49 protein-coding genes (1 of these 49 cut by a window edge) are annotated in these 56,889 nt (G+C 66.8%); 18 read left to right on the top strand and 31 right to left on the bottom strand.

Going from position 1 to position 56,889, the window contains the following annotated elements; genetic code table 11:
* Positions 1-35: 35 nt before the first annotated feature.
* A complete protein-coding gene (locus tag BMY30_RS03735; protein WP_089710734.1) occupies positions 36-1,337 on the top strand; it encodes a GGDEF domain-containing protein in 1,302 nt (433 codons plus the stop codon).
* A 129-nt stretch (positions 1,338-1,466) separates the two neighbouring features.
* A complete protein-coding gene (locus BMY30_RS03730; RefSeq protein ID WP_089710732.1) occupies positions 1,467-3,266 on the top strand; it encodes an ABC transporter transmembrane domain-containing protein in 1,800 nt (599 codons plus the stop codon).
* Positions 3,267-3,296: 30 nt separating this feature from the next.
* On the opposite strand, the gene BMY30_RS03725 is transcribed toward BMY30_RS03730, so the two are convergent.
* Entirely contained in the window at positions 3,297-5,690 is a 2,394-nt protein-coding gene (locus tag BMY30_RS03725; protein WP_244516112.1) for a DNA polymerase II, read from the bottom strand.
* Positions 5,691-5,730: 40 nt separating this feature from the next.
* Complete coding sequence (locus BMY30_RS03720) at positions 5,731-6,501, bottom strand: metallophosphoesterase (RefSeq protein ID WP_089710730.1); 771 nt, start codon at positions 6,499-6,501, stop codon at positions 5,731-5,733.
* 499 nt (positions 6,502-7,000) lie between these two features.
* Between BMY30_RS03720 and BMY30_RS03715 the strand changes: the two genes are divergently transcribed.
* Both BMY30_RS03715 and BMY30_RS03710 read left to right on the top strand, forming a co-directional pair.
* Positions 7,001-7,933: an NAD(P)-dependent oxidoreductase gene (locus BMY30_RS03715; protein WP_089710729.1), complete on the top strand. Its 933-nt coding sequence runs from the start codon at positions 7,001-7,003 to the stop codon at positions 7,931-7,933.
* Positions 7,934-7,982: 49 nt separating this feature from the next.
* Positions 7,983-8,729: a DUF72 domain-containing protein gene (locus tag BMY30_RS03710; protein ID WP_089710727.1), complete on the top strand. Its 747-nt coding sequence runs from the start codon at positions 7,983-7,985 to the stop codon at positions 8,727-8,729.
* 60 nt (positions 8,730-8,789) lie between these two features.
* Here BMY30_RS03710 and BMY30_RS03705 read toward each other — a convergent pair whose 3' ends face one another.
* Positions 8,790-9,107: a cupin domain-containing protein gene (locus tag BMY30_RS03705; RefSeq protein WP_089710783.1), complete on the bottom strand. Its 318-nt coding sequence runs from the start codon at positions 9,105-9,107 to the stop codon at positions 8,790-8,792.
* A 157-nt stretch (positions 9,108-9,264) separates the two neighbouring features.
* On the opposite strand from BMY30_RS03705, the gene BMY30_RS03700 reads away from it, so the two are divergent.
* The 6 genes from BMY30_RS03700 (at position 9,265) to BMY30_RS03675 (ending at position 15,349) form a co-directional block, all read left to right on the top strand.
* The gene (locus BMY30_RS03700; RefSeq protein ID WP_089710725.1) at positions 9,265-10,119 is read left to right on the top strand and encodes an AAA family ATPase; all 855 of its coding nucleotides are present in this window, start codon (positions 9,265-9,267) and stop codon (positions 10,117-10,119) included.
* Positions 10,120-10,122: 3 nt separating this feature from the next.
* Positions 10,123-11,313 (top strand): vWA domain-containing protein, encoded by a 1,191-nt coding sequence (locus tag BMY30_RS03695; RefSeq protein ID WP_089710723.1) that lies wholly within the window; start codon positions 10,123-10,125, stop codon positions 11,311-11,313.
* Positions 11,314-11,425: 112 nt separating this feature from the next.
* A complete protein-coding gene (locus tag BMY30_RS03690) occupies positions 11,426-12,061 on the top strand; it encodes a hypothetical protein (protein ID WP_089710721.1) in 636 nt (211 codons plus the stop codon).
* Entirely contained in the window at positions 12,058-12,813 is a 756-nt protein-coding gene (locus BMY30_RS03685) for a DUF3307 domain-containing protein (protein ID WP_089710719.1), read from the top strand. The genes BMY30_RS03690 and BMY30_RS03685 overlap by 4 nt, the downstream gene beginning before the upstream one ends.
* 141 nt (positions 12,814-12,954) lie before the next feature.
* Complete coding sequence (locus BMY30_RS03680; protein ID WP_089710717.1) at positions 12,955-14,676, top strand: proline--tRNA ligase; 1,722 nt, start codon at positions 12,955-12,957, stop codon at positions 14,674-14,676.
* Positions 14,677-14,698: 22 nt separating this feature from the next.
* The gene (locus BMY30_RS03675) at positions 14,699-15,349 is read left to right on the top strand and encodes a lytic transglycosylase domain-containing protein (protein WP_089710715.1); all 651 of its coding nucleotides are present in this window, start codon (positions 14,699-14,701) and stop codon (positions 15,347-15,349) included.
* A gap of 114 nt (positions 15,350-15,463) precedes the next feature.
* On the opposite strand, the gene ccoM is transcribed toward BMY30_RS03675, so the two are convergent.
* From ccoM to rfaH, 3 genes are all read right to left on the bottom strand, one after another.
* Positions 15,464-15,577, bottom strand: coding sequence for a cytochrome c oxidase subunit CcoM (gene ccoM, locus BMY30_RS18440; RefSeq protein ID WP_425283419.1), 114 nt, complete (start codon positions 15,575-15,577; stop codon positions 15,464-15,466).
* 128 nt (positions 15,578-15,705) lie between these two features.
* A complete protein-coding gene (locus tag BMY30_RS03665; RefSeq protein ID WP_089710711.1) occupies positions 15,706-16,212 on the bottom strand; it encodes an FKBP-type peptidyl-prolyl cis-trans isomerase in 507 nt (168 codons plus the stop codon).
* A 44-nt stretch (positions 16,213-16,256) separates the two neighbouring features.
* Positions 16,257-16,799, bottom strand: coding sequence for a transcription/translation regulatory transformer protein RfaH (rfaH, locus tag BMY30_RS03660; protein ID WP_089710709.1), 543 nt, complete (start codon positions 16,797-16,799; stop codon positions 16,257-16,259).
* Between the two features lie 196 nt (positions 16,800-16,995).
* Here rfaH and BMY30_RS03655 point away from each other — a divergent pair, with 196 nt between their 5' ends.
* Positions 16,996-18,357, top strand: coding sequence for an AmpG family muropeptide MFS transporter (locus BMY30_RS03655; protein WP_089710707.1), 1,362 nt, complete (start codon positions 16,996-16,998; stop codon positions 18,355-18,357).
* Positions 18,358-18,379: 22 nt separating this feature from the next.
* On the opposite strand, the gene BMY30_RS03650 is transcribed toward BMY30_RS03655, so the two are convergent.
* Both BMY30_RS03650 and BMY30_RS03645 read right to left on the bottom strand, forming a co-directional pair.
* Positions 18,380-20,197 carry an SEC-C metal-binding domain-containing protein gene (locus BMY30_RS03650; RefSeq protein WP_089710705.1) on the bottom strand — a complete coding sequence of 606 codons (1,818 nt, stop codon included), beginning with the start codon at positions 20,195-20,197 and terminating at the stop codon, positions 18,380-18,382.
* A gap of 63 nt (positions 20,198-20,260) precedes the next feature.
* Entirely contained in the window at positions 20,261-21,505 is a 1,245-nt protein-coding gene (locus BMY30_RS03645; protein ID WP_089710704.1) for an ABC1 kinase family protein, read from the bottom strand.
* Positions 21,506-21,631: 126 nt separating this feature from the next.
* Between BMY30_RS03645 and BMY30_RS03640 the strand changes: the two genes are divergently transcribed.
* The 3 genes from BMY30_RS03640 to BMY30_RS03630 all read left to right on the top strand — a co-directional run bounded on the left by BMY30_RS03640 (position 21,632) and on the right by BMY30_RS03630 (position 25,165).
* Positions 21,632-23,551 carry a DNA topoisomerase III gene (locus tag BMY30_RS03640; protein ID WP_089710702.1) on the top strand — a complete coding sequence of 640 codons (1,920 nt, stop codon included), beginning with the start codon at positions 21,632-21,634 and terminating at the stop codon, positions 23,549-23,551.
* A 43-nt stretch (positions 23,552-23,594) separates the two neighbouring features.
* A complete protein-coding gene (locus tag BMY30_RS03635) occupies positions 23,595-24,530 on the top strand; it encodes a ketopantoate reductase family protein (RefSeq protein ID WP_089710700.1) in 936 nt (311 codons plus the stop codon).
* A gap of 62 nt (positions 24,531-24,592) precedes the next feature.
* Positions 24,593-25,165 (top strand): hypothetical protein, encoded by a 573-nt coding sequence (locus BMY30_RS03630; protein WP_089710698.1) that lies wholly within the window; start codon positions 24,593-24,595, stop codon positions 25,163-25,165.
* Positions 25,166-25,302: 137 nt separating this feature from the next.
* Here BMY30_RS03630 and ppc read toward each other — a convergent pair whose 3' ends face one another.
* From ppc to cysM, 5 genes are read right to left on the bottom strand one after another with little or no spacing between them, the layout of a single operon-like run.
* Complete coding sequence (ppc, locus tag BMY30_RS03625; protein WP_089710696.1) at positions 25,303-27,951, bottom strand: phosphoenolpyruvate carboxylase; 2,649 nt, start codon at positions 27,949-27,951, stop codon at positions 25,303-25,305.
* Positions 27,948-28,862, bottom strand: a complete 915-nt coding sequence (gene mazG / locus BMY30_RS03620) for a nucleoside triphosphate pyrophosphohydrolase (protein WP_089710694.1) — start codon at positions 28,860-28,862, stop codon at positions 27,948-27,950. Before mazG ends, ppc begins: the two co-directional genes overlap by 4 nt.
* Positions 28,859-31,144 carry a GTP diphosphokinase gene (gene relA, locus BMY30_RS03615; protein ID WP_089710693.1) on the bottom strand — a complete coding sequence of 762 codons (2,286 nt, stop codon included), beginning with the start codon at positions 31,142-31,144 and terminating at the stop codon, positions 28,859-28,861. Before relA ends, mazG begins: the two co-directional genes overlap by 4 nt.
* A gap of 13 nt (positions 31,145-31,157) precedes the next feature.
* Positions 31,158-32,579, bottom strand: coding sequence for a TRAM domain-containing protein (locus tag BMY30_RS03610; RefSeq protein WP_089710690.1), 1,422 nt, complete (start codon positions 32,577-32,579; stop codon positions 31,158-31,160).
* A 2-nt stretch (positions 32,580-32,581) separates the two neighbouring features.
* Positions 32,582-33,478, bottom strand: a complete 897-nt coding sequence (gene cysM / locus BMY30_RS03605) for a cysteine synthase CysM (RefSeq protein WP_089710688.1) — start codon at positions 33,476-33,478, stop codon at positions 32,582-32,584.
* A 118-nt stretch (positions 33,479-33,596) separates the two neighbouring features.
* Between cysM and BMY30_RS03600 the strand changes: the two genes are divergently transcribed.
* Positions 33,597-36,323: an ATP-binding protein gene (locus BMY30_RS03600; protein WP_089710687.1), complete on the top strand. Its 2,727-nt coding sequence runs from the start codon at positions 33,597-33,599 to the stop codon at positions 36,321-36,323.
* Here the strand turns inward: BMY30_RS03600 and acpS are convergent.
* The 11 genes from acpS to rpoE all read right to left on the bottom strand — a co-directional run bounded on the left by acpS (position 36,263) and on the right by rpoE (position 46,891).
* Complete coding sequence (acpS, locus tag BMY30_RS03595; RefSeq protein ID WP_089710685.1) at positions 36,263-36,640, bottom strand: holo-ACP synthase; 378 nt, start codon at positions 36,638-36,640, stop codon at positions 36,263-36,265. The genes BMY30_RS03600 and acpS overlap by 61 nt on opposite strands.
* Complete coding sequence (gene pdxJ, locus BMY30_RS03590) at positions 36,637-37,437, bottom strand: pyridoxine 5'-phosphate synthase (protein WP_089710683.1); 801 nt, start codon at positions 37,435-37,437, stop codon at positions 36,637-36,639. The genes acpS and pdxJ overlap by 4 nt, the downstream gene beginning before the upstream one ends.
* Before the next feature lie 201 nt (positions 37,438-37,638).
* Complete coding sequence (gene recO / locus BMY30_RS03585) at positions 37,639-38,340, bottom strand: DNA repair protein RecO (RefSeq protein ID WP_089710681.1); 702 nt, start codon at positions 38,338-38,340, stop codon at positions 37,639-37,641.
* Positions 38,341-39,240 (bottom strand): GTPase Era, encoded by a 900-nt coding sequence (gene era, locus BMY30_RS03580; protein ID WP_089710679.1) that lies wholly within the window; start codon positions 39,238-39,240, stop codon positions 38,341-38,343.
* Entirely contained in the window at positions 39,237-39,941 is a 705-nt protein-coding gene (gene rnc / locus BMY30_RS03575; protein ID WP_089710677.1) for a ribonuclease III, read from the bottom strand. Before rnc ends, era begins: the two co-directional genes overlap by 4 nt.
* Positions 39,942-40,037: 96 nt before the next feature.
* Positions 40,038-40,841, bottom strand: coding sequence for a signal peptidase I (lepB, locus tag BMY30_RS03570; protein ID WP_089710675.1), 804 nt, complete (start codon positions 40,839-40,841; stop codon positions 40,038-40,040).
* A gap of 14 nt (positions 40,842-40,855) precedes the next feature.
* Positions 40,856-42,673, bottom strand: a complete 1,818-nt coding sequence (lepA, locus tag BMY30_RS03565) for a translation elongation factor 4 (RefSeq protein ID WP_089710673.1) — start codon at positions 42,671-42,673, stop codon at positions 40,856-40,858.
* Positions 42,674-42,854: 181 nt separating this feature from the next.
* Complete coding sequence (locus tag BMY30_RS03560) at positions 42,855-44,276, bottom strand: DegQ family serine endoprotease (RefSeq protein ID WP_089710671.1); 1,422 nt, start codon at positions 44,274-44,276, stop codon at positions 42,855-42,857.
* 72 nt (positions 44,277-44,348) lie between these two features.
* Positions 44,349-45,377, bottom strand: a complete 1,029-nt coding sequence (locus BMY30_RS03555) for a MucB/RseB C-terminal domain-containing protein (protein ID WP_244516111.1) — start codon at positions 45,375-45,377, stop codon at positions 44,349-44,351.
* On the bottom strand, positions 45,377-46,084 hold the full coding sequence (locus BMY30_RS03550) for a sigma-E factor negative regulatory protein (RefSeq protein WP_089710669.1): 708 nt from the start codon (positions 46,082-46,084) through the stop codon (positions 45,377-45,379). Before BMY30_RS03550 ends, BMY30_RS03555 begins: the two co-directional genes overlap by 1 nt.
* Before the next feature lie 201 nt (positions 46,085-46,285).
* The gene (rpoE, locus tag BMY30_RS03545) at positions 46,286-46,891 is read right to left on the bottom strand and encodes an RNA polymerase sigma factor RpoE (RefSeq protein WP_089710667.1); all 606 of its coding nucleotides are present in this window, start codon (positions 46,889-46,891) and stop codon (positions 46,286-46,288) included.
* A gap of 306 nt (positions 46,892-47,197) precedes the next feature.
* On the opposite strand from rpoE, the gene BMY30_RS03540 reads away from it, so the two are divergent.
* Positions 47,198-48,277: a 3-deoxy-7-phosphoheptulonate synthase gene (locus BMY30_RS03540; RefSeq protein ID WP_089710665.1), complete on the top strand. Its 1,080-nt coding sequence runs from the start codon at positions 47,198-47,200 to the stop codon at positions 48,275-48,277.
* Between the two features lie 120 nt (positions 48,278-48,397).
* On the opposite strand, the gene dinG is transcribed toward BMY30_RS03540, so the two are convergent.
* Together dinG and rhlB are read right to left on the bottom strand one after the other, a co-directional pair.
* Positions 48,398-50,539, bottom strand: a complete 2,142-nt coding sequence (gene dinG / locus BMY30_RS03535; protein WP_089710662.1) for an ATP-dependent DNA helicase DinG — start codon at positions 50,537-50,539, stop codon at positions 48,398-48,400.
* A gap of 6 nt (positions 50,540-50,545) precedes the next feature.
* A complete protein-coding gene (gene rhlB / locus BMY30_RS03530) occupies positions 50,546-51,820 on the bottom strand; it encodes an ATP-dependent RNA helicase RhlB (RefSeq protein WP_089710660.1) in 1,275 nt (424 codons plus the stop codon).
* Between the two features lie 169 nt (positions 51,821-51,989).
* Here rhlB and BMY30_RS03525 point away from each other — a divergent pair, with 169 nt between their 5' ends.
* A complete protein-coding gene (locus BMY30_RS03525) occupies positions 51,990-52,217 on the top strand; it encodes a hypothetical protein (RefSeq protein WP_089710658.1) in 228 nt (75 codons plus the stop codon).
* Positions 52,218-52,219: 2 nt separating this feature from the next.
* Positions 52,220-53,047 carry an exodeoxyribonuclease III gene (gene xthA / locus BMY30_RS03520; RefSeq protein ID WP_089710656.1) on the top strand — a complete coding sequence of 276 codons (828 nt, stop codon included), beginning with the start codon at positions 52,220-52,222 and terminating at the stop codon, positions 53,045-53,047.
* 21 nt (positions 53,048-53,068) lie between these two features.
* On the opposite strand, the gene BMY30_RS03515 is transcribed toward xthA, so the two are convergent.
* The 5 genes in view from BMY30_RS03515 to BMY30_RS03495 are tightly spaced (at most 18 nt apart) and all read right to left on the bottom strand, a layout consistent with a single transcriptional unit that may run on beyond the window.
* Positions 53,069-54,163, bottom strand: coding sequence for a hypothetical protein (locus tag BMY30_RS03515; protein ID WP_089710655.1), 1,095 nt, complete (start codon positions 54,161-54,163; stop codon positions 53,069-53,071).
* A gap of 18 nt (positions 54,164-54,181) precedes the next feature.
* Positions 54,182-54,976, bottom strand: coding sequence for an energy transducer TonB (locus BMY30_RS03510; protein WP_089710653.1), 795 nt, complete (start codon positions 54,974-54,976; stop codon positions 54,182-54,184).
* Positions 54,973-55,383, bottom strand: a complete 411-nt coding sequence (locus BMY30_RS03505) for an ExbD/TolR family protein (RefSeq protein WP_089710652.1) — start codon at positions 55,381-55,383, stop codon at positions 54,973-54,975. The genes BMY30_RS03510 and BMY30_RS03505 overlap by 4 nt, the downstream gene beginning before the upstream one ends.
* Positions 55,376-55,909, bottom strand: a complete 534-nt coding sequence (locus BMY30_RS03500; RefSeq protein WP_089710779.1) for a MotA/TolQ/ExbB proton channel family protein — start codon at positions 55,907-55,909, stop codon at positions 55,376-55,378. The genes BMY30_RS03505 and BMY30_RS03500 overlap by 8 nt, the downstream gene beginning before the upstream one ends.
* Positions 55,893-56,889 carry the 3' portion of a MotA/TolQ/ExbB proton channel family protein gene (locus BMY30_RS03495; RefSeq protein WP_244516110.1) on the bottom strand. 392 nt of this gene lie beyond the right edge of the window, so the window shows 997 of its 1,389 coding nt (coding positions 393-1,389); the start codon falls outside the window, past its right edge; its stop codon occupies positions 55,893-55,895. Before BMY30_RS03495 ends, BMY30_RS03500 begins: the two co-directional genes overlap by 17 nt.

Here is a 56,889-nt window from a genome sequence, read left to right as displayed (position 1 = left end):
CATGAAGGCGGGCACGATTCGTCAAGGAAGTTCGAATGAGCACCCATGCAGAGGATGGTAACCAACTCGACTGGCATGGCGAATTTCGGGACTCCGCCAAGGAGACCCTGTTCCGCCGAACCATGCTGGCGCAAGACGCCTGCCAGATGCGTCATGCTCTCGTGGTGGCCGCCGGCCTGTTCCTCGCTTTCAGCCTGACGGACTTCAGCCTGCTGGGCTTGAACAATGATTTCATGATGCTGCTGGCCATGCGCGTCATCGTTGCCACTTGCTTCCTGTCGCTGGCCCTGGCGGTATGGCGGCGCCCTTCCCTGGCCCAGGCTCCACTGCCGATCAACCTGATCTGCCTGCTGGCCATCACTGGCCTGCTGCTCACCATCCCCCTGCGGACGGATGGCATCATGACGAATTTCTCCTCGATCGTGGCCGCCAGCATGGCCCTCTACCTCTTCATACCCAACCGCATACCCTGGATGCTAGCCTGCAACGCCTACCTGTTCGGCGGCTTCCTGATCTCGATGGTTCTATGGTCACCACTGCCCGGCGGGGTCCTGGTGAACTACCTGTTGCTGCTGGGCTTCGTCAACCTGCTGTGCTGGCTGACGGTATTCCGGATTCATCGGCTGCAGCGTGCCCAGTTCGCCAACCTGCTGGAAGAACGTTCGAACAATCAGCGACTGAAGGAAGAGATCGAGGAGCGCAACCAGCTGGAACGGCGCCTGCGCCATATCGCCAGGACCGATGAGCTGACAGGAATTACCAACCGCCGGCGGTTCTTCGAGCTGGCCGAGCGGGAGCGTCGCCGGGCTCAGCGTGACGGATCCCCCCTCTCGCTGTGCATGGTGGATATCGATTACTTCAAGTCCATCAACGATATACATGGCCATGCCATTGGTGACCTGGCACTGACGGTGGTCGCCGCCCGCTGCCAGTCGGTACTGCGCGAGAGCGACATCATCGGCCGCTACGGCGGTGAGGAGTTCGTCATCGCCCTGCCCCAGGCCAACCTGATCACCGCCCGGGAAATCTCCGAACGATTGCGTGAGGCAGTGTGCCTGACGCCTGTGGAGGTCAAGGGCGTGTTGCTGGACCTGACGGTCACAGTCGGCATCAGTCGAGTCGGTGATGGCGAGACCAGCATCGACCCGGGCCTGCTGCGCGCCGACCGGGCCCTCTATACCGGCAAGGAAAGAGGGCGCAACTGCTTGGTGGTGGCCCCGGAGGATCACGAGCCGCCCCTGCTGGAGAGCGTGCCGATGACTTTCACGCCGGCTGAGGTTCGCGTCACTGCCCCGGTTGCAGCCCCAGCTAACGGGCGACGTTTCAACCGTTCCTGAAGACGCTCTAGACGGGAAGGCTGCGGATGTCGCATCAAGCGGCATCGCGTCGAGTGCTTTCCCGACACTGCCATGCAGCGGCCGCCCCGGGCTGTTATCGTCGCGTCAACGCCTGCCGACGAGATCCCCATGGCCCAACAACCCGATCCCCGTGTGCTGCTGCGCCTGCTGGTTCTGCTGCACCCCTACCGCTGGCGCCTGGCAGTGGCCGGACTGGCGCTGCTCGCTGCCGCGGCCAGCGTGCTGCTGCTCGGCCAGGGGCTGCGCCTGGTGATCGACCAGGGGTTCCTGGATGAGGATCGCGCACGGCTCAACCAGACCCTCGGCCTGATGCTCAGCGTGGTGGCGGTACTGGCGATCGCCTCGGCACTGCGCTACTACCTGGTCACCTGGATCGGCGAACGGCTGGCGGCCGACCTGCGTCGTCGGGTCTTCGACCACCTGCTCGAGCTCGAGCCCGGCTTCTTCGAGAGCAGCGCCGGGGAGAGTGGCGGCGCCGGGGAGATCACCTCGCGGTTGACGGCGGACACCAGCGTGCTGCAGAGCCTGTTCGGTTCCTCGATATCGCTGGCGCTGCGCAACCTGCTGATGCTGATCGGGGCGGTGGCGCTGATGCTGGTGACCCAGCCGTGGCTCTCGGCCATCGTACTGCTGGGTATCCCCGCTACGGTGCTGCCGATCCTCTGGTTCGGGCGCCGTGTACGGCGACTCTCACGCTTCAGCCAGGACCGGGTGGCGGAGCTCGGCCGCTACGCCGGGGAGGCCTTGGCCGGTATCCGCACCGTCCAGGCCTTCACTCACGAGACCCACGATCGCCAAGCCTATGGTGCTCGGGTCGAGGAAGCCTTCACCACCGCCGTGGCCCGCACTCGGCAGCGCGCCTGGCTGACGGGCATTGCCATGCTGGCGGTCTTCGCCGCGGTGGGGGTGATGCTCTGGCAGGGCGGTCAGGCGGTGCTGGCCGGCAGCATGACCGCCGGCGAGCTCTCGGCCTTCGTCTTCTATGCCGTGCTGGCAGCGGGCGCCGTGGCGACGCTGGCCGAGGTGGCAGGCGATGTACAGCGCGCCGCCGGGGCCGCCGAACGCCTGCTGGAACTGCTGGAGGCACGGCCGGCAATTAAAGCACCTGAGCGCCCCGTGCCCCTGCCCGCCCCCCTGCACGGGGAGATCCGCTTCGACACCGTGAGCTTCACCTACCCGGGCCGCGAAACGCCGGCGCTGGAGGCCCTCGACCTGCGGATCCGTCCGGGCGAACGGGTGGCGCTGGTGGGGCCCTCCGGGGCCGGCAAGAGTACCCTGCTCACGCTGCTGCTGCGCTTCCACGACCCGGACCGGGGCACCCTTCTGCTGGACGGCATCGACCTGCGCGACCTGGACCCACGCGAACTCCGCTCGGCGCTGGGTCTGGTGGCCCAGGAGCCGGTGCTCTTCACCGGAACCGTGGCCGAGAACCTGCGCTTCGGCCGGCCCATGGCCAATTTCGATGAACTGCACCGGGCCGCCCGGGATGCCAATGCCCTGGCGTTCATCGAGGCTCTGCCCCGCGGGTTCGATACCTCACTCGGCCCCGGCGGCGTGCAACTCTCCGGGGGCCAGCGCCAGCGCCTGGCCATCGCCCGGGCACTGCTCAAGGAGCCAAGGGTACTGCTGCTGGACGAGGCCACCAGCGCCCTGGACGCCGAGAGCGAGCAGCTGGTGCAGCAGGCCCTGGACCGGCTGATGAAGGACCGCACCAGCGTGGTGATCGCCCATCGCCTGGCGACGGTGGTCGCCGCCGACCGCTTGCTGGTGCTGGACAAGGGCCGGCTGGTGGCCAGCGGCCGCCACGATGAGCTGCTCGAGTCGAGCCCGCTCTACCGTCACCTGGCCGAGCTTCAGTTCGGTCAGGATGTGACGGCCGCCATGAGCGACTCCGCCTCGCTTTCTTGAGCCCGACTGCTTCCTGACCCGGCCTGCGGGCTAAAACAGCCCGAGCTGGGTATCGATAAGGCTTTCGAAGTCGTCGCCGACGAAGGGCAGGATGGCATCGGCTACCGGCTGCAGCTGACGGGTCAGGTAATGGTCGGTGTCGATGGCCGAGCGCCACGCCTCCAGGGGCTCGGGGCCAGCCACCGTCATCACGTAGCGGATCCAGCCGCCGTTCTGGTACTGCCGCGGCCGGCCCAGGCGGTCATTGGCTTCGTCGGCCAGCCGCGCCGCGCGCACATGGGGCGGCACGTTGCGCTGATAGTCATCCAGGCGACGACGCAGCCGCTTGCGATAGACCAGCCGCTCGTCGAGCTCGCCCTCTCGGGAGCGGTGAATGAACGCCTGCACATAGTCGCGGATGTAGTCCCGCCAGGGCTCGCGGGCGAAGATGCGCCTATAGAGCTCCTGCTGGAAGGCCTTGGCGAGCTCCGTCCAGTCGCTGCGCACCGTTTCGAGCCCCTTGAACACCATGTGTTCATCTCCATCGGCGTCACGCACCAGCCCCGCATAGCGCTTCTTGCTGCCCGCCTCGGCGCCACGGATGGTCGGCATCAGGAAGCGCCGGTAATGGGTCTCGAACTGCAGCTCCAGGACACTCTCGAGCCCGTATTCCTCTGCCAGGTGCTCGCGCCACCAGGCGTTGACCCGGTCCACCAGGCGGCGGCCGATCGCCGCAGCGTCAGCTTCTTCGTGAGGGCGACCCAGCCAGACGAAGGTGGAGTCGGTATCGCCGTAGATCACGGTCACCCCCTCGGCCTCGATGAGCTCCCGGGTACGGCGCATGATCTCGTGGCCGCGCATGGTGATCGACGAGGCGAGCCGGGCATCGAAGAAACGGCATCCCTTCGAGCCGAGCACCCCGTAGAAGCTGTTCATGATGATCTTCAATGCCTGGGAGAGCGGCGCATTCCCGGCACGCTTGGCGGCCTCGCGCCCGGCCCATACGCGCTCCACAATGCCCGGCAAGGCGTGATGGCTGCGTGAGAAGCGCGCACCGAGAAAGCCCGGCACCGAGGCGGCGGCCCTGGGGTCGGCGAGCCCCTCGATGAGTCCTGCCGGGTCGATCAGGAAGCTGCGGATGATCGAGGGATAGAGGCTCTTGAAGTCGAGCACCAGTACCGAGTCGTAGAGGCCGGGGCGGGAGTCCATGACGAAGCCGCCGGGGCTCTCGTCCGGCTGCCCCTCGCCGAGGTTGGGCGCCACGAATCCCAGCCGATGCAGGCGTGGCAGATAGAGATGGGTGAAGGCCGCCACCGAGCCGCCGCTGCGATCGGCGGGCAGGCCGGTGACGGTGGCCCGCTCGAGCAGGAATTCGAGCAGCTCGGTCCTGGCGAAGATCCGCGTCACCAGCTCGCAGTCCTTGAGGTTGTAGCGGGCCAGGGCCGGCTTGTCCTCGGCGAACATGCGCAGGATGTCATCGAGGCGCTGGTAGGGATTGTCGATCGCCTTGCCCTCGCCGAGCAGGGTCCGGGCGACGTTCTCCAGGCTGAACGAGGGGAAGTGCCAGGTGGCCGAGCGCAGCGCCTCGATGCCGTCGATGATCAACCGCCCGGCAGCGGCGGCGAAGAAGTGGTTGGACTTGTACCCATGGGCGCGCCACTCCATCTCGGCACCGCCACGCCCCAGACGCAGCGGCACGCCAAGCGCGCGGGCATGCTCGTGAAGGAGGCGAAGATCGAACTGCACCAGGTTCCAGCCGATGATGGCATCGGGGTCGAACTCGGAGAACCAGGCATTGAGACGCTCGATGAGCTCGGCCCGGGAGTCGCAGTAGTCCAGCGGGAAATCGAGCTCGCTCGGTTCGCCCTCGCCCTTTCCAGCGTGCGGCCCCAGCATATAGACCTGGCGCTGCCCGCAGCCCTCCAGCGCAATCGAGTAGAGCTCACCCTTGGCGCTGGTCTCGATATCCAGCGAGACCGTGCGCAGCCGCGGGCGGTAGTCCGTTGAGGGCTTCAGGCGGGCCTCCATCAGGCCGCCCTGCCCATCCTCCGACCCGGTCACCGCTACCGGCGCGGTGATAAAGCGCTCCATCAGGTAGCGCTCCGGCGGACGGATGTCGGCCTCGTAAAGCTCCAGGCCGGCCTCCTTGAGACGCCGTTCGAGGGCACTCAGCTGACGACTCTGCCGGCAATAGAGGCCCAGTACCGGACGACGGTGGAAGTCGCACAGCTCGAGCTCGCGAAGCGATGCGCCCTGTTCGCCGGCGAGCGCGCCCTCGGCCCGCTCGCGCTGCTCGGCGGGCAGGAAGGCCACCGAGGACTGGGCCGGCAGACGCACCTTGAGCGGACCCTCATCGGTTGCCAGCCAGAAGGTGACATCAATACCCCGGGGTGTATCCACCCAGTGCCGCGTCAGGATAAAGCCGTGGCGCGTCAACACTGACACTACGCGAGGCTCGCCGGTAGACAGGCAGCGCGGACCCGCGTCATGCGTCACTCACCTCGACGATCAGGTCGTCGATAAACAGCGGCGGGTCGAACTCGTCGGGGTAGCCACCCGGGTTGGCGATGACGCGTGTACCACCCGTCTCGAGGTCCACCGGCTCATGGACATGGCCGTGGATCCACAGGTCCATGCGTCCCATCAGTTGGGGCAGATGGGAAGCGAAGGCCGGAGACAGCACATCGCCGCGATAGCAGGACGGGATACAGTCGGCCAGGGGAGCGTGGTGGCTGATCACCACCCTCGGGCCGGTGAATGGTCGAGCCAGCTCTTCGTCCAGCCAGGCCAGTGCCTCTGCATGCAGGCGGCGGCTCTCCTCCGGGGTGAACATCGCCCCTTCCGGCTGCTCGATGATCCGGAAATCCGGCATCAGGGCCAGCGCCCTGGCCTCGGTCAGTGCCGGGTCGAACTCGGGCTGGTCGGCGTAGAGGGCGAAGTCGGTCCACAGCGTCGTGCCGTGAAAGCGCACGCCCCCCAGGGTCAGTGAGCGGTTGTCCAGCAGATGGATGCCGAGTCGCTCGGCTTCGGCGGCCAGTACGCGGCGCAGGGCAGGCATGCTGGTGCCATAGAACTCATGGTTGCCAGGAACATAGACAATCGGGGTGCCGGCAAAGCGCTCCGCTGCCCAACTCAGCCCCTGGATGTCGGCATGAATATCCCCGGCCAGAATCACGACATCGGCCCTGGATTCCGGCAACTCCGGTGGACGATCGGCGTGTTCCAGGTGCAGGTCCGAGAGTACCCTCAGGCGCATCGTCAGTTCCCTTAGCAGCGAGCCATTCGCGCCAGTGTGATACAGGCGTCAGGTGAAGACTACCGCCAGGTCAGCCTCTCGAGGACACGGGCGGCCTTGCCCAGGAGGCCATACTGCCAGGCACGGCCTCGTCGATTTTGGCCACATTTATAAAAAAGGTCCCCCGAAGGGGACCAATTGGAGCACGCCAGCTCACTCGGTGATTCGCCACTCTGGCTCGGCGATCATGATGATTATATAGCGAGAATCGCGCCAGAAATGCCAATTACCCAATAAACATAAAGGGTTACTGAACTAACGTCCTCCGGCGCCTTTCCCGAAGCGATCGACATCATGCGGCACTGCACCATAGGAGCGCTTTCTAGCAGCGGGATGCGTCATGGCGAGGCAGTACCGCGCTGGTTCAGCGCTCTTCCTGGCGCAACGGACATGCCAAGTTGCTGAAAAACCCTTCCATCCCGCATGCTGCCTCTCCAACCCAATCCACCTGGAGACCTCCATGACCCAGCCTCGCCTCGGCTTCATCGGCATCGGCCTGATGGGCAACCCCATGACGCGACGTCTGCTGGAGGCCGGCTTCGATGTGACCGTATGGAATCGCACATCCGCCAAGGCCGCTCCCTTGGGCGAGGCCGGTGCCCGGGTGGTCGGCACGATCGCCGAGCTGATGGAAACCGTGGACGTGGTACTGCTTTGCCTGGCCAATACCACCGTGGTGGAGGACATAGTGTTCGGCGAAGGGGGGATAGCCCAGCATGGCCGTGCCGGCCAGAGACTGGTCGACTTCTCCAGCAGCGATCCTGCCGCAACACGCGACTTCGCCGACTGGCTCGAGAGCGAATGCGGCATGCGCTGGGTGGATGCGCCGGTCTCCGGCGGCGTGGCAGGCGCGGAGGCAGGAAGCCTGGCCATCATGTGCGGTGGCGATCCGGAGGATGTCGAGGCAATCCGGCCGTTGCTGGTGCCGCTATCCGCGAGGGTGACCCATATGGGCCCGGTGGGCAGCGGCCAGGTGACCAAGGTGTGCAACCAGATGGTGGTCGGCTGCCAGGCGGCGGTGATCGCCGAGATGGTCGCCCTGGCCGAGGCCAGCGGCGTGGATGCCAGCCGGCTGACCGAGGCCCTGGCCGGTGGCTTCGCCGACTCGACTCCTTTCCGGATTCTCACACCGCGCATGGCGGCTAGCGACTTCGACGAGCCGCCCTGGCACCTTCGCACCCTGCTCAAGGATCTCGACATGGCGGTGGCCCAGAGCCAGCGCAGCGGCAGCGCCACGCCCATGAGCGGGCTGGCCGCCCAACTGATGCGCGCCCATGCGCGGCGCGGCCACGCCGAACGAGACCCGGCGACCCTGGTAAATACCTACCGTCCCGGCGACGGCGACCAAGGGCCGGTCCCCACTGGCAACACCGCGGGTTCGGGTCCATCCTGAGCCTGCGCTCCTCCCCAGGGGGACGGTTCCACGGGCGACGGGAGGCCGAATGAGCCAATCGGGACGGATGCACATCGGGACCTCGGGCTACCAGTACGATCACTGGCGCGACGTCCTCTACCCGAAGGACCTTCCGCGTGAGCGCTGGCTCGGCCACTACGCCGAGCACTTCGCAACGGTGGAGATCAACAACACCTTCTACCAGCTACCCGAGGCCGACACCTTCCGCGCCTGGCGCGACGCCGTCCCCAAGGGTTTCCGTTTCGCCGTCAAGTTCAGCCGCTACGGCAGCCACATCAAGAAGCTCAAGGACCCCCAGGACACCATCGGCCACTTCCTGGACGCTGTCGGGCCGCTCGGCGACACGCTGGGCCCGATCCTGGTGCAGCTGCCGGGCCGCTGGCGGGCCAATGCCGAGCGTCTGGACGCCTTCCTCAAAGCTGCACCGGCCGAATATCGCTGGGCGTTGGAATTCCGCGACCCCTCCTGGCTCTGCGACGATGTCTACGAGGTACTGGAAGCCCACGGCGCCGCCCTGTGCTGGCACGACATGCTCCCCGACCATCCCCGACGCCTGACCGCCGACTGGGCCTACCTGCGCTATCACGGCGACCACTACCGGGGCCGCTACACGCCCCAGTACCTCAGCGCCCAGGCCCGGCGGGTTCGGGACCTGTCCACGAGCGGCCGTGACGTCTACGCCTACTTCAACAACGACGAGGCCGGCCATGCCGTCGAGAACGCCAGGCAACTCCATCGCTACCTCGCCCGGCTCGCGCCCGACAGCGAGCCGTGACACCTGCGATCGCCGAGCCCGCCTTCACGCGGCCGCCCTTCCTCGTGCGGACGCCCATCTTCAGGTGGAATAGTGTACTGCCAGCCACACGGTGGCCTGCTGGGGGTCCGTCCATTTGACGCGATGGCGGCAGTGCGCCGGGATGGTCCAGTAATCGCCGGGCGCGAGTTCCACATCCTCGCCCTGCTCGAAGGCGAGCACCGCCCGGCCCTGCAGTACCACCACCCATTCGTGCTGCGGCTGGTCGTACCAGCCCTCTTCCGGCGAACGCTGGCCGCGCGAGACGATGCGCTCGATGCTCACATCCTTGCCGCCCGCCAGTGCCTTGAACTGCTCCGCCTCCAGGGACAGGGGAATCGATGTGAAGAGGTTGTTCACCACTGTCTTTCTCCTTACTGCCATCACGTCGACACCTGGACGTTCCGCGGATAGTGTATCCGGCCACTTGCCTTCGGGCCGAATTTGTCCCCTCTCCCGCCCTTCCGTACACTCGTTTGACTCCTGATCCTTCGACGAACCTGCCGAGGTATGACCCATGGCGTTTGATTCCACTTCCACCTATGTGGCCACCGAGGCCCTCAAGCAGGCGGTCGATGCCGCCGTCACCCTGGAGCGCCCGCTGCTGATCAAGGGCGAGCCGGGCACCGGCAAGACCCTGCTGGCCGAGGAACTGGCCGGCTCGATTGGCACCCGACTGATCACCTGGCACATCAAGTCCTCCACCAAGGCGGCCCAGGGGCTCTACGAATACGATGCGGTGAGCCGCTTGCGCGACTCCCAGCTCGGCATCGAGGGCGTGGAGAACGTCGCCAACTACATCGAGCCCGGCAAGCTGTGGGAGGCCTTCACCGCGGATGAGCGAGTGGTGCTGTTGATCGACGAGATCGACAAGGCGGACATCGAATTTCCCAACGATCTGCTCCAGGAGCTGGATCGCATGGAGTTCCATGTCTACGAGACCGGCGAGACCATTCGTGCCCGCCACCGGCCGATCATCGTGATCACCTCCAACAGCGAGAAGGAGCTGCCCGACGCCTTCCTGCGCCGCTGCTTCTTCCACTACATCGAGTTTCCCGACCGCGAGACCATGCAGGCCATAGTCGATGTGCACTTCCCGGACATTGCCCCCAAGCTCGTTGCCGAGGCCCTGGAGGTCTTCTTCGACCTGCGCCAGGCTCCGGGCCTCAAGAAGAAGCCCTCCACCTCGGAGCTGGTGGACTGGCTGAAGCTGCTGATGGCCGACGAGCTGGCCCGAGAGTCCCTCTACCAGCGCGACCCGGTGAAGGCGATCCCGCCGCTGGCCGGGGCGCTGGTCAAGAACGAGCAGGACACCGCGCTGCTCGAGCGACTCGCCTTCATGATGCGCCGCCAGGGCAACCAGAGGCGCTGAGGCATGTTCATCGGCCTGTTCGACACCCTGAAGCGCCATGGCGTACCGGTATCGCTGCGCGAACTGCTCGACCTCCACGCAGTGGTGGAGCGTGGCGTGGTGTTCGCCGACATGGAAGCCTTCTACCAGCTCGCGCGCACCGTCATGGTCAAGGACGAGCGCCACTTCGACCGCTTTGATCGCGCCTTCGCCGCCTGGTTCGAGGGGCTGGAAAACCTCGACGCCGCCATCGAGGCGATGATTCCCGACGACTGGCTGCGCCGCGAGTTCGAGAAGCAGCTCAGCGAGGAAGAGAAGGCCCAGATCGAGTCCCTGGGTGGCCTCGAGAAGCTGATCGAGACCTTCAAGCAGCGCCTGGAAGAGCAGGATGAGCGCCACGCCGGCGGCAACAAGTGGATCGGAACCGGCGGCACCAGCCCCTTCGGCGCCTATGGCTACAATCCCGAGGGCATCCGCATCGGCCAGGACGGCTCGCGTCATCGCCGCGCGGTGAAGGTGTGGGACGAACGCCGCTTCCGCGACTACGACGACAGCCTCGAGCTGGGCACGCGCAATATCAAGATGGCGCTGCGCCGGCTTCGCAAGTTCGCCCGACAGGGGGCCGCGGAGGAGTTCGACGTCGACGCCACCATCCGGGAAACGGCGCGCGACGCCGGCCTGCTCAATGTGCAGATGCGCCCCGAGCGCCACAATGCGGTGAAGGTGCTGCTGTTGCTCGACGTGGGCGGCTCCATGGACGACCACATTCGCACCTGCGAGGAGCTCTTCTCGGCGGCACGCTCGGAGTTCAAGCACCTGGAGGCCTACTACTTCCATAACTGCGTCTACGAGGGACTGTGGCGCAGCAACGCTGGAAACCAGGCCCGGCGCCATGGCGATCGCATCCCGACGATGGACGTGCTGAACACCTACGGCGACGACTACCAGGTGGTCATCGTCGGCGATGCCGCCATGTCGCCCTACGAAATCACCCATCCCGGCGGCAGCGTAGAGCACTTCAACGACGAGCCAGGCGCGGTCTGGCTCAAGCGACTGGTCGACCACTTCCCGCACCTGGCCTGGCTCAACCCCATGCCGCAACGCGCCTGGGACTTCACCCACTCCACCCAGTTGATCCACAAGTTGATCGACGATCGCATGTATCCCATGACCCTGGCAGGGCTCGAAAACGCCATGCGCGAGTTGGCCCGGTAGTTTTCTATAACCTTTATGGGCTATTTCTTGTCATTATAACCTTCAAGGGCTATTAACTTGATAAATAGCCCTTGAAGGCTATGCTTGAGGCAAGTGCCCGGGAGGACCTGTCATGCCACAGCGAATCGCCGTGCTGACCGGCGACGTGATCGACTCGCGCAAGGTCGACGACCGACCTCGCCTCTACCGGCTGCTGGATGACTGCATTGCCGAGCTGACTGCCCGGCATGGCGGCCACGGTGAACGCTTCCGTGGCGACGGCTTCCAGCTCGCCCTGCCCAAGGCGGCGACGGCCATGGAGGCGGCAGTGGCGCTGCGGGCGACGCTGATCGAGCACTCTGAACCCGACCAGCGCTGGGATGCCCGCATTGCCATCGCGGTTGGGCCGGCGGAAGGGGGCATCGCGGAGGCCGATGGCGCTACCTTTGTGGCCTCGGGTCGCGCCCTGGATGCACTGGCCGACACCAACGCCCACCTCGCGCTGACCCCGCTGGACGCGCCCGAGGATCCTGGCCTCGCCCTGCTGATCCGCTTCGTCGATGACCTGCTCGATGGCTGGTCGCCTTACTCCGCCGAGGTCGTCGGCCTGAGCCTGCGTCATGACGCCTCCCAGCAGGCCCTGGCCGAGCATCTCGGCATCCGCCAGCCCAGCGTCCACAAGCGCCTGCGCGCCGCCCGCTGGGCCCTGCTCTCCGACACCCTCGACTACCTGCGACAACGCTTCACCGAGGAGGAGTGCACGCCATGAGCCCCGATGCCCTCTCGCTGCTCCTGGGCCTGGTACTAGGCCATCTGGTCGGCGACTTCATGCTGCAGCCGCGCATCTGGGTGGAAGAACGCTATCAGCTGCGCCACCGCTCCCCGCGCCTGCTGCAACATGCGTTGGTGCATGGCCTGCTCGCCGGGGGCATACTGCTGGTGGCAACCGCGGCCATGCCTCAAGGCCTGGCCGCGGTGCTGCTCGGCGCCCTGGTAGTAGCCGTCAGCCACTGGCTGATCGACCTGGCCAAGGCCCGATTGCCAGCCGGAGAGCTGCGCTGGTTCCTGCTCGATCAAATCCTTCACCTGCTGGTGTTGCTGGGGCTCTGGCTGGCCTGGCTCGGCAGCCTGGCCCCGTTGAGCGAGCTCGCCGCCTGGCTCACTTCACCGACGGTGCTGGGAGTCGCGACCGCCTACCTGCTGGTGACGCGCCCGCTGTCGATCGCCATCGCCCTGGTCATGCAGCGCTGGAGCGCGCAGCTCGAGGAGACCGGCACCCTGGCCAGCGCCGGAGCGCGCATCGGCGTGCTGGAACGGCTGCTGGTGCTGACCCTGGTGCTGCTGGACCAGCTCACTGCGGTCGGCTTCCTGCTCGCCGCCAAGTCGGTGCTGCGCTTCGGCGACCTGCGCGACTCCCGTGACCGCAAGCTCACCGAATACGTACTGCTCGGCACCCTGCTCAGCATTTCCACCACCCTGGTGCTGGGCATGCTGGTGCGCCTGCTGCTGTTGGAGGGCTGATCAGGGCCCGGGGAAACGCCGGGGAAACACAAGCTTTTGCCGCCTTGGGCAGCGGGCCGTACAATGCTCGGTCATTGCCGCCGACCTTCGCGGCCCCGCTTACGTCGCCCGTACGAACACGCTCGAGGAACCGCCGGACCCATGCGCGCTAGCCAACTGTTGATCGCCACCCTCAAGGAAACTCCCGCCGACGCCGAGGTCATCAGCCATCAGCTGATGCTGCGTTCGGGGATGATCCGCCGCCTCACCTCAGGCCTCTATACCTGGCTGCCGCTGGGCATCAAGACCCTGCGCAAGGTCGAGCGTATCGTGCGTGAGGAGATGGACCGCGCCGGCGCCCAAGAGGTGCTGATGCCGGCGGTGCAACCCGCCGAGCTGTGGCAGGAGTCCGGCCGCTGGGAGCAGTATGGCCCGGAACTGCTGCGCCTCAAGGATCGCCACGAACGCGACTACTGCGTCGGGCCTACCCACGAAGAAGTGATCACCGACCTGGTGCGCAAGGAAATCGCCAGCTACAAGCAGCTGCCGGCCAACTTCTACCAGATCCAGACCAAGTTCCGCGACGAGATCCGGCCGCGCTTCGGCGTAATGCGCTCCCGCGAGTTCATCATGAAGGATGCCTACTCCTTCCACGTCGACGAGGCATCCCTCAAGGAAACCTACCAGGCGATGTATGACGCCTACACGCGGATCTTTACCCGCCTGGGGCTGGACTTCCGCCCGGTGATCGCCGACAACGGCGCCATCGGCGGCACGGGGTCCCACGAGTTCCATGTACTGGCCGACTCCGGCGAGGACGACATCGTCTTCTCCACCGAGTCCGACTACGCCGCCAACATGGAGAAGGCCGAAGCGCTGCCGGCACCGCCGGACAGCGGTGCCCAGCGCCCCGCCCCCAGCGAAGAGCTGCAACTGGTCGATACCCCGAATGCCAAGACCATCGCCGCCCTGGTGGAGCAACACGGCCTGCCCATCGAGAAGACCCTCAAGACGTTGATGGTCCACGCAGCCGAAGGCGGTCTGGTCGCCCTGCTGGTGCGCGGCGACCACGAGCTCAACGAGGTGAAGGCCGAGAATCTCTCCGAGGTCGCCGCTCCGCTGACCATGGCCAGCGAGGAAGAGATCCGCGCCGTGGTGGGTGCCGGCCCCGGCTCGCTCGGCCCGGTGAACCTCGAGATGCCCATCATCATCGACCGCTCGGTCGCGCTGATGAGCGACTTTGGCGCCGGCGCCAACGTCGACGGCAAGCACTACTTCGGCATCAACTGGGAGCGCGACGCGACGCTGCCGAAGGTCGCCGACATCCGCAACGTGGTCGAGGGCGACCCCTCGCCGGATGGCAAGGGCACGCTCGCCATCAAGCGCGGCATCGAGGTCGGCCACGTCTTCCAGTTGGGGCGCAAGTACAGCGAAGCGATGAATGCCACCGTGCTGGGCGACGAAGGTCGTGCCGTGCATCCCTGGATGGGCTGCTATGGTATCGGCGTGACCCGCGTCGTGGCCGCCGCCATCGAGCAGAACCACGACGACGCCGGCATCATCTGGCCCGAGGTCATCGCCCCCTTCCAGGTCGCGATGGTACCGATGAACGCCCACAAGTCGCAGCGGGTGCGCGAGGAGTCCGAGCGGCTGTATCAGGCCCTCACTGCCGCCGGCCTCGAAGTGCTGCTTGATGACCGCGACCTGCGCCCCGGCGTGCGGTTCGCCGACCATGAGCTGATGGGTATTCCCCACCGCCTGGTGGTTGGCGATCGCGGCCTGGACAAGGGAGAACTGGAGTACAAGGGACGCCGTGACAGTGACGCTACCATGGTACCGGCCGAGCAGATCCTCGACTTCCTGGGCGAGAAGGTCGCTCGCTGAGCGCTGCCGGGCCGCCGCCCTGATGGCGGCCTGCTGCCTATCCGCCTCCACAGCAGTGGCCCAGGGTGACGGGGGCTTCATCGCAGCCCTGCCCGACTCGCTGTCGCCCGACCGGCCCGCGCCCTTCGTGCGTGCCCTGCCGGAGACGCCCGCCAGCCTGCGCGGCACCCTCGACAGCATCCGCTCCGCTCGCGTGGCGCCCGCCGAGGTCTGGGCTGCCCGCCAGTGGCTCAATGACATGGAGCCGCGCCTTGCGCGCTACATGCCTGAACCGGCATTGCGTCGCGAACTACTGGGCCGTATCCACCATGAGGCCCGGCTAGCCGGCCTGGCGCCGGAGCTGGTACTGGCAGTGATCCAGGTAGAGAGCGCCTTCCAGGCCGAGGCTGTGTCCTCGGCCGGCGCCGTGGGGCTGATGCAGATCATGCCGTTCTGGGTCCGCGAGCTGGGCCTGCCTGCCGACGACCTCAAGGACCCGCGTCGCAACCTGCGCTATGGCTGCACGATACTGGCCCACTACCTGGCCGTGGAAGGCGGCGACCTGACCCGGGCGCTGGCACGCTACAACGGCAGCCTGGGCAAGACCTGGTACCCGGAGCGGGTGATGCGTGCCCTGTCCCGCCACTGGTCGCCGACAAGTTCCGTCCCCATACGCATTACCGCCGAGCGCTGAGCTCAACCCCACCTGATCAGTACCGATTCAGCAGGCGAAAAAAAGCCGACCCAAGCGGGTCGGCTAGTGGGGGGAAAGCTCCCCCCTCCCCTGACGACTCTTGAAGCGGCTGGATCAGTGCTTCTTCTTGCGATGATCGCGAACGATGAACGCGACCCAGCCCCCCATGAAAGCGACCATCATCGTGACAGTTACGAGCCCGAAGATTACGGCGTCATCTAGATACATGGTGGTGTCCTCCCGTCCCGATGTGTTGGGAGAACTGTAGTCCCGCGGGTGGAGGCAAATGCTGACCTGAATCAAGTATCGCCACGAGCCCAGTGGGTCACGGGAAATCCGTTGATCCAGGTCAGTTTTCACGGCATCTTCTTGTCCTCGACCTCGCCGGGATCGGTGCCCGGGGGCAGCGGATGGCCCTTGGCGAGCTCGGCACGGGTGGCGTCGCGCACCTCCAGCACCTCGAGGCGGTAGCGCAGCGTCTGACCGGCCAGCGGGTGGTTGGTATCGATGACCACGGCGTCATCACGGACCTCGAGCACGGTGACGATCTCTGGGCCATCGTCACCCGGGGTCTGGAAGCGCATGCCCGGCGCGATGTCTTCCACCGGGAAGGCATGGCGGCCGACCTCGCGCACCAGCGCCTCATCGCGCAGGCCATAGGCCTCGGCCGGCATCAGAGTGACGGAGAGCTGAGCGCCAGCCTCCTGGCCCTCGAGTGCGCGTTCCAGGCCGGCCATGATGTTGCCGTGCCCATGCAGGTATTCGAGGGGCTGCCCGCGGGCATGGGAGTCATCGAGGACACTGTCGTCCTGATCGCTGAGCCGATAGTGCAGGGTCACGATCCGTTGGGGGGCGATGGTCATGGGATCTCCAGACGCGAATGGGTAAATGACAAGCAGGCCGCCACCTAGTCGCGGCGGCGCAATTGGCCGACGGGCATCTCCAGGCGCTGCTGCTTGTGCAGCATGTTGAGCAGCACGATGGCCCGCTCCTCGCCCTTGTGGCTGGCAAATACAGCCTGCAGGTCCTTGAAGGGCCCCTCGGTGATCTCCACCGCCTCGCCGGCACGGAAGTAGACATTCGAGCTCGCGTCCTCCTCGCCGCTGCCGTGCGCGAGCAGCGTCTCGATCAACTCATCGCTGACCGGCACCGGCATGGCCAGGCCGAAGGTGACGAGCTTCAGTACGCCGCGGGTAGAACGGATGGGCCGCCAGTTGCTGGCCAGCCGGTCGAGCCGGATGAACAGGTAATAGGGGAACAACGGCTCGCTGATCCACTCGAGCTTGCCACGGCGCTTCTTCTGGACCTGGAGCACGGGATGGAAGATCTCGTAGCCCTGATTGGCCAGGTGCTCGGCGGCACGAAAGGACTCTCCGCCCTTGCACTGGATTGCATACCAGCGGGGCACGGCATCGTCGTCTTCGGCCTGGCGAATCTCGGAATCGCTCATGTCGCTCCTGGTCGGGTTCGTGCTGGTGTCATTGCCGGGGCTCTGCAACAATCCCACCGCATGCCAGCCCGGATGAAACCGCTCGGATGACAAGGGTCGGACGCTGCCCGGCCCGGCTGCCGACGCGAGATTTTATCATTGATGATCGAGGCCTGCGTGGCCTCCGTCGAGTCCAACGCAAGGAGTGCTGACCGACATGCCGACCCCCACCGCCCAACGCAGCTGGCGCGATGCCCTGGCCATCTACCTGCGTGCGCCGGTCATCACCATGCTGTTCCTGGGCTTCTCCGCCGGCCTGCCCTTCCTGCTGGTATTCTCGACCCTCTCGGCCTGGCTGCGCAGCACCGGGGTCGAGGTGGCAGCCATCGGCTTCTTCGCCTGGATCGGCATGCTCTACTCGATCAAGTTCTTCTGGGCCCCGGTAGTGGACCGGCTCGCCCTGCCGCTGCTGACCCGCACCTTGGGCCAGCGCCGCGGCTGGATGCTGCTGGCCCAGGCGATGATCGCCACCGGCCTGGTAGGGCTGGCCGGGGTCGACCCGGTGGGCCACCTGCCTCTGGTGGCCGCCTTCGCCCTGCTGGTGGCCTTCGGCAGCGCGACCCAGGACATCGCCATCGATGCCTTCCGCATCGAGTCCGCGCCAGACGATATGCAGGCGGCCATGGCCTCGACCTACATCATCGGCTATCGCGGCGGGCTGCTGGCGGCCGGGGCTGGTGCCCTCTACGTGGCCTCGCTGGCTTCCTGGGAAGCGGCCTACCTGAGCATGGCGGCGCTGGTGGGCATCGGCGTGATCACGGTGCTGCTGCGACCGGAGCCCGAGCGCCTCTCGCTGACCACCCAACTGATCCACGAACCCCGGGTCCGCGCCTTCCTGCGGGCCTCCCGAGGTCGGCCTAAGCCGCTACGGCGGATGGGGGCCTGGGTGATCGGCGCAATCGTCTGTCCCTTCACCGATTTCTTCATGCGCCATCGGCGCAAGGCACTGTGGCTGCTGCTGTTCGTGGCAGTCTTCCGGATCAGCGACCTGGCCATGGCCTCGATGGCCAACCCGCTCTACATCGACCTGGGCTTCACGCTGGCCACCATCGCCAACGTCACCAATGTCTTCGGCATCGCCATGAGCATCGGCGGGGGAATCCTCGGCGGGCTGCTGGTGGCCCGCTACGGCATCGGGCCAATCCTCATACTGGGCGCGGTAGCCGCGGCGCTCACCAACCTGCTGTTCACGGCCCTGGCGCTGGCCGGGCAGAGCCTGCCGATGCTGGTGATGGCGATCGTCGGCGACAATCTGGCCAATGGCCTGGCCAGCGCGGTCTTCATCGCCTTCCTGTCGAGTCTCACCTCGCGCGCCTATACGGCCACCCAGTACGCGCTGTTCTCGTCGCTGATGACCCTGCCGGGCAAGTTCCTCAGTGGCTTCGGGGGATTGGTGGTCACTGGCGAGGGCTACGCGACCTTCTTCCTGATCTCCGCGCTGCTGGGGCTACCGGCCGTGATGCTGGCAATCTGGATCAGCCGCGACCCCGAGCTGGTGCCGGCACCTCGGGCCAGTTGATCGCCTTCATATGGCCGGCAGGTCAGTCGGCCAGCCGCGCCTGCAGCCAGGCCAGGGCACCCGGCGTGGTCCGCCACTGGTCGCGCATCAGGGTGCGGTACTGCCAGGCCTCGGCACGGGAACCGGGCTCGGCGACGCCCTCGCCGCCCACCGGGCGTGGGTTCTCGGCGCACAGCATGGCCACGGCGTGGGGGCTGTGGCGGCGTACTTCGCCCAGCGCCTCGGCGGCCTCGTCGCGACGCTCCAGGCGATAGAGCGCCAGCACACGGCCCATCAGCAGCCCCAGCGGCGGGGTTTCCTCATCGTTATCGAGTTCGCGCTCGCTCAAGGCCAGGGCCGCGCGGTCGCGGCCTTCCCGGAGCAACTGGTCGAGCACCAGCTCGCGCAATCCCAGGCTGTCCTGATCGTCCAGGGTGAGTAGCCGCTCGGCAAGCTCACGGGAGCGCGCCCGGGCACCACGCTCCATGCCCACCACCAGCGCCAGTCCGGTGCGCAAGAGTATGGCGTTGTCGGCGCTGTCCCACAGAAAAGGACCCTCGCCCTCGGCACGCACCTGCTCGAGCCAGCGCTCCAGGCGGCTGGCCAGGGGCTCGAACAGGCTCGGCGCCATCCACGGCAGGCTGCCGAAACGGCTGGCCAGCGCCAGTGCCAGGGATTGCACCACGGCGGGAGCATCCAGCCACTCGGGATGAGCGCACAGCGCCGGTAGCCACTCCCCGGCATGCGGCCAGGGGTCCTCGTCGAAGCCCATCGGGGCGTCACTCTCGACCTGGGACTTGAAGACCTTCTGCCAGGCGGCGAACAGCGTGTCCTCACGCGCGGTGGAATGATATTCGAGGCCGTCGTCGCCGCAGTGAATCTCCAGCCGCGGGGCCACGGGCAGCGATTCCAGCAGCGCCTGCAGGGCCACCAGCGGCTCGGCGAGGTCCTCCTCGGCACTCAGCAGCTGGTCGGCAAGCGTCGCCCCGGGGTTCTCGGCCAGGTCGGCGAGGAATTGCATCTGATCGGCGTCCAGGTCGCCCTGGCGGGCCAGGCGACGGAACCAGAAGCGCGACCGCTCGGCGGCCTCCTGCTCATGGCCCTCGTGCAGCAGCAGCATGGCCTCGATATAGGCCAGGGTCGGCGAGTCGGGCAGGGCCTGCTGGGCGCGCACGAAGGCCGCCCGGGCGCTGTCCAGGTCGTCGTTGTCCAGATGCATCAGGCAGAGCCGTTCCAGGGCCACGCCGCGCAGGAACAGCGGCCCGCGGTCGAGCACGGCATCGAGCAACGCCTCGCGCTTGCGGTGGAAGCCGCGCTCCTGGTAGAGATCGATGAGGATCTCGAAGGCGGGCTCGGCCTGCTCGGGGAGGGTCAGCCAGTCGGCACGCTCGAACAGCGACTCGAGGATCTGCTGGGCCCGACCCCGCTGGCCGGACTCGGCGGCGATCAGGCCGGCCTCGAGCAGCGCCTGTGCCGGGGCGCGGCCGCTGGCCAGGGCAGCCTTGAGGGTATCGCCCTTCCAGTCGCGCAGCGAGAGCATCCACATCAGGTGCGGCGGAACGTGGCCGGGCAGGCTGACCGCCCCGCAGCAGTGCTTGGTCTTGCGCCCGGAATCGCACCAGCAGGGCTCATTGCGCCCGGGCCGAGCCAGCGGCTCGGCGTCGAAGTCGAGTCGCGCCAGCGGGGTCTGGGACCACAGCTCCGGGGCCAGCGCCTGGGCCAGTGGCAAACTGCCGCCGACCAGGGCCGGCCCCTCGTCGCGGGCCCAGGCCATCAGCGTGGGGTAGCGCTCGTCCTGGCGAATGGCCTTGAGCGCCCCCGAGGCAAAGCCCAGCAGCTGTTCCACCCATACAGCCAGCATCGTGCACTCCAACGTTTGGAAAGCGGCATAGTCTACCAGTCTGCCAAGGGGCTTGGCAGCCGTTCATCCCCTTGCCCACGCCAGTAACGGTCGAGTGCGTGCCTGCATATCCAGCCGGGCGCCGAGACGTACCAGGTTCCAGTAGTGGCCGTTGAGGGTGCGTGACAGCAGCAGAGTATCCGCCGGGGGTTGCAGGCGGTCCATGGCCGCCCAGACTTTCGGGGAGAGCTCGCGCAGTCGACGGTGTACCCGCACGTCACCGAAATCCTGCTCGCCAGGCTGAAACAGCGGTTCCACGGCCTCGGCGGACTCACGATAAAGCGCGAGCGGTGCCCCCTGTCCCTGGCGGCCACCCAGCTTGAGAACCGCCTCGTCCATGGCCATGGGATCCTTCGCCAGGGTCGCCTCGAGCAGTTGCAGCATCGCCCGCAAGCGCGCCTCGGGCACCGGGATCACTGCGCCCAGGTCATAGATGACCAGCTGTCCCCGATCGTTGACGGCGAAGTTACCCGCGTGGGGGTCGGCATGAAGCTCACCATGTGTGAAGAGCTCCTCGGTGACCCAGTCGGCCAGCGTCTTTGCGACCCTCTGGCGAAGGTCGTCATCGCCTGCCTCAAGCTCGCGCAGCGGTGTTCCTGGCTCGTAGCGCATGGCCAGAACCCGGGGGCCAGAGAACTCAGGCAACGGCTCGGGAATCACCAGGCTGTCGAGATGGGCATAGCGCCTGCGGTAGCGGGCCAGAGCCTCCGCCTCGGCATGGTAGTCCAGCTCGCCGCGCAGGCTGACCGACAGCTCCTCGAACAGCGCATCGAGGCGCGCCTGGGGCACCTTGAGCCAGCGTCCCAGGCGCATCAAGCGTCGCACCTGTGCCAGGTCGCTCTCCAGCACGTCGGCAAGTCCCGGATACTGCACCTTGAGCACCAGGGTCTCACCGTCCAAGGTCGTGGCGCGATGCACTTGCCCCATGGAGGCACTGGCGAAGGGCCGCTGCTCGATGTCGTAGAACACCTCGTCCAGGTCCCCGTACTCCTCGACCAGAGTGCGGCGGATGCCCTCCCAGGGCATCGGTTCGGCCTGGCGCTGCAGGCGTGAGAGCTCCTCGGCGAGGTCCGGCGGCAGCAGGTCGTCCCACTGGGACATGATCTGGGCCAGCTTCATCGCCGGCCCCTTCAGCTCGGAAAGCCCCTCGAAGAGGGCCTCTCCCAGAGCCCGCCAGTCGGCCTGCCCACCCATTCGAGTGCGCATCAGCGCCCCGCCGGTGCGGGCGCCGAGCCCCAGCAGACGTCGGGTGCGGCCGCGTTCGCGCATGACCTTTGCTCCTTCTCTTTCGATAACAGTTGTACAATCATTGTACATGTACCGATGCAGCTTACACCTGGCGAGGCGTGGAGAATACTGGAAGAATGTCCATGCCATTCATCGCGACGAGCCATCATGCGACTGATCATCGCCGAGAAACCGAGCCTGGCCCGGGCCATCGCCGAGGCCCTTCCCGGCTCCCCGCGTCGCGACGACGGGGCCCTGGTGGTGGGTGATACCACGGTCACCTGGTGCCTGGGCCACCTGCTGGAGCAGGCCCCGCCCGATGCCTACGATCCTGCCCTGAAGCAGTGGCGCCTCGACCATCTGCCGATCCTGCCGAGCCGCTGGAAGCTGATGCCTCGCCCCAAGGCCCGCGGCCAATTGGCGGTGATCCGTCGGCTGCTCAAGTCTGCCCACGAGGTGGTACATGCCGGCGACCCGGACCGCGAGGGCCAGTTGCTGGTGCAGGAGGTGATCGAGCACCTGAGCTGGAAGGGACCGGTCTCGCGGCTGCTGATCAGCGATCTCAACCGCCCGGCGGTGCAGAGAGCGCTCGACCGGCTCGAGGACAATGCCCGCTTCGAGCCTCTCTACCAGGCGGCCCAGTGCCGCGCCCGGGCCGATTGGCTCTACGGCATCAACCTGACCCGGGCCTGGACGCTCATCGGCCGACAGGCCGGCCACGGCGGGGTGCTCTCGGTGGGACGAGTCCAGACCCCGGTACTGGGGCTGGTGGTGCGCCGGGATGCCGAGATCCGTGATTTCGAACCGAAACCCTTCTTCGTGCTCTGGGCCGAACTCGCCGTCGCGCAGGGCCAACTGCGCGCCTGGTGGGTGCCCGGGGAGACCCATCCCCTCGACGACCAGGGGCGACTGCTGGCCCGAGAACCGGCCGCCGCCCTGGCCGACCGCCTGCCCGGCGCCGAGGGTCGGCTCACGGCCCTGGAACGCCGCGACAAACGCCAGGCGCCTCCCCTGCCCTACTCGCTTTCGGCGCTGCAGGTCGACGCGGCGCGGCGCCACGGGCTCTCCGCCAAGGCGACTCTGGACATCTGCCAGCGTCTCTACGAACGCCATCAACTGATCACCTATCCGCGCTCGGACTGTCGCTACCTGCCCGAGGAACATTTCGCCGCGGCACGGGCCACCCTGGAGGGTGCCTGCCGCGCGGACGACACCCTCGGCCAGTGGCTGACCGGGGCGGATTTCTCGCGGCGCTCCAGGGCCTGGGACGACCGTAAGGTCGGCGCCCACCATGCACTGGCGCCCACCGGCAAGCCCGCCGATCTCTCGCGGCTGGAAAAGGCCGAGGCCGATGTCTTCCGGCTGATCGCTCGCAACGTCCTGGCGCAGTTCTACCCGCCACTGGCCACCCGCGAGGTAAAGGCGGAGTTCCGCCTCCTCGACGAGACCTTCCGCGCCCGCGGCCAAGAGATCCTCGAGCCCGGCTGGAAGCCGCTGTTCACCACTCGCGACGAGGCCCCGCCGCTGCCACCACTCACCGAGGGCGAGAGCTGCCGGGTCCATGAGGCCGGCGTCGAGGACCGTGAGACCCGCCCGCCGGAGCCCTTCACCGACGCCAGCCTGATCAAGGCGATGATGAACATCGCCCGCTACGTCGAGGATCCGGCCGTCCGGCGCACCCTGCGCGAGCACGACGGCCTGGGCACCGAGGCGACCCGGGCCGGCATCATCGAGACCCTGGTGGAGCGCGGCTACCTGGTGCGCCAGGCCAAGGCCCTGCGTGCCACACGCTTGGGCAGCGCGCTGATCGCCTCGCTGCCCGAGGCGGTGGGCCGCCCCGAGCGTACCGCGCTCTGGGAGCAGCGCCTGGGTGGCATCGTCGAGCAGGGCGACGCTCCGGCACCTTTCCTCGCGGCCTTGATCGACGACCTGCAGGGTCTGCTCGCTGCCGCCGACGCCGGCCGCATGCGCGAGGCCCTGCACAACGCCCGGGGCGAGCAAGCCCCTGCCGCCCGTCCGACTCGCGGCAAGCGGCGCGGAGGCTCGCCCCGCAAGGCGGGCGCGGCACGCCGAACCCGCCGCTCCTGACTCTGCGATCATGAACTGCACTCATGACCCTGGGAGGCACGCCATGACCCCATCGACACATTGGATCGTCGGCCCCGGTGCCTTGGGGCGGCTGATCGCCCTGCGGCTGGCCGAGCGGGTGCCGGTAAGGCTGGTCGGCCGCCGTCCGCTTCCCGCTCGTCAGACCCTGGTCTCCCCGGAAGGCAAAACCCGGGAACAGTCACTTGCCATGGCCCGGACCGATGCCCTGCCCATGGAAGTACCGGCCGTGGTGCACTTGACCACCAAGGCCCACGCCGCGGAGGCGGCCCACGCCACTCTTGCCGCCCAACTGCCTTCCGGGGTGCCCTTGGTGCTGTGGCAGAACGGCTTCGCCTGTCAGCCGGCGCTCACCGAGCGCCACGACGGCCCGGTGCTCTGCGCCACCACTACTGAGGGCGCCCATGTGCAGGCCGACGACCGAGTGATCCATGCCGGCCATGGCCATACCTTCCTGGGTGCCCTGGACGGTAGCAATGCGGACCTGGCCAGGGCGCTGGCGCGGACCCTGACCGACGCCGGACTGCCGGCCGAGGCGGTCGACGATATCCGCATACGGCTGTGGCGCAAGCTGGCCGTCAATGCCGCCATCAATCCCCTGGTCGCCCGCTTCACTATCCGCAACGGCCAGCTGCGCGACCGACCCTTCCGTCCCATGGTCGAGCGGTCGATCAACGAGGTGGCAGCGATTCTCGCCGCCGAGGGCGTCACTCCGCCCGGCGGGAGCGGCCTGGAGGGCTGGCGGGAACTGGTCTGGCAAGTCATCGAGGCCACGGCGGCCAACCGTGCCTCCATGCTGCAGGACGTGCTGGCCGGCCGAGTCACCGAACACGAGGCGATTCTCGCGCCGCTGCTGGCGGCCGCCTCACGACACCAGCTATCGGCCCCTTGCCTGGCACGGCATCTTCAGGACCTGCGCCTGCGGACGCAGAAATTGGCGGAACCGCCGACGACTTGCTAGGCTGAACTGGATAATAATCTAGAGTCGCCGGCCCTCAGACTGCCGACCCAAGGTAGGGGAACATGCAACCGGAATCACGCCTCGCCATCGCAGTGGCCGGCTTCCTGGCGCTGGCAATATCGCCCTTGCAGGCCGACTCGACCATTCCCGCTTACGGGGGTATGGAGAGGAAGCTGGTCTACCTCGACAACGGTATGCTCGTTCAGGGAAGCGACGTCGACACTCCCGACGGTTATACGTCGGGCTTCCGTCTCACTGCCGGTTTCACGCCGCAGCACCTTCCACGCCTCGACCTCGGCGCCGAGTTCAGCTACCGCGAAAGCGATGACGTGCCGGTCTCCCACGCCGATAGCCAGCAGCTCCTCGACACCACCAGCCTAGGCGGCAGCCTGGTGGCCGGGGTACGTTTCGGACCTCTTGGTCTCTATGCCAAGTCGGGCCTGGCGGAGTGGCAGGGAGACCCCGTCGGAAATGGTGACCAACTTCGCGAGGGCGGTGGCACAGCCAGGGTGCAGGGCTTCGGGGCTCGCCTCCAGCTGCGCCACCTGGTCAGTCGGCTGGAATTCGAGGAGATCGATGACCCGACCATGGACCACCTAAACCTGATGACCGCCTCGGTGCATATTCCTTTCTAGCTGCAAGCTGCAAGCTGCAAGCTGCAAGCTGCAAGCTGCAAGCTGCAAGCTGCAAGACAGCATAACCTGAATACCTAAGGAGCAAGCCAAGGGGTTCCTTGGAGCTTGCTCCTTGAAGCTTGACGCTGGCCGAAGGCCTACCCCGTATTGCGCAGCCCGGCGGCGATCCCGGCCATGGTTACCATCAGCGCCCGGGAAAGATCCGCGCTGATCGCTCCATCGGCATCGCGGTTACGCTGCAACAGCTCGGCCTGCAGACCGTGCAGTGGATCGATGTAGGGATTGCGCACCTCGATGGCCTGGCGGATCAGCGGTGTCCTCTCCAGCAGCTCCTGCTGGTCGAGCACCTGCAGCAGTGCCTCGTGGAGTCGACCGAAGCGTGTGCGAAGCCGCTCGCCGAGCGCCTTGAGGGCCGGCTCGTCGATCAGCCGGTGTTCGTAGTAGGCGGCGATTCCCACATCGGCCTTGGCCAGCAGCATCTCCAGCATGTCCAGGTAGGTACCGAAGAAGGGCCACTGGTCGCGCATCTCGCGGAGCACCTCGAGACCGCCCTCTTCCTCCAGGCGCTGGCTGAAGGCCTCGCCACTGCCCAGCCAGGCCGGCAGCATCAGGCGAATCTGGGTCCAGGCGAAGATCCAGGGGATCGCCCGCAGGGTCTCCACACCACCATCCTGGCGACGCTTGGTGGGTCGCGACCCCAACGGCAGGCGTCCGAGCGCGCCTTCCGGCGTCACCGAACGGAAATAGGGGACGAAATCGGGATCCTCGCGCACCACCCCCACATAGGCACCGTGGGCCACCTCGGCCAGGCGGTCCATCTCCTCGCGCCATTCCGTCTTTGGCGCCGGGGGCGGCAGCAGGCTCGCCTCGAGGACCGCACAGGCATAGATCTCCATGGAACGCAGGGCGATCTCCGGCTGGCCGAACTTGAAGCGGATCATCTCGCCCTGCTCGGTCACCCGCAGGCTGCCATTCACCGAGCCCGGCGGCTGGGAGAGGATGGCGGCGTGGGCGGGCCCGCCTCCCCGACCCACGGTCCCCCCACGGCCATGGAAGAGGGTGAGGTCGACGCCGTGACGCTTGCAGACCTCCACCAGCGTCTCCTGGGCTCGGTACTGTGCCCAGGCCGCGGCCAGCTGGCCGGCGTCCTTGGCAGAATCCGAATAGCCGATCATCACCTCCTGGCTGTCGCCGGCCAGGGCGCGGTAGCCCGGTAACGCCAGCAGGTGGTCGATGACCTCGCCGGCGTGGTCGAGGTCATCGAGGGTCTCGAACAGCGGCGCGATGGGCAGGCTGACCGTGCCCCCCACCTCCTTCATCAGCAGCGCCACGGCAAGCACGTCGGAGGGCTGGGCGGCCATGGAGATGATGTAGGTTCCCAGCGCCTCTCGGTGCTCGGAGGCGATGACCCGAAAGGTATCGATGACCTCGCGGGACTCGGCGGAGCACTCCCAGCGACGCGGGATCAGCGGACGCCGAGAGGCGAGCTCGGTGAGCAGGAACTCCTGGCGCTGCGCCTCGCTCCAGTCACGGTAGTGACCGAACGCCAGACCATGGGTGAGTTCCTCCATCACCTGGGCGTGGCGACTGGCCTCCTGGCGCAGGTCGAGCTTGGTCAGGGTCACCCCGAACACCGCCACCCGACGCAGAGTGTCGAGCAGCACGCCGTTGGCGATGGTGTCGAGCCCCACATCACACAGCGAGCGATAGCAGGCCAGCAGGGGGGCATAGAGCTGGTCGCGAGTCTCGATGATGGGCCCGCCCTCGTAGCTGCGCCCGTCGAGTTCGGCCTTGGCCCAGTCGCGCGTCGCCTCGACACGACTCGACAGTCGCTTGAGCAGCTCGCGATAAGGTTCGGCAACGTCGCCCACCTCGGCCTTGAGCGCGCTGTTGGCCTTCCACATGGAGAGCTCGGCCTTGAGCTGCTCCAGGTCGCGCAGATAGAGGTCCGCCGCCATCCAGCGCCCCAGTAACAGCACCTCGCGGGTTACCTTCGCCGTGACGTTGGGATTGCCGTCGCGGTCACCGCCCATCCAGGAGGCGAAGCGGATCGGCGCGGCATCCAGCGGCAGACGCTCGCCGGCGGTGTCCAGCAGCAGGTTGTCGAGATCGCGATGAAAATCGGGAACCGCCTGCCACAGGGAGTTCTCAATCACCGCGAAGCCCCACTTGGCCTCGTCCACCGGGGTTGGGCGCTCGTGGCGTATCTCGTCGGTGTGCCAGGCCTGACTGATCAGTTCCTCCAACCGGCCTTGGGCACGCACCCCGCGTTCCGGGTAGTCGCCGGACGACTCGATGGTGCTGAGACAGTCGTCGATGGCGTCATATTTCTGGATCAGGGTGCGGCGGATGACCTCGGTGGGATGCGCAGTCAGCACCAGTTCGACGCGCATGCCGGCCAGGGTTTCCACCAGCTTGCGCGGTGAATGACCGGCACCCCGGGCCCGCTCCAGCAACTCGGACAGCACCGGCTGGGAACCGGGCTTGTAGTCCTCGACCCGGCGGAAACGCGACCGATAGTGCTGCTCGGCGATGTTGGCCAGGTTGAGGAACTGGTTGAAGGCCCGGGTCACCGGCAGCAGGTCACGGTCGGGCAGCTTGCGCAGGTACTCGATCAACTCGCGCTGGCTGCCGTCCTCGCCCTGGCGACCGCGCTTTGCGAAGCCGCGAATGGTCTCGATGCGATCGACGAAACCCGGGCCCAGGTCATCGGCGATGGTGCGGCCCAAGCTGTCGCCCAGGATGCGAACATTGTCACGCAGCGATTCGTGCAGGTCATGGCTCATGGCCGGGGCTCTCCTTGCGACGATTCCCGAACGGGGGTGTCGAGGTGCTTGGCGGCCTGCCAGTGGTGCTCCATGGCTTCCAGGCCGGCCTCCTGCAACGGCACCTCGTCGGCGGCCAGGGCCGCCTCCACGTGGCGGAAGCGTCGCTCGAACTTGGCATTGGTGGCGCGCAGGCACTGCTCGGGATCGGCCTTGAGGGTACGCGCCAGGTTGGTCACCGCGAACAGCAGATCGCCTACTTCCTCGGCGGCATGCGTCCGGTCCCCTTCTGCCAGGGCCTCCGCCACCTCATCGAGCTCCTCGCGGATCTTGGCCAGCACGCCGCGGGCATCGGGCCAGTCGAAGCCGACCCGGGCGGCACGCTTGGAGAGCTTGGCAGCCCGGGAGAGGGCCGGCAGGGTGCGCGGCACGTCATCCAGCACCGACGCCGCGGTGCTGTTGTGCGGCGAGCCAGGGGTGTCGCTGGCCCGCTCGGCGCGCTCCTCGGCCTTCAGCGCCTCCCAGCGGCTCTCTATGTGTTTTTGATGGGGAACCTGACGGGTCTCCATTTCCTCGGCACTCATTCCAGGCGGGCGGCGCGAGGCCAGGGTGCCGTCGGGGAAGACGTGGGGATGGCGGCGCAGCATCTTGGCGGTCAGGACATGCACCACCTCATGGAAGTCGAAGCGACCCGCCTCGGCCCCGAACTGGCTGTAGTAGACCACCTGGAAGAGCAGATCACCGAGCTCGCCGGGGAGCTCGCCCCAGGCTCGCCGCTCGATGGCGTCGGCGACCTCGTAGGCCTCCTCCAGGGTATGCGGCACGATGGAGTCCCAGTCCTGCTTCACGTCCCAGGGGCAGCCCTGCTCGGGGTCGCGCAGCACGGCCATCAGCTCGAGCAGGTCGTCGAGGTCATAGCGAGACTCACTCATGTCGTTCTCCTCTTGCGCTTGCCGGACTTACCCTCTCCGCCCCCGCTGCGCAGGCGACGCACCTCGATGACGTTGGGCAGCTGCTGGATGCGCGAGAAGAGACGTCCCAGGGTCTCCAGACCGTCGACCTCGACGGTGATGGACAGGCGCGCGATGCCGTCATCGGTATCGGTCAGGGTGTTCACCGAGAGCACGTTGACGCGGTCATTGCTGAGCACGCCGGTGACATCACGCAGCAGGCCCGAACGGTCCCAGGCCTGGATCTCGATATCCACCGGATACTGGGTGCGGGGGCGCTCGCCCCACTCCACCTCGATGATGCGCTGGGGTTCGTCCAGACGCAGCTGAAGGATATTGGGGCAGTCCTGGCGATGCACGGTGACGCCACGCCCCTGGGTGATGAAGCCGACGATGGCGTCACCGGGAACCGGGTGGCAGCAGTTGGCCATGCTGGTCTTGAGGTTGCCCACCCCGAGCACGGTGATGTTGCTGTCGCCACCCTTGCCCGGGGCCTTGCGGGGCTTGGCCAGCAGGCGGTCGAGCTGTTCCTGGTCGTCGCTCTCGCCGAACAGCTGCTGGGCCTGGTGCAGCACCTGGCCGATGCGCAGGTCGCCGGCGCCCAGGGCGGCATACATGTCGTCCGGGGTAGGATAGTTGACCTTGTTGGCCAGGGTGGTCAGGTCCATGCCCTCGACGTCGAGCCGCTTCATTTCGCGCTCGAACAGCCCCCGGCCCTCCTCGAGATTGCGGTCGCGAGCCTGCAGCTTGAACCAGGACTGGATCTTGGCCCGTGCCCGGGACGTCCGCACATAGCCCAGGTTGGGGTTGAGCCAGTCGCGGCTCGGCCCGCCCTTGCTGGCGGTGAGGATCTCCACCTGCTGGCCGGTCTTGAGTCGATAGGTGAGCGGCACGATGCGGCCGTTGACCTTGGCCCCCCGGCAGCGGTGGCCCACCTCGGTGTGCACGCGGTAGGCGAAATCGATCGGCGTGGCGACCCGAGGCAGGTCGATGACGTGGCCGTCCGGGGTGAAGACGTAGATGCGGTCCGGGGCCACGTCGCTGGTCAACCCCTCGCGCAGGTCGCCGAAGTCGCCCACCTCTTCGTGCCACTCCAGCACCTGGCGCAGCCAGGCGATCTTCTCCTCGTAGCTGGCGCTGCGCGCGCTGGTGTCGTGCCCCTTGTAGCGCCAGTGGGCACAGACCCCGAGCTCGGCCTCCTCGTGCATGGCAAAGGTACGGATCTGGATCTCGAGCACCTTGTTCTCGGGGCCGAGCACCGCGGTGTGCAGCGACTGGTAGCCGTTCTTCTTGGGGTTGGCGATGTAGTCATCGAACTCGTTGGGAACGTGATGCCAGCGCGAATGGACGATGCCCAGCATCGTGTAGCAGTCACTCACCTCGGGGACCAGGATGCGCACCGCCCGGATGTCGTGGACCTGGGAGAAGTCGATGTGTTTGCGCTTCATCTTCCGCCAGATCGAATAGATATGCTTGGCGCGCCCGTCGACCTGATAACGCCTGATGCCCTGGGCCGACATCAGCGCCTTGAGGGTCTCCACCACCTCGCTGATGTAGCGGTCACGGTCCATGCGCTTCTCGGCAAGCTGCCGGGCGATGGTCTTGTACTCTTCCTCGTGCAGGTAGCGGAAGGAGAGATCCTCGAGTTCCCACTTGAGATGGCCGATGCCCAGACGGTGGGCCAGGGGCGCATAGATGTCGAAGACCTCGCGGGCCACCTGCAAACGCTTCTCGCGCGGGGCATCGCGTACCTGGCGCAGGGCGCAGGTCCGCTCGGCAATCTTGATCAGGGCGACGCGGACGTCGTCGATCAGGTTTACCAGCATCTTGCGCAGGTTGTCCTGCTGGTCATGCTGGCTCAGACCCTGGCTGGGTGCCTGAAAGGTACCGATGGCCGCCATCTGCAGCACGCCGTCGATAAGGCCGGCAACCTCGTGGCCAAAGCGCTTGTCGACCTCATCGAGGCCGATCAGCTTCTCGCGGACACCGCGATAGAGCACTGCGGCCTCCAGCGCCGGCTGGTCGAGCTTGAGCTCACTCAGGATGTCGGCCATCTCCAGGCCCATGCGAAAGCTCGAGCCATCCTTGAGCCAGGCCTTGTGGGGGCGATCGGATGCCATCTCCAGTTGCCGGGCCAGCTCGCAGGCGCGGCGCATCTCGTCGACGTCGCGTAACTTGACGTCGTGCTGCAGGCGGGTGAGCCACTGGTCGATATCGACACTTCCATCCCGGGTCAGCGGCTGTTCTTCACGCACTTTAACCATCGCTTTACCCTCCTTAGGCCTGCTGCGCCGAACCGGGATACGCGAACAGCAGCATGGATTCCAGATGTGAGGTGTGCACGAACATGTCGGCCACGGCCACACGCAGGGGGCGATAGCCACCATGCACAAGCTGTGCCGCATCCCGGGCCAGGGTGGCCGGGTCGCAGGAGATATAGAGAAGGCGCGGCACCGGATGTTCCACGAGTGCCCGGCTCACGGCCTCGGCCCCTTCCCGAGGCGGGTCCAGCACCACGACGTCGGGAGCGGCCTTCTGAAGCAGCGCGCGCACGGCCGGCAGCTTGGCGAGATCCGCCTGGTGCGCCTCGACGTCCAGCCCCCGTCCTTGTGAAATGGCGCGTGCATTGTCGCCCAGCCGCGCGACCATCGCCGGGTTACCCTCCGCCGCCGTCACCCGAGCCCCGGCGGCGGCCAGCGGCAGGCTGAAGTTGCCCACGCCGGCGAACAGATCCAGCACCCGGTCACCGGCGGCAAATGGCGACAGCCATGACAGGGCCGTGCTTATCATCAGGCGGTTGACCTCGTCATTGGCCTGCAGGAAATCGCCGGGGGCGATGCCCAGGGAGAGCTCCCCATCAGGCCCCGGCACCTGGCAGTGGAGTGCCGGGGCAGGGGTCAACCACTCGAATTCGGGCGCCTCGCGACCCAGCCAGCGGGCCAGGTGAAGGCCACGGACCTCGGCGAAGGCCTGCCAGCGTCGAGCGTCCGCCGGGTGATCACGCAATTGGCGTACGACCACTACCACCGCCTGGTCGCTCTCGAGCAGTTCGAGGTGCCCTACCTGGCGAGGCGCCTCGAGGGTTGCCAGCAGCTGGTGCAATGGCACCAGCAGGGCGTCCAGGGCCGGCACCAACACGGTGCAGGCCTCGATGTCGACCAGCCGATGGGTATGGCGGGCGCGAAACCCAAGGTGGACCCCACCATCGGCGTCCACCTTGACCCCCAGGCGGGCGCGACGACGGTAGTCCTCGCCTGCGCCGGCAAGCAGCTCGGGCGACGCTGCCAGGGCGATGCCCTGGCGCCCCAGCAATTCCTCCAGGACAGCCTGCTTGTGGCGGCGCTGCGCCGGCAATGCGAGATGCTGCAGGTCGCAGCCGCCACAGCGACTGAAGTAGGGACAGGGCGGCGTTACGCGCTCCGGCGAGGCCGTCAGCAGCTCCCGCACATGGGCCTCGTCGAAGCGCTTGCGGGTGCGATGAACGGCAACTTTCACGTGCTCGCCAGGAAGCGCGCCCTCGACGAACACCGTCTTGCCATGGGCATTGCGTGCCACCCCGCGCCCATCATGGGCCAGCCCTTCGACCTCCAGTGTGTCTTGCTCGGCGGCGGGGGCCTCCCGGCGCTCCTCCTGGCGCCCATGCAACCCCGAGACGCCCGACGACGCACGCGTGGGACGACGTTTGCCCAGCATGGCCATACTCAGCTCTCCGGGGCGTAAAGGCCGGTGGAGAGATAGCGGTCACCGCGGTCGCAGACGATGAAGACGATCACCGCATTCTCGACCTCGGCGGCGATACGCAGTGCGCCGCCGAGCGCCCCGCCGGAAGACACGCCGGCCAGGATGCCCTCTTCTCGGGCCAGGCGACGCATGTACTCCTCGGCCTCGTGCTGGCCGATATCCAGCACCCGGTCGACGCGGCGAGCGTCGAAGATGCTCGGCAGGTACTCGGGCGGCCAGCGGCGGATCCCGGCAATACTGGCTCCATCCTCGGGCTGTAGACCGATGATCTGCACCTCGGCGTTGCGCTCCTTGAGGTAGCGGGACACGCCCATGATGGTGCCTGTGGTGCCCATCGAGCTGATGAAGTGGGTGATGGTGCCGCCGGTCTGCTCCCAGAGCTCAGGGCCGGTGGTGCGGTAGTGCGACAAGGGATTGTCAGGGTTGGCGAACTGGTTCAACGGCTTACCGTCGCCGCGGGCGATCATCGCCTCGGCCACGTCGCGGGCCTCTTCCATGCCGCCTTCCTTACTCACCTCAATCAGCTCGGCGCCGTAGGCGGCCATGGCCTGCTTGCGCTCGGCTGAAGCACTCTCCGGCATGATCAGCACCATGCGATAGCCCATGATGGCGGCCGCCATGGCCAGGGCGATCCCGGTGTTGCCGGAGGTCGCTTCGATCAGGGTATCACCGGGCGCGATCTCGTCGCGGGCCTCGGCCTGCTCGAGCATGGAGAGGGCCGGACGGTCCTTGACCGATCCTGCGGGATTGTTGCCCTCCAGCTTGGCCAGCAGGGTATTGCCGCGCCCGGCGGTGATGCGCTTGAGACGGACCAGCGGCGTATGGCCGACGGTCTCCTCGAGAGTGGGGAAATGCATGTAACCTTCCTGATGGAAACGCCTTTTCGGCATTATATCCCTGCGGCTGCAGACTGGACAGGCATCTGCCCGCCCTGTGGCATACTGGAGGCCGATTCACCGCCCGACGAGCCTGCCGATGTCGCTCAAGACCCGACTGATGCTGATGATCTTCGGTCTGCCCATGCTGCTGCTGACCCTGCTGGTCGGTGTGACCCTGGTGCTTGAGGATCGTCAGCGCCACGCGGCACTGGGCGACCAGTTGACCCGGGATGCGGAATTGATCGCGCCGGCCCTGGACGAGGCGCTGGCGAGGGAGGACGACCGGGCACTGTCACGCCTGAGCGAGGGCCTGCTGGCACTGCCTCATGTCCAGGCGCTGAGCCTGCTGGATGACCAGAGTGAGCCGCTGCTGCAACATGGCCGACCCGGCGACCTGCCGAGACTTCCCGACCTCGAGGCCACTCGGTTGATGGAACGCGATCGCCAGTGGTTGCTGCAGGTGCCGCTGACCGATACCGCATCAACCGCGACCCGGCTGGTGCTGCACATCGACACCACCCCACTGCTGCTCGGCTTCTATCGGCATCTCGCCAGTGCCGGCCTCGTCCTGTTGCTCGCAGGCCTGCTGCTGTTCCTGGCGGCCTACATCACCCTGAGACGGGTGAGCCAGCCACTGGAAGATACGGGGCGCGCCCTGGATCGCCTGGCCCTCGGGGTAGTGCCAGAGCGGCTGGCCATTCCCCCGGCATCCGAACTGGCAGGATTAACGCGATGCGTCAATGACCTGGCCGACAACCTCGAGACAGCCCGGGAGGAGATGCAAGCCCAGATCGAGCAGGCCACCGACGATCTGCAGGAGTCCATGGAGACCATCGAGGTACAGAACATCGAGCTGGACATCGCCCACCGTCGAGCCCTGGAGGCCAACCGCGTCAAGTCGGAGTTCCTGGCCAACATGAGCCACGAGATTCGCACCCCCCTCAACGGCATCGTCGGCTTCTGCCGGCTGCTGGCGCGCTCACGGATGGAACCGCGCCAGCGCGAATGGCTGGACCATGTGCAACGGGCCTGCGACAACCTGCTGATGCTGGTCAACGACATACTGGACTTCTCCAAGCTGGAGGCCGGCCGGGTGGAGCTCGAGACGCTACCGCTGGACATGGTCAGCCTGATCGACGAGGTGCTCGGCCTGCAGGCCCCGCTGGCTCATCAGAAGGAGCTGCAACTGCTCGGCCTGGTCTACGACGACGTACCGGCCGACCTCGAGGGCGACCCGCTGCGGATCCGCCAGGTGATCACCAACCTGGTCAACAACGCCCTCAAGTTCACCGACCGGGGCGATGTGATCGTGCGCGTCATGCTGGAACAGGCCGAGGGCAACCAGGTGCTCCTGCGCGTCAGCGTCAGCGACTCCGGCATGGGCCTGACCGACGAGGCCCGCCGACGCCTGTTCCAGGCCTTCCACCAGGCCGATATCAGCCACCCGCGGGAATTCGGCGGCACCGGCCTGGGCCTGGCCATCTGCCGGCAGCTGGTCGAACAGATGGGCGGGGAAATCGACGCCGAGAGCGTACCTGGCGAAGGCTCGACCTTCTCCTTCACCCTGCCGCTATTGGGTAGCACGGAGGCCGAACGCGCGCCAGAGCTCAACCTGGACGGAGAAGGCATCGTGCTCGAGGAGCCCCATCCGCCCACGCGCCGCGCCCTACGACATCTGATGACCCGCTGGGGCGCCCAGGTCATCGCGCCGGCAACGGCCGAGACCGAGCCCCCCGCTTCGCTGGTCGTGGCAGGACTGGGCAGCGAGGATCTTACCGAGGCACGTCTCGCCGGATGGCGGCGCCGGCTGGACGGACTGGGCTGTCCCGCCCTGCTGCTGGTCAACGCCAGCCCCCCTGACCTCCCGGCCCTGCCCCTGCCACATGGCGGTGAAGTCCTCGCCAAGCCGGTTTCCCGCTCGGCTCTCGCCGATGCAGTGGTCCGCCAACTGGCGGGAACGTCTCGGACCCTGCCGCCCACACAGCGCCGGCAGGTAGCGTCGCCGGTCCGGCTGCTGGTCGTCGATGACACCGAGTCCAACCGGTTGCTGCTCAGTGAGCTGCTGGCGGGGCCCGGCCTGACGGTCACCCAGGCGGCAAGCGGGGAAGAAGCCCTGGTGCTGGCGCATGAGCGGGACTACGACCTGGTATTGATGGACATCCGCATGGCCGGCATGGATGGCATAGAGACGACCCGGGCACTGAGACGACTCGGTGGTGTCTGGAAACGGGTACCGATCATCGCCGTCACCGCCCATGTGCAGGGCGAGCAGCACCGGGTGCTGCGCGAGGGCGGGCTCGACGATGTGCTGATCAAGCCGCTGCAGCCTAGCCGCCTCGACCAGCTCCTGGAGGAGCACCTGGGCATCGTGCTGCCGCCCCGGCCAGCGGGGAGTGAGCCATCAGCCCATGGGGAGACGCCGCGGGAGGAGGACCAGGAGCTGGCGGTGGTCGACCTGGAGCTGGGGGCTCGCCTGGCCGGTGGACGCGAGCACCTCGCCCGGGAGCTGCTGGAGAAGCTGACCGACTCCCTGGAAGACAGCGAGCGAGCCATCCGTGACGCCATCGAGCACGCCGACGAGGAGGCCCTGCTCGACGCCCTGCATGCCTTGAATGGTGCCTGTCGCTATTGCGGCACACCCCGCCTGGGGCTGCTGGCGGAGACCCTGGAGACCCGCCTGCGATCGCGCGGCACGCTCTCCGTGTTGCCGCTGCTGCCCGACCTCTACACCGCCATGGCCGAGCTGCGCGCTTGGCAGGCGAATCAACCCTCGAGCACCACGAAGGCCATGGCCAGGGCCTCTTCGTCGGACAGTGACAGGTGAACCGATCTGACGCCGGCCGCCTCAGCCAATTCGAGAGCCTTGCCGGAAAGCACCAGTGACGGACGTCCCAGGGCATCGTTGACCACCTGGATCTCGGTCCAGCGCATGCCTCGGCGCAGGCCGGTGCCCAGTGCCTTGACGAAGGCCTCCTTGGCGGCGAACCGCTTGGCCAGGAAGGCGGCGGGCAGGACATGATCACGGAAGCGTTCCTGCTCCTGCTCGCCGAGCAGGCGCAACGCGAAACGCTCGCCGTGGCGTCCCATGGCCCGCTCGAAACGGGCCACTCGGGTGATGTCGGTGCCGATCCCGATGATCATCGGCAGCCGTCTGCCTCATCGTCGTGATCGTGGTCGTGCTCCTCTAGCGAAGCCACGAAGCCCGCCTCCTGGCCGGCGATGGCCAGCCGCTTCATCTCGGCCACGGCCTCCTTGAGACCCACGAAGAGTGCCCGGGCAATGATCGCATGGCCGATGTTGAGCTCGTGAAGGCCGGGCAGCGCGGCGATGGCCTCGACATTGTGATAGTTCAGGCCATGACCGGCGTTGACGGTGAGCCCCAGTTCGAGGGCCATCTCGACGGCAGCGGCAAGCCGGGCATGCTCACGACGCGCGGCCTCGCCCGAGACCTCGGCATAGGCACCGGTATGCAGTTCGATCACCGGCGCACCCGCTCGGGTTGCCGCCTCGATCTGCACGGGCTCGGGGTCGATGAAGAGTGACACCTCGCAGCCGGCCGTGGCGAGCCGACGGCAGGCCCCAGCGATGGCCTCGAATCCCCCGGCCACATCGAGCCCGCCTTCGGTGGTCAGCTCCTCGCGCTTCTCGGGCACCAGGCAGACATGGGCCGGACGCAGCTCTTCGGCGAGGCTCAGCATCTCCTCGGTGACGGCCATCTCTAGGTTCATGCGGGTATTGAGCACATCAACCAGCAATCGCACGTCGCGTTCCTGGATGTGGCGACGATCCTCGCGCAGGTGCACGGTGATGCCGTCGGCACCGGCCTCCTCGGCGAGCAGAGCCGCCTGGACCGGGTCCGGATAGCGGGTACCACGGGCCTGGCGAAGGGTAGCGATATGGTCGATGTTGACGCCGAGCAGGATACGCGGGGGATGCATGGCGGGCTCCAAGGGGGTCGAGAAATCAGGAGTAAGCAACCCGCATGAGCCGTGGTTTCGGGGCTGATCCGGCGGCAGACCTGCGAGGAGGCGCTGTGAACCCATCCCTGGGCGCTACCTATGCCATCCCTGGCATAGGACCTCCTCTTCGGTCTGCCCCCGGCGCCCCTCACGGCCATCGCGAGAAGTGTGAGAAAGCCGTCAGTGTGAACCGGGACGTCGGCGCTGGGCAAGCTGGCGCATCAGCTCACGGGAGCGCAGCGGGCGGCTGCCGAGCAGCGGAGCCAGCGCCGCGCGGGTGACGGCCTTGGCGGGGCCGGCCAGCCCGGGTTCGGACCAGTCACCGCGGGCCAGCAAGCGCAGGGTGCGCCCATCAATACCGCCCTCGCCCGCCACGAAGGCCCGTGAGGCCGGGTCGAGCACATAGCGACGCTGGGGATCGAGCTCGCCCCCCTCGGGATCGGTGAAGCGCGGCCAGGCGTCGAGCGCCTCGAGGGCCGCCATCTCGAGCCGGCGCAGCGCTCCGGCGCGCCCCTCGGGCCTTGGCAGCACCTCGAGCATGACGGTGTAGAAGGCGAAGACATCGGCGACCGGCAGCTCCCCCGGCAGCACCCGCGTCAGCAGTTCGTTGGCATAGAGGCCACACAACAGTCCCTCGCCGGCGAGCAGCGCCGCACTGCCGTGTCCCTCCATCAAGCGCAGACGCTTGAGCTCGCCCTCGCCGACCCAGGTGACGTGCAGCGGGGCGAAGGGCTGCAGGCGGGCCCGCGAACGCGACCCGGGCCGCTGGACACCCTGGGCCACGGCCCTGACGCGCCCATGGTGAAGCGTCAGCAACTCCACCAGGGCGCTGGTCTCGCGGTAGGGCCGCTTATGCAGAAGGAAGGCGGGTTCGGGTTGCATCTAATCCAGGTCGTAGCCGAGGCTCTTCAAGGCCCTATCATCGTCGGACCAGCCGCGCTTGACCTTGACCCAGAGGTTGAGCATCACCTTGGCCCCCAGCACCCGCTCCATGTCGAGGCGAGCTTCGCGGCCGATGTTCTTGATGCGCTCGCCGTTCTCGCCGATCAGGATCTTCTTCTGCCCGGCCCGTTCGACGAGGATCAGCGCGCTGATGTGCACCACCCGACCCTCGTCACGGAACTCCTCGATCTCCACGGTCATCTGGTAGGGCAGCTCGTCCCCGAGCTGGCGCATCACCTTCTCGCGCACCAGCTCGGCGGCCAGGAACCGCTGGCTCTTGTCGGTGATCTGGTCTTCGGGGAAAAAGTGCACGCTCTCGGGCAGGTACTTGGCAACCTCGACCTCGAGCTCGGGCACGTTGGTGCCGTGCTTGGCGGAGATCGGCACGATGGCGGCGAAGTCGCGGCGCGCACCGACCTGCTCCAGCCAGGGCAGCAGGCTGGCCTTGTCCTGCAGGCGGTCGACCTTGTTGACGGCCAGGATCACCGGCGCCTCGACGTGTTCGAGGCGCTGCAGCACCACCTGGTCCTCGTCACTCCAGCGCGTGCGGTCGATGATGAAGACCACGCAGTCCACGTCGCGCAGGGCCTGGACGGCGGCCTGGTTCATGAAGCGGTTGATCGCCTTGTTGCGATCCTTGGCCATGATGTGGATGCCGGGGGTGTCGACGTAGATGAACTGGGCTTCGCCCTCGGTCTTGATACCCATTACCTGGTGGCGAGTGGTCTGGGGGCGCCGTGAGGTGATCGAGACCTTCTGACCGAGCATCCGGTTCATCAGCGTCGACTTGCCTACATTGGGACGGCCGACGATGGCCACGAAACCGCAGGTGGTGGTCATGAGCGGCCCCCCGTGCCGTTGGACTTGGGTGGTTCGAGGCGAGAAAGCGCCTGGGCGGCGGCCTGCTGCTCGGCATGGCGACGGCTCGAGCCGGTGCCGAGAGTGTGATCCTCGAGCACCTCGACATGGCACTCGACGGTGAAGGTCTGGGCATGGGCCTCGCCCTCCACCGTGGTCACCTCATAGCGCGGCAAGGGAACCTGACGCGACTGCAGGAACTCCTGAAGGCGGGTCTTGGGGTCCTTCTGGGTATCGTCGAGACTGATGGCTTCCAGACGCTCGGCATACCAGGAGAGCACTCGGGCCCGAGCGACCTCCATGCCGGCATCCAGATAGATCGCCCCGAGCACCGCCTCGACGGCGTCGGCGAGGATCGAATCACGACGATGTCCCCCGCTCTTCATCTCGCCGGAGCCCAGCCGCAGGCAGTCACCGAAGTCCATCTCCCTGGCCAGCTCGGCCAGCGTCGGGCCCTTGACGAGACGCGCACGCAGCCGCGACAGCTGGCCTTCCCGGGCCTGGGGGAAGCGCTGGAAGAGTGCCTCGGCGATGATGAAGTTGACGATGGAATCACCGAGAAACTCGAGGCGTTCGTTGTTCTGGCCGCCGAAGCTGCGATGGGTCATGGCCAGTTCGAGCAGACCGGGGTCGGCGAAGTCATGGCCAAGGCGGCGGCTGAAGGCATTGAGGGGGTTGCTCACGGAGCTCCTGAGTATTTGCTAGCGGACATGGGTGTTGGATCTGAGCCCGGCGACGTGTGCACGCCGCCTGGTCCGGTGGGCGGCATGCGATGCGCCCTACTGGATACGGCGCATGCTGGTGAAACTCGGCCATCCGCCGTCCCAGTGCATCCAGACAGCAAAGGCGCGCCCGACGATATTCTCTTCCGGCACGAAGCCCCAGTAGCGGCTGTCGTTGGAGTGGTCTCGGTTATCGCCTAGGGTGAAATAGTGTCCCTGCGGAACCATCACCTCGCGCACCTGGGGACCGGGGTCGCGAGGATTATTGTAGATACGGTGCTCGAGCTCGCCCAGTTGCTCGGCCAGCAGCAGCTCGGTGGGCGCCTTGATCGGGCCGGCCTCGAGCAACCGCTTGGGCACCGCTTCGCCGTTGACGAAGAGCTGCTTGTCTTCATAGCGGATCCGGTCACCCGGCAACCCGACTACCCGCTTGATGAAGTTGACCGAAGGCTCGCTGGGGAAACGGAACACCATGACGTCGCCACGCTCGGGCTCGCCGAGTTCGACGATCTCGGTATTCACCACGGGCAGACGCAGGCCATAGGCGAACTTGTTGACCAGGATGAAATCGCCGACCTCCAGGGTCGGTCGCATCGACCCGGACGGGATCTGGAAAGGTTCGACCACGAAACTGCGCAGCACCAGCACCACCAGCAGCACCGGGAAGAAGGAGCGCGCGTAGTCCACCGGCCAGGGCTCCTTGAGCGCCTTCTCGCGGGCGCGTTCATTGAGCCCCTCGGTGGTGCCGGCCTCGGCCGTGGCCAGGCGCTGCCGGCGGGCAGGGCGCCACCAGAGCAGATCGAGAAGCCAGATCACTCCGGAGACGGCCACTGCCACCACCAGCATAAGAGAGAAGTCCATGCGGTTATCCGTTCCTAGTCATTGACCCTGAGCACGGCAAGGAAGGCGTCCTGGGGAATTTCCACCCGACCGACCTGCTTCATGCGCTTCTTGCCCGCCTTCTGCTTCTCGAGCAACTTCTTCTTGCGACTGACGTCGCCGCCATAGCACTTGGCGGTGACGTTCTTGCGCAGCGCCTTGACGGTGGAGCGTGCCACCACCTGGCCGCCGATGGCGGCCTGAATCGCCACGTCGAACATCTGCCGCGGGATCAGCTCCTTCATCTTCTCGACCAACAGGCGACCGCGGCTGTGGGCATGGTCGCGATGGATGATCACCGCCAGGGCATCGACCCGGTCACCGTTGATCAGCACGTCCAGACGTACCAGCTTGGCCGCCTGGAAGCGCTCGAAGTTGTATTCGAGCGATGCATAACCCTTGGAGATGGACTTCAGGCGATCGAAGAAATCCATCACCACCTCGCTCATCGGCAGCTCGTAGGTGAGCTGGATCTGGCTGCCGAGGAACTGCATGTCGAGTTGGGTGCCACGGCGCTGCTCGCACTCGGTGATGACATTGCCGACGAAGTCCTGGGGCACCAGGATGCTGGCCCGCACGATGGGCTCGCGCATCTCTTCGACATCGGCCATGTCGGGCAGCTTGGAGGGATTGGCGACGTAGCTGATCTCGCCATTCTTGAGCAGAAGCTCATAGACCACGGTGGGCGCCGTGGTGAGCAGGTCCAGGTCGTATTCGCGCTCGAGGCGCTCCTGGACGATCTCCATGTGCAGGGTGCCGAGGAAGCCGACACGGAAACCGAAGCCCAGGGCGTCGGAGTTCTCCGGCTCGTAATCCAGCGAGGCATCGTTCAGCGCCAGCTTTTCCAGGGCGTCGCGGAAATCCTCGTAGTCGTCGGCACTGACCGGGAACATCCCGGCGTAGACCTGTGGCTTGACCTTCTGGAAACCGGGCAGGCGCGGGACGTCCGGGGTCTTGGTGTGGGTGATGGTATCCCCCACCGGGGCGCCATGGATCTCCTTGATCCCGGCGACGATGAAGCCCACTTCGCCGGCACGCAGGACCCCGGTCTCACGGCGCAGCGGGGTGAAGATGCCCACCTCGTTGGCCTGCCAGTCGCCTCCGGTGGACTTGATGCGGATCTTCTCGCCCTTCTTCAGGGTGCCGTCGAAGATCCGCACCAGCGAGACCACGCCCAGATAATTGTCGAACCAGGAATCGATGATCAGCGCCTGGAGGGGCGCCTTGGGATCCCCCTTGGGGGGCGGAATGTCGCGCACCAGGCGTTCGAGCAGTGCGTCGATGCCCAGACCGCTCTTGGCCGAGACCTGGCAGGCATCGGTGGCGTCCAGGCCGATGATTTCCTCGATCTCGTGAGCGACCTTGTCGGGATCGGCCTGGGGAAGGTCCATCTTGTTGAGGACCGGCAGCACCTCGAGGCCCTGCTCGATGGCCGTGTAACAGTTGGCCACCGACTGGGCCTCGACGCCCTGGCCGGCATCGACCACCAGCAACGCGCCTTCACAGGCGTACAGGGACCGCGATACCTCGTAGGAAAAATCCACGTGCCCGGGGGTATCGATGAAGTTGAGCTGATAGATGTTGCCGTCCTGGGCGTGGTAATCCAGCGTCACCGACTGCGCCTTGATGGTGATGCCACGCTCGCGCTCGAGGTCCATGGAGTCGAGCACCTGCTCCTTGAGCTCACGCTCGGTCAGCCCACCGCAGGTCTGGATCAGCCGATCGGCCAGGGTCGACTTGCCGTGGTCGATGTGGGCGATGATCGAGAAGTTGCGTATGTGCTTGAGGGGATCGGAGGTTGCATCTTGGGACATCGAGTCGATTCTGCCTTGTGGGTGTCGGGCCACGGCCGACACGGTGGATCGCGATGCGGTCGGCTGGCGGGCTCTGATCGGATTGGGCGCCATTGTAGCGGGATGCGCCTGCCAGATACAGCGACCCGACGGCGGGTGCCGTCGGGTCGTGTAATAGCTGCCATTCGCCGGAGCGGCGAGATCAGTCGCTAGAGAGCCGCAGGGCGACGAACAGCGAGCGGCCGTCGCGGTAGAGGCGCACCGGGATCGCACGATCCTCGGGCAGCTCGGCCACCAGCTCGGCAAGCTGGTCGGGGCCTTCCACCATGTTCTGGTCGATGCTGACCAGGATGTCGCCGGCACGGATGCCCGCCTGGACGGCGGCGCCACGCGGGTCCACTTCGCGAACCCGAACGCCACCCTCGATGCCGAGCTCGCGCCGCTCGGCATCCTCCAGTCGCTCCACGGCGACGCCCAGCCGCGCCGAGGCTGGCTCTTCGCCCTGGCGACTCGCCGCACTAGCCGGGCTGTCGGGCCAGTCACCCAGGGTGACGGTCTCCTCACGACGCTCGCCGTCGCGAAGCAGTGTCAGTTCCACTTCACTGCCCGGGCTGACTCTTCCGATCAAGCGCGGCAGGGTGCTGGAACTCTCCACCAACTCGCCATTCACCGAGAGGATGACATCGCCGGCCTGGAGCCCGCCGCGAGCTGCCGGCCCCTCGGGATCGAGGTCGGCAATCAGCGCCCCCTCGGTGTTGTCCATGCCGAAGGATTCGGCCAGGTCACGGGACACCGGCTGGATCATCACCCCCAGCCAGCCGCGGCTGACGCGGCCGTCATCACGGAGCTGATCGGCCACGTTCAGGGCCACATTGATGGGAATCGCAAAGGAGAGCCCCATGAAGCCGCCGCTGCGGGTGAAAATCTGCGAATTGATGCCGACCACCTCACCATCCAGGTTGAACAGCGGGCCACCGGAGTTACCCGGGTTGATCGCCACGTCGGTCTGGATGAAGGGGACGTAGGCATCACGGGGCAGGGTGCGATCGATGGCGCTGACGATACCGGCCGTCACCGAATGATCGAAACCGAAGGGAGAACCGATAGCGGCAACCCACTCCCCGACCTGGAGATCATCGGAATCCCCCAGGTTGAGGGTCGGCAGACCCTCGGCGTCCACCTTGAGCAGGGCGACATCCGTCTTGGCGTCGGCCCCGACGAGCTCGGCCTGGAGTTCTCGACGGTCGTTGAGCCGCACCAGGATCTCATCGGCCCCGTCCACCACATGGGCATTGGTCATGATGTAACCGGCCTCATCGATGATGAAGCCCGACCCCAGCGACTGGCGCTCCTCACTGCGCCCCGGCTCCCCGCCGGGCGGTGCCGGCATACGGTCGCCGAAGAAGTGGCGAAAGATCTCGGGAACCTCCTGGCCGCCGAAGTTGTGGAAGGGCGATGCCTGGCGCTCCACCATGCGCGAGGTAGAGATGTTCACTACCCCGGGCGCGGCCTGATCGACCAGTTCGGTAAAGTCCGGCAGATCGCGGGCTACGGCCGTTTGCCACGTCAGCAGGGCCGTGGCGAGCAGCATCCAGAGGGAAAAATGTCGAGTCATGCGCTTCATGAAAGGCTCCTGCGTCGACAAGGGATGGGAAGAAAGGACGAGTTCTTAAATACCGCCTGTGTGGCAAAAAGTTCAGGGTATATTGCCCTCACCGCCGCCCTGCCACTCCACCGAATCGGCCACGCGCAGCAGGACACCCGGTGGAAGCTCCCCCATCACCACCACCTGGCGGATTCGACCGCCGAGGTCGCGATGGCGCACGGCCGCGTGGGAGATGCCGAGGCGATGCATGCCTGGGATCAGTTGATCCGATCCCTCCACGGGTTCCACGAACAGGCTGAGGGTGGCAAGCCCGTCACTGTAGACCCCATGATCGATGTCATCGTCGTGGCGAGAACTGCGAGTCTCCACCGGCTGGGGAATGAAGCCCTCGGGCAACCAGGCGGGGTGCCAGGGATCTCCCGGATGGGCACGGGGTCGATCGAGATCGATCTCCCCCTGGTGCAGTTGGGGCCGACGCAACTCGGTGATCTGGAAGGTCTCCACCACGCGCCCCTGCTCATTCAGCAGGATATGCTTGAGCGGTAGCGCGGTGGCAGTATCCAGCCAGAAGTGGTGGCCGTAGCGCAGGTCATCCAGGGGTTCGATGTCGAGACGGATGGTAGTGCGGTTGGCAAGGCGCTCCTCACCGTTCAGACGCAGACGGTAGAGGCTGTCGAGGTGCTCTGCGATGCCTGCCGGCGAGGCCGGTACCGATGTATCACCCTCGGCCCAGCTCAGGCGACCGATGCGACCACGCCGTTCGAAGACCACCGGGGGACCGTCCAGGAAGCGGGCTACTTCACGCTCGGCGCCCTCCACGACATCATGGGAAAGCGCTAGCGCACGCACCCCGTCGGCACCAATGCGCACCGCCCGCGCCTGGAACTCGTAACAATGGTTGGCCCAGAGACTACGCTCCAGCCAGGCCAGGGCCGTCTCGGGCGACTCGCGCTCCGCCAGGGTTCGGCAGTCGAATCTCTCGAGCATGCCCTGGGACGATTCGCCATCGGACTGTGCCACGGCACTGGACGTGAAGGTCAGCGCAAACATCAACGAGACGATCAGCAGGGCCGTGCAAAGCACCCCGCCGAATCCGCGGGTCGAATGACCCCGACGCATCAGTGCTGCCCCAAAGACTCGCTACCGGAGGCGCGCAGCAGCGGCATCCAGCTGTCACCGCTGCGATACGCCGCGCCTTCGGCATGGCGGTCCAGATAGGACTGCAACAGCTGTGCCTGTTGCTGATCATTTCGAACTGACTGCCGAGGTGAGAGGAAGAGTGGCGAATCGAAGCCTGCCCCCACCGTCATCACGCCTCGGGAGTCACCGGAAGGCGTCTGGAAAAGCGGCAGGTTCGGCAGTGAGGAACGGCTATCGAGCCCCGAGGCCACCATCTCCGAGCCGCCGAGGGCAACTGGGCTCGCCTGCAGCTCACTCGCCGGCTGCCCCTGGGAGGCCAGCTCGGTTGGTGCCTGCTCCCCGTCGATGCTGCCGTTGTAGAACTGCACGCCGCTGATGACCATGAGGGACACTGCCGCCGCGATGCCGGCGCCACGCGCCAGCGAGATGGGACGCCCGGTCGGCTCGCCGGCCTCGACCCGAGGCAGTGGCTCATCTTCCAGACGCGCCATGATGCCGGCCGAGAGATCGGTGGCGACGTCGACTCCGGGCTCGCGTCGCATCAGGCTACGCATCAGATGGTAGCGACGCCACGCCTCGGCCGCATCCGGGGAATCGTCCAGTGACTTAAGCACTCGACGCAGCTCCAACTCATCCCCTTCGTTGTCCATCAGGGCAGAAAGCGACTCCCGTGCGTTCTGACTCATTCTTCACACCCTCACACTCGACAAGGCGACCCGGTCCGGGTCCTTTGACAGCCTGTAGTTCCCGACATCGGCGCGTGTCGCCCTGGCCATGTCGGCATGTTGTTGCCCGCCGGTAGCGGGCAGGTCACCGCATATGACGTCGCAAAAGCCGGACAGTTCAGCAAATCGTCAAAAAGCTTGCAGATTCTCGTCAACGGCACCTCATTCGCCCCCCGGCTCCTGGTTGCGGGAGGTGGTGACAAGCGGGCGGATGTGCTGGTCTACCGCCTCTCGAGCCCGAAAGATTCGCGAGCGAACCGTACCCACGGGACACTGCATGATGGCGGCGATGTCCTCGTAGGAGAGGCCGTCGAGTTCTCGCAGGGTGATCGCGGTTCGCAGGTCGTCGGGCAGGTCTTCTATCGCCTCGAAGATGGCCGTCTCGAGCTGGTCGCGGGCCATGGCAGCCTCGGGCGTTTCGGTATCGGCCAGGCGCCCGCTGTGATCGAGGATCTCGGCGTCGACGATGTCCAGGTCACTGCCCGGAGGACGACGCCCCTTCGAGACCAGGTAGTTCTTCGCGGTATTGATGGCGATGCGGTACATCCAGGTATAGAAGGCGCTCTCCGCGCGAAACTTGCCCAGTGCCCGGTAGGCCTTGATGAAGGCCTCCTGTGCCACGTCCTGTACCTCGGCATGGTCGTGCACATAGCGACCGATCAGGCCAATGATCTTGTGCTGGTACTTCTTCACCAGCAGGTCGAAGGCACGTGTGTCCCCTTGCTGGGCGCGCTCGACGAGCTGCTGGTCGGTTTCCCGGGAGTCCATTCAGGCCCTCCTCGGACAGAGAGGCGCGGGCGGCGACCAGACGGCGGGTCGCGAAAGGTCTGGCGTTGCTAGCATAGTGTCAACCTGGGGCCTTTGAGCCGCTGAATGGTCAGGGTCGTGGATCACGAAGGGTACAAGTGTTCCTGTTTATCGGGCGTCCATCAAGCCGGTTGCCTTGCCCCGTGCCGGCGATGGGACCGGGCGCGGCCCGGCAGGTTCCCGCGGCGATTGAATTTGCTGCTGACGCGCGCGATAGTAGATGTCATTGGACATCGCCATCAGCGCAGACACCACACAGGAACCACAATGTCAGAACAGCAGGTCAACAACCTCAACGTTCTCGCCCAGGACGTCCTGATCACGCCCGAGGCCCTGAAGCGGGAGATTCCTCTCACCGAGGCCGCCGAGCACACGGTGATCGAAGGGCGCGAGACGATCCAGGCCATCCTCGACGGCCGCGACCCCCGCCTGTTGATGGTGGTAGGGCCCTGCTCCATCCATGACGTGGATGCTGCCTTGGACTACGCCCGTCGCCTGCGCCGACTGGCCGACGAGGTCAAGGACAGCCTCTACATCGTGATGCGCGTCTACTTCGAGAAGCCCCGCACCACGGTGGGCTGGAAGGGGCTGATCAACGACCCCCACCTCAACGGCTCCTTCGAGATCGAGGAAGGCCTGCACATCGCTCGTCAGCTGCTGGTCGAGCTTTCCGAGCTGGGCCTGCCACTGGCCACCGAGGCGCTGGACCCCATCTCGCCGCAGTACCTGCAGGACTGCATCAGCTGGTCGGCCATCGGTGCACGCACTACCGAGTCCCAGACCCATCGCGAGATGTCCTCGGGGCTCTCCTGCCCGGTAGGCTTCAAGAATGGCACCGATGGCAGTCTGGATGTCGCGGTCAATGCCCTGCAGTCGGTCTCTCACCCCCACAACTTCCTGGGTATCGACCAGGCCGGCCAGGTGGCGATCATCCGCACGCGCGGCAACGACTACGGCCATGTGGTGCTGCGCGGCGGCAACGGCAAGCCCAACTATGACAGCGTCAGCGTCGCGCTGGCCGAGCAGGAGCTGAAGAAGGCCGGGATCAAGCCCAACATCATGATCGACTGCTCCCACGCCAATTCCAACAAGGATGCGGCCCTGCAGCCGCTGGTGCTGGAGAACGTCACCAACCAGATCCTCGATGGCAACCACTCGATCATCGGCCTGATGGTCGAATCGAATATCGGCTGGGGCAACCAGAAGATGACCGATGATCCCGGCGATCTTGCTTATGGTGTATCGATCACCGACGCCTGCATCGACTGGGACACCACCGTGGAAGCCTTCAAGCGCATGAACGAGAAACTCGCCCCGGTGCTGGCCGAGCGACGCCAGGCCGCCTGACGCCTCTCACCAACCGTAGTACGCTCACGGGCCCGCCTGATGGCGGGCCCGTTCGTTTGCAAGATAGCCCCGGGCAGCCCGGCGCCTCCCCCTTCAGCCTTCATGCCTTGCTTGTGCGCCTCAGACGTCGCGAACCCCGTCGATCTCGCGTACGAAGGGCGGCAAGGCGTCGAGCAGCGCACGGCCATAGCGGCGGGTCAGCACCCGACGATCGAGCAGGGTGATGCGACCGTGGTCGGCCTCCTTGCGGATCAGCCGTCCACAGGCCTGCACCAGCTTGATCGAAGCATCCGGCACACTGATACGCATGAAGGGATTGCCACCCTGGCTCTCGATCCATTCGGCCAGCGTCGCCCCCACCGGATCGTCCGGCACCGAGAAGGGCAGCCGGGTTATCACCACATGGGTGAGATAGTCACCGGGCAGGTCGATCCCTTCGGCGAAGCTCGCCAGACCGAAGATGATGCTGCCCTCTCCCGCGTCCACCCGCGCCCGATGGCGAGTGATCAGTTCGCGCTTGGGCAGGCGATCCTGGGCCAGCACCCGCTCGCGCCGGGCTCGGGAGAGCGCCTTCTCGACACCGCGCAGTTGAGCCCGTGACGAGAACAGCATCAGCACGGCCTCCTGGTCACCGAGCGCTTCCACGAAGTCGACAATGGCCCGTTCGTGCCCTTCGCGGTCGGCAGGATCCACCGCCTCACGGGGCACGCTGAGCACCGCCCGGGAGTAGTCGAAGGGGCTGGGGAGGCGCTGGTAGCGATAGCGGTTGGCCAGTCCCGCCCGCTCCTGCAGCCGCTCGAAGCGTCCCAGGGCCGTCAGCGTGGCCGAGGTCACCACCGCCCCGAAGGTACTCCCCCATAGGCGCTTCGCCAGGGTATGGGCCGCCGAGACCGGGCTCGCCGAGAAGGTCAACTCGGGCTCACCGTTGAAACGCTCCAGTGTCAGCCAGCGCGCGCGGGGCGGCTCGCCTTCGGGGTCCGTCTCGGCGAAGGCCAGCCACAGCGCATGGGCTTCCAGGGCACGCCCGTGGAGCAACGCGATCAGCTGCAACCAGGCCTCTGCCTGTTCCCGGGGCAGCCCGGTGTGCTTGTCGGGGTCGAGGCTCTCGCGCAGGATGTCGGCCATGCTTTCCAGGGTTCGGGAAAGCTCGGCGAAGATCACCACCAGCCCACCGGCCAGTTCGCGCAGCGCCTCGGGTGCCCGCCCCATCTCAAGGCGGTGGTGTCGGCTCTCCTCGCCGTCGGCCAGGCCTTGGGGGCGACCCGCCAGCTGATGGCCGAGGGCAAAGGCCTCACCGAGCCGGGGCTCCAGGGCATTGATCGCCTCGGGAAGCCCTGCCAGCAATCGTGCCAGAGTCGGCTGGACGCCCAGCGCCTGGTTGAGCTCGCTGAGCGAGCTCTTCAATGTCTTCAGCCAGCGCAGCGCCCCGCCCACGGCGAAGCGGTAGGTAAAGTGCTGAAGGGCCTTGTCGGGCAGGTGATGCCCCTCATCGAAGACATGGATGCAGTCGCCCGGGGCCGGCAGCACCACCCCACCCCCCAAGGCCAGGTCGGCCAGCACCAGGTCATGGTTGGCGACGATGACATCGGCGCTGTCGAGATGGCGGCGAGCACGGAAGAAGGCGCAGGCCCCGAAGTGGCCGCAGCGGCGGTTGGTGCACTGGCGGTGATCCACGGTGAGGCGACGCCAGTGGCTGTCCTCGATGGACACGGGCCAGCTGTCGCGGTCGCCCTCCCAGCGGCCGTTGCCGTAGGCCTCGCCCAGTTCCTTGACCAAGGCCTGGAAGTCGTCGCCGCCGCTGGCCAGGGACTGCTCGAAGAGCGACAGGGTGGCATTTTCCTCCCCGCCATCGAGCGCCTGGTCGAGACGCGCCACGCAGACATAGCGCCCACGGCCCTTGGCCAGGGCATAGTCGAAGTCGAGCCCGCTGTGAGCCTTGAGCGCCGGTAGGTCCTGATGGAGCACCTGCTCCTGCAGGGCCACGGTGGCGGTGGCGATGACCAGCCGCTTGCCGCGAGCCTTGGCCACCGGCAGCGCAGCCAGCAGGTAGGCCAGGGTCTTGCCGGTGCCGGTGCCGGCCTCCAGCACGCAGACGTGCTCGTCACTGGTGCGCCGGCCGGCATCATCGGCCTCGATGCCCGCCAAGGTGCGGGCAATCTCGGCGATCATCAGCCGCTGGCCATAGCGCGGCGTGAGATCGAGACCCTCGAGTACCCGACGATAGGCGTCCTGGATCTCGGCCTTCAGCGCCTCGTCAAGCATGAGCCGTCAGAGCAGGCCTTCCGGCGGGTGTTCACAGGGTAGCTTGTCATTGATGTAGCGTTCGATCTCGGGCAGCGAGAAGGCGTCTTCTTCCCCGACGAAGCTGATCGATACGCCCTTGGCGCCGGCACGGCCGGTGCGGCCGATGCGGTGCACGTAGTCTTCCGGGTCTTCCGGCAGGGTGTAGTTGATCACGTGGCTGACGTCCTCGATATGGATGCCGCGCCCCGCCACATCGGTGGCAACCAGCACCTGGATCTGGCCCTCGCGGAACTTCTCGAGGGTCTCGATGCGCTGGTTCTGGGGCACGTCGCCGGAGAGCATGGCGGCATTGATGCCGGCCTTTTCGAGCAGCTCGTTGAGCTTGCGCACCAGGTCGCGGCGGTTGCCGAATACCATCACCCGGTCGAAGTTCTCCTGCTTGAGCAGGTTGACCAGCAGGCGCTGCTTGTCCTCATCGCCGACCAGATAGACGCGCTGATCGATGTCGGCCGCGTTGTCGACGGTGACCTCGATGTCGACATGGGCCGGCTCATGGGTCCACTGGCTGGCCAGGTTGAGGATGTCCTGGCTGAAGGTGGCCGAGAACAGGAAGGTCTGGCGCTGCTCCTTGTTCGGCGTGTGGCGGATGATGCGCTTGACGTCGGGAATGAAGCCCATGGAGAGCATGCGGTCCGCCTCGTCCAGCACCAGCACTTCCACCTGGGTGAGGTCGACGTCGCGCTTCTCGTGGAAGTCCAGCAACCGTCCCGGTGTGGCCACCAGGATGTCGAGCCTGTCCCCCAGTGCCTCACGCTGCTTCTGGTAGTCCATGCCGCCCACCACGCTGGCAACCTTGAGCTCCGTGAAACGGGCCAGGGCCTTGGCGTCTTTCTCGATCTGCAGCGCCAGCTCGCGGGTCGGGGCCACGATCAGCGCCCGCGGTGCGCCCGGCTTCTGGGCGTTGGGTGCCTCCTCCTCGAGGAAGTAGGCCATGATCGAGATCAGGAAGGCCGCGGTCTTGCCGGTACCGGTCTGGGCCTTGCCCACCACGTCACCGCCCAGCAGAGTCTGGGCCAGGGCCTCGGCCTGGATCGGCGTGCAGTATTCGAAGCCCAGGGCATGGATGGCCCGCATCAGCGGCAGCGGCAAGTCGAAGTCATGGAAGCGCCACTTGCCCGCCACGACGGGGACCTGGAACTGGCGCAGATCCCAGTTCGACTGACGACGCCGCGGCTTGCGCCGGCGGCGCTTGGGCTTGCGGTTCTGGGCCGGTGCTGTGGTCTGTTCCGACTCGCTCATAGGCTGTGCTGTCTTGTCCGTATCGGTGGATGGGGTGCATGACGCAAACCGGTATTGTACCAGTCTCCGGCGACGAGGGCGCGCCCCTGTCTGCTGCCACCGGCTTCTCGCTGTCGGCAGGCCCGCCGCGACTGGTAGAATGGCGCCTATCCATGCAAGGAGTGGCACCATGACACGCCAAAAGAAGACCCGTTCGTTGGCCGACAAGGTGCAGATCCGCACCGGCAAGCGCAAGGATTTCAAGAAGTGGCGTCACGAGAACCCCGATCAGGTGACCTCGACGACCCGCTTCACCCAGAAGAAACGCCAGCAGCGCAAGCTTCAGGCGGCCCGCAAACAGGCCCGCCAGGAAGCGGGGCAGCAGATTGCTATCCATCCTGAACGGAAGGACGACTGACGATGCGCCTGGTCTCCTTCAACATCAACGGCATCCGCGCCCGTCTTCACCAGCTCAACGCCTTGGTCGAAACGCATCGCCCGGCGGTGGTCGGCCTGCAGGAAACCAAGGTCCAGGACAGCGAGTTCCCCGTGGCGGCGGTAGAGGCGCTGGGCTATCGCGTCTTCTACCACGGCCAGAAGGGCCACTACGGCGTGGCGCTGATGGTCGATACGGCCCAGTGCGGCGAGCCGGAGGCGGTCTTTTACGGCTTTCCCGATGACGGCGAGGAGGCCCAGCGACGCATGATTGGCGTGCGCCTGCGCCCGGACGGCGGCGACCCCCTCACGCTGTGGAACGGCTACTTTCCCCAGGGCGAGAACGTCGAGCACCCGGTGAAGTTTCCCCACAAGCGCCGCTTCTACGCCCAACTGCAACGGCTGCTTGACGAAGATCACCACCCCGACGAGTGGCTGGCGGTGATGGGCGACTTCAACATCTCCCCCGAAGACAGCGACATCGGCATCGGCGAGGCCAATCGCAAACGCTGGTTGCGTGAAGGCAAGACCAGCTTCCAGCCGGTGGAACGCGAATGGCTCGACGGCATCAAGGGCTGGGGCCTTGCCGACAGCTACCGGGTGCGCTACCCGAAGACGGACGACCGCTTCAGCTGGTTCGATTATCGCTCTCGCGGCTTCGAGCGCGACCCCCGGCGCGGCCTGCGCATCGACCACATCCTGGTCACGTCTCCCCTGGCCGAGAAAGTGACGGAGGCCGGTATCGACTACGACCTGCGCGGTATGGAGAAGCCCTCGGACCATGCCCCGGTCTGGACGGAGCTGGCGTTGTAGGCTGGTGGATCCGTCAGACTCCTAGCGGCTGGACGCCGCTGCCATGGCCTCGAGCCAGCGCTGGGCATCGCCCTCGCCCCGTTCACGCGCCCGGGTCAAGGCGAGCTCGGCCAGCTCCTGGCGACCCCAGGCATGGGCGAGCTGACCGAGCCTCAGCCAGTCCTCGCCAGCATCGCTACGCTTGGCGAGAGCCTCCCAGGCAGCCAGGGCACGGTCGCGGTCGCGTGCTGCCTCCCAGGCCTGGGCCAGCAGGCGCCGATGCGCCTCGCTGTCTTCCAGCTCGCCCTGCTCCAAGGCTCTGGTGAGGTGTTCGGCGGCTCGCGCCGGGGTGCCGCCGGCAAGGTGAAGATCGATCAGGCGACGCAAGTCGTCCTCGCCGTCGAGTAGCCCATGGCGCCAGCCCGCCTCCCGGATCGCCGCGGCCTGGCCGACATCGCCCAATCGCCAAGCCAGGGCCGCAGCCTGCCGCCAGCGCTCGGGGTCGCGACTCTCTCCCAGGCCGTCGGCCATAAGCGCCAGGGCCGCCGTGTCGCGACCGGCGCGTCTGAGCACCGTGACGGCCAGGCCAAGCTGGGCTTCGCTGGGCTCGGGAGTGGCCGCCAGGGCACGCTCCACCCAGTTGGCAGCCTTCTGCCACTCTTCCCGTTCGGCCAGCGCCCGGGCCAGACGCCAGCGATCTCGCGGTTCACCCTCGTGGCGCGCCAGCCAATCGGCCAGCAGCTCGCCGCCGCGCTCGACCTGTCCCGCGGCCAGGCGCAACCGGGCCTCGTCATGCTGCCAGCGATCCTGTTGCTCAGCCTCCACCCCTCGGATCTTTCGCGCGGCGGTAAGATAGTCGGCGGCTGCCGCTGGGTCGCCGCCGCGAGCCGCCGCGCCGGCGGCCAGTTGCAGGTAGAGGGCCCGGGCCCAGCGATCGGCGGCATTGCCCCCTTGCAGGCGCTCGGCCTGGGCCAGGGCTCGCTCGCTCACCGTCTCGAGCTCGCCGGCCGCCAGCCGCTGCTGAAGGCGCTCCAGGTCGGCAATAAAGGCACCCGATAACGCCGGCGCCGCCGAGACCACGGGAGCCATCAGCAACCAACCCGCGGTGGCCAGAAAGAGAGGACGAAGACGCGACATGGGACTCCCTGTTGCAGGCTATCTCAGCTGGAATTCCAGGCGCTGCCTGGCGCGACGTAGACCCTCGGCCGGCGCGAAGCGCCACTGTGCCACCGCCTGGCGAGCGGCCCTGTCGAAAATGTTGCGCGGCCGGGCGGAGAGCACGCGAATGCTCGAGGGGTCGACGCTGCCGTCGGCGTGGATCACGAACGCCAGCTCAACGTGACCCTCCAGGCCGCGACGCTGAGCGCGTGACGGGTAGTCGGGCGGCACCCGTTCGGTGGGTGCAACCTGCCCGACATCCACCGGCTCACCCGTATCGGGCGACCCGGTATCCGGCTCGCCATTGGTGGGCTCACCGGACGCCATGGTCGATTCGAACGACTGAGCCGTTGCTCCGGGGCGGGGCTCTGGTTCAGGTCGAGGTTGAGTCTCCGGCTCGGGCTCGGGTTCCGGTTCGGGCTGTGGCTCTGGCTCGGGTGGCGGCTCGGGGCGCGCTTCGCTGAGCTCGGGCAGGTCGGTGTCGAGCTCCAGCGGCTCGACCTCTACCGGCGGCAACTCCGGCTCGGGAAGGGCCATCTCGCCCTCCGCCAATGGCGCTGGGTCGGCTATCGGCGGCGGCGCGACCGGCTCGGGCGGTGACGACGGGACAACCTCTGCGGGCGGCTGCACCGCCTCCGGCTCGGCTTCGGGGGGCTCGACACTAGTGATGGGCATGCTCATCTCCAGCATCTCGATCTCCGGCTCGGGGGGCGCGACCAGCAGCGCCAGCAGCCAGAACAGCAGCAGTGCCATGGTCACCCCGGCCAGGGCCGAGAGAGGCACCCGGGTCATGGCGTGCTCCGGGTCGCGGCGACGGCGACCTGCTCGACACCGGCCTCGCGGATGCGATCCATCACCTCGATCAGCAAGCCCGTGGTGGCCTCGCGGTCGGCCTGGATCACCACCCCGCCGTCGCCGCTGACCAGGCCCGCGACCGCCTCACCGACACGGTGGGCATCCACCGGCTGGCCATCCACCCAGACGGCACCTTCCGGGGTGATTGCCACCATCAGCTGGGCATCGGGCTGGGGGCTGGCGGCGCTTGACTCGGGCCGCTCGATCTCCACACCACTCTCCTTGATGAAGCTGGTGGTAACGATGAAGAAGATCAGCATGATGAAGACCACGTCCAGCATCGGGGTCAGGTTGACCTCACCGGCGTCGCTCCCCTCGGCGGCCAGGCTGCGGCGTCTACGCATGGGATTCCTCCACGGCGCGGGCCAGGCGGTCATGCAGCCGCTGGTCCTCGCGGCGAATGATCTGTTCCAGTCGGCTGGTGAACAGCAGACCCACCACTGCTACCGCCATCCCGGCCAGGGTCGGCAGGGTGGCTCGTGCCACGCCGTCGGCCATAGCCCGCGCCTGGCCGGTATCGCTCAGCGCCAGGCTGTCGAACACGGCGATCATGCCGGTGACGGTGCCCAGCAGGCCGAGCAGCGGACAGAGCCCCACCAGCAGCTTCAGCCAGGGCAGCGGCCGCCGCAGCCGGGCGATGAGCTCGCGGGTCCAGGCCTCGCGCAGGGTCAAGGCGCTCCAACTGAGGTGGTCCTGGCGTGCCGCCCAGCGCGCGATCAGCGCGCGGCGGGCGCGGCGGTAGGTGATGCGGAAGAACAGCACCCGCTCCAGGGCCAGGCTGAACAACAGCGCCGCCACTCCGGCGATGCCCACCAGGATGATCCCCCCGGCATCGACCAGGCGCGCCAGAGGCTCAAGCCAGAGCGGCAGCACAGCGCTCGCTCCCGGTGGCTTTCAGGCTGAGCTGGCGATGCTCGAGCTGGCTGGCCAGGGCTGCACTAGCCTGACCTTCCATCACCCCGGCCAGGTGACGACTCCGTCCAGCCAAGGCGGTATGGGCGAACAGCAGCGGCACCGCGGTGATCAGGCCCAGCACGGTGGTGACCAGCGCCTGGCTGATGCCGCCGGCCATCAGCTGAGGATCGCCGGTGCCGAACACGGTGATCATCTGGAAGGTGACGATCATGCCGGTGACGGTGCCCAGCAGGCCCAACAGCGGGGACACGGCAGCGAGCAGCTTGACCAGCGGCTGGCCACGTTCGAGTCGCGGCAGCTCGGCCAGCACCGCCTCGTCGAGGCGCGCCTCCAGGGCCTCGGGTACCGGATCATCGGCAAGCGCCCGGAAACGCAGCAGCACGCGTCCCAGCGGATTGTCTTCCTGCAGCCGGCTGAGGTCGTGCAACTGTCGACGAGTCGCCACGCTCACCTTGAGCAGATAGGCGTACTGCAGCAGCGCCACCAGCAGACCGATGGCGCCCAGGCCCACCACCACATAGCCCACGGCACCCCCCTGGTGGAAACGCTCCGTCAGGCTAGGCTGCTGTGCCAGGGCCTCGATGACCTGCCCCCGGGTAGGGTCCAGCGCCAGTCGTTCCCCCTTCCCGGCCTGGAAGTCGGCGAGCAGGTCGCTCACCTCCCCGGGGGTACGTGGTGCCGTGGCGAGCACGCCCGCATCGGCGCCACGCTCGAGCAGCTGTCCCTCGCTGAAGGCGACCTGGTCGCCCAGGCGCACCACTTCACGAGCGGCGATCTCGCCGTCACCGCCGGCGACAGGTGCGTCGAAGGCAATGACCCGTGCGGTCTCAGCGGTCAGCGCCATCAGCGCATCGCCCAGGGACTCCAGGTGCTCGGGCCTGAGCACCTCGGCATCATCGAGGCGCGGCGGCAACTCGGTGCCGCCCACCGTGATC

Source organism: Halomonas daqiaonensis, assembly GCF_900109725.1.
In the GTDB taxonomy this organism is placed as follows: domain Bacteria; phylum Pseudomonadota; class Gammaproteobacteria; order Pseudomonadales; family Halomonadaceae; genus Halomonas; species Halomonas daqiaonensis.
Note: the sequence above shows the minus strand (reverse complement) of the source record. Positions and strands in the feature narration are given on the sequence as shown.

What these genes read in the sequence shown, in the direction of transcription:
- BMY30_RS03560 (WP_089710671.1), bottom strand. Translation starts at nt 44,276, where the DNA reads ATGAAGCGCATGACTCGACATTTTTCCCTCTGGATGCTGCTCGCCACG.
- BMY30_RS03610 (WP_089710690.1), bottom strand. Translation starts at nt 32,579, where the DNA reads ATGGCCATGCTGGGCAAACGTCGTCCCACGCGTGCGTCGTCGGGCGTC.
- ccoM (WP_425283419.1), bottom strand. Translation starts at nt 15,577, where the DNA reads ATGTATCTAGATGACGCCGTAATCTTCGGGCTCGTAACTGTCACGATG.
- BMY30_RS03680 (WP_089710717.1), top strand. Translation starts at nt 12,955, where the DNA reads ATGCGCGCTAGCCAACTGTTGATCGCCACCCTCAAGGAAACTCCCGCC.
- acpS (WP_089710685.1), bottom strand. Translation starts at nt 36,640, where the DNA reads ATGATCATCGGGATCGGCACCGACATCACCCGAGTGGCCCGTTTCGAG.
- ppc (WP_089710696.1), bottom strand. Translation starts at nt 27,951, where the DNA reads ATGAGCCATGACCTGCACGAATCGCTGCGTGACAATGTTCGCATCCTG.
- mazG (WP_089710694.1), bottom strand. Translation starts at nt 28,862, where the DNA reads ATGAGTGAGTCTCGCTATGACCTCGACGACCTGCTCGAGCTGATGGCC.
- BMY30_RS03630 (WP_089710698.1), top strand. Translation starts at nt 24,593, where the DNA reads ATGCAACCGGAATCACGCCTCGCCATCGCAGTGGCCGGCTTCCTGGCG.
- BMY30_RS03700 (WP_089710725.1), top strand. Translation starts at nt 9,265, where the DNA reads ATGGCGTTTGATTCCACTTCCACCTATGTGGCCACCGAGGCCCTCAAG.
- BMY30_RS03555 (WP_244516111.1), bottom strand. Translation starts at nt 45,377, where the DNA reads ATGCGTCGGGGTCATTCGACCCGCGGATTCGGCGGGGTGCTTTGCACG.
- rfaH (WP_089710709.1), bottom strand. Translation starts at nt 16,799, where the DNA reads ATGAGCGATTCCGAGATTCGCCAGGCCGAAGACGACGATGCCGTGCCC.
- BMY30_RS03710 (WP_089710727.1), top strand. Translation starts at nt 7,983, where the DNA reads ATGAGCCAATCGGGACGGATGCACATCGGGACCTCGGGCTACCAGTAC.
- rpoE (WP_089710667.1), bottom strand. Translation starts at nt 46,891, where the DNA reads ATGGACTCCCGGGAAACCGACCAGCAGCTCGTCGAGCGCGCCCAGCAA.
- era (WP_089710679.1), bottom strand. Translation starts at nt 39,240, where the DNA reads ATGACCACCACCTGCGGTTTCGTGGCCATCGTCGGCCGTCCCAATGTA.
- rhlB (WP_089710660.1), bottom strand. Translation starts at nt 51,820, where the DNA reads ATGAGCGAGTCGGAACAGACCACAGCACCGGCCCAGAACCGCAAGCCC.
- BMY30_RS03730 (WP_089710732.1), top strand. Translation starts at nt 1,467, where the DNA reads ATGGCCCAACAACCCGATCCCCGTGTGCTGCTGCGCCTGCTGGTTCTG.
- BMY30_RS03735 (WP_089710734.1), top strand. Translation starts at nt 36, where the DNA reads ATGAGCACCCATGCAGAGGATGGTAACCAACTCGACTGGCATGGCGAA.
- BMY30_RS03525 (WP_089710658.1), top strand. Translation starts at nt 51,990, where the DNA reads ATGACACGCCAAAAGAAGACCCGTTCGTTGGCCGACAAGGTGCAGATC.
- dinG (WP_089710662.1), bottom strand. Translation starts at nt 50,539, where the DNA reads ATGCTTGACGAGGCGCTGAAGGCCGAGATCCAGGACGCCTATCGTCGG.
- BMY30_RS03640 (WP_089710702.1), top strand. Translation starts at nt 21,632, where the DNA reads ATGCGACTGATCATCGCCGAGAAACCGAGCCTGGCCCGGGCCATCGCC.
- recO (WP_089710681.1), bottom strand. Translation starts at nt 38,340, where the DNA reads ATGCAACCCGAACCCGCCTTCCTTCTGCATAAGCGGCCCTACCGCGAG.
- BMY30_RS03650 (WP_089710705.1), bottom strand. Translation starts at nt 20,197, where the DNA reads ATGCTGGCTGTATGGGTGGAACAGCTGCTGGGCTTTGCCTCGGGGGCG.
- BMY30_RS03515 (WP_089710655.1), bottom strand. Translation starts at nt 54,163, where the DNA reads ATGTCGCGTCTTCGTCCTCTCTTTCTGGCCACCGCGGGTTGGTTGCTG.
- xthA (WP_089710656.1), top strand. Translation starts at nt 52,220, where the DNA reads ATGCGCCTGGTCTCCTTCAACATCAACGGCATCCGCGCCCGTCTTCAC.
- BMY30_RS03690 (WP_089710721.1), top strand. Translation starts at nt 11,426, where the DNA reads ATGCCACAGCGAATCGCCGTGCTGACCGGCGACGTGATCGACTCGCGC.
- BMY30_RS03550 (WP_089710669.1), bottom strand. Translation starts at nt 46,084, where the DNA reads ATGAGTCAGAACGCACGGGAGTCGCTTTCTGCCCTGATGGACAACGAA.
- BMY30_RS03685 (WP_089710719.1), top strand. Translation starts at nt 12,058, where the DNA reads ATGAGCCCCGATGCCCTCTCGCTGCTCCTGGGCCTGGTACTAGGCCAT.
- BMY30_RS03655 (WP_089710707.1), top strand. Translation starts at nt 16,996, where the DNA reads ATGCCGACCCCCACCGCCCAACGCAGCTGGCGCGATGCCCTGGCCATC.
- BMY30_RS03635 (WP_089710700.1), top strand. Translation starts at nt 23,595, where the DNA reads ATGACCCCATCGACACATTGGATCGTCGGCCCCGGTGCCTTGGGGCGG.
- BMY30_RS03540 (WP_089710665.1), top strand. Translation starts at nt 47,198, where the DNA reads ATGTCAGAACAGCAGGTCAACAACCTCAACGTTCTCGCCCAGGACGTC.
- BMY30_RS03675 (WP_089710715.1), top strand. Translation starts at nt 14,699, where the DNA reads ATGGCGGCCTGCTGCCTATCCGCCTCCACAGCAGTGGCCCAGGGTGAC.
- lepB (WP_089710675.1), bottom strand. Translation starts at nt 40,841, where the DNA reads ATGGACTTCTCTCTTATGCTGGTGGTGGCAGTGGCCGTCTCCGGAGTG.
- lepA (WP_089710673.1), bottom strand. Translation starts at nt 42,673, where the DNA reads ATGTCCCAAGATGCAACCTCCGATCCCCTCAAGCACATACGCAACTTC.
- BMY30_RS03600 (WP_089710687.1), top strand. Translation starts at nt 33,597, where the DNA reads ATGTCGCTCAAGACCCGACTGATGCTGATGATCTTCGGTCTGCCCATG.
- BMY30_RS03695 (WP_089710723.1), top strand. Translation starts at nt 10,123, where the DNA reads ATGTTCATCGGCCTGTTCGACACCCTGAAGCGCCATGGCGTACCGGTA.
- BMY30_RS03645 (WP_089710704.1), bottom strand. Translation starts at nt 21,505, where the DNA reads ATGCGCGAACGCGGCCGCACCCGACGTCTGCTGGGGCTCGGCGCCCGC.
- pdxJ (WP_089710683.1), bottom strand. Translation starts at nt 37,437, where the DNA reads ATGCATCCCCCGCGTATCCTGCTCGGCGTCAACATCGACCATATCGCT.
- BMY30_RS03665 (WP_089710711.1), bottom strand. Translation starts at nt 16,212, where the DNA reads ATGACCATCGCCCCCCAACGGATCGTGACCCTGCACTATCGGCTCAGC.
- cysM (WP_089710688.1), bottom strand. Translation starts at nt 33,478, where the DNA reads ATGCATTTCCCCACTCTCGAGGAGACCGTCGGCCATACGCCGCTGGTC.
- relA (WP_089710693.1), bottom strand. Translation starts at nt 31,144, where the DNA reads ATGGTTAAAGTGCGTGAAGAACAGCCGCTGACCCGGGATGGAAGTGTC.
- BMY30_RS03720 (WP_089710730.1), bottom strand. Translation starts at nt 6,501, where the DNA reads ATGCGCCTGAGGGTACTCTCGGACCTGCACCTGGAACACGCCGATCGT.
- BMY30_RS03505 (WP_089710652.1), bottom strand. Translation starts at nt 55,383, where the DNA reads ATGCGTAGACGCCGCAGCCTGGCCGCCGAGGGGAGCGACGCCGGTGAG.
- BMY30_RS03715 (WP_089710729.1), top strand. Translation starts at nt 7,001, where the DNA reads ATGACCCAGCCTCGCCTCGGCTTCATCGGCATCGGCCTGATGGGCAAC.
- BMY30_RS03510 (WP_089710653.1), bottom strand. Translation starts at nt 54,976, where the DNA reads ATGACCCGGGTGCCTCTCTCGGCCCTGGCCGGGGTGACCATGGCACTG.